The organism is Paraburkholderia podalyriae (assembly GCF_014397785.1).
In the GTDB taxonomy this organism is placed as follows: domain Bacteria; phylum Pseudomonadota; class Gammaproteobacteria; order Burkholderiales; family Burkholderiaceae; genus Paraburkholderia; species Paraburkholderia podalyriae.
On sequence record NZ_VZQQ01000041.1, the window covers coordinates 1 to 56,425 of the forward strand.

48 protein-coding genes and 3 pseudogenes are annotated in these 56,425 nt (G+C 63.6%); 23 read left to right on the forward strand and 28 right to left on the reverse strand.

The features are described 5' to 3' along the window. Positions 1 to 85 precede the first annotated feature (85 nt). Positions 86 to 220, forward strand: coding sequence for a hypothetical protein (locus F6X42_RS45350; protein ID WP_281394059.1), 135 nt, complete (start codon positions 86 to 88; stop codon positions 218 to 220). A gap of 643 nt (positions 221 to 863) precedes the next feature. Here the strand turns inward: F6X42_RS45350 and F6X42_RS30875 are convergent. The 6 genes and pseudogenes from F6X42_RS30875 to F6X42_RS30900 form a co-directional block, all read right to left on the reverse strand. After that, entirely contained in the window at positions 864 to 1,340 is a 477-nt protein-coding gene (locus F6X42_RS30875; protein ID WP_187637823.1) for a YqhA family protein, read from the reverse strand. Between the two features lie 183 nt (positions 1,341 to 1,523). Then, positions 1,524 to 1,733: pseudogene (locus F6X42_RS30880) on the reverse strand (IS6 family transposase); the annotation flags it as partial. Positions 1,734 to 2,179: 446 nt separating this feature from the next. Then, entirely contained in the window at positions 2,180 to 3,733 is a 1,554-nt protein-coding gene (locus tag F6X42_RS30885) for an efflux transporter outer membrane subunit (protein ID WP_246530302.1), read from the reverse strand. Continuing rightward, on the reverse strand, positions 3,720 to 6,791 hold the full coding sequence (locus tag F6X42_RS30890) for an efflux RND transporter permease subunit (protein ID WP_187637824.1): 3,072 nt from the start codon (positions 6,789 to 6,791) through the stop codon (positions 3,720 to 3,722). The genes F6X42_RS30885 and F6X42_RS30890 overlap by 14 nt, the downstream gene beginning before the upstream one ends. Then, on the reverse strand, positions 6,788 to 7,909 hold the full coding sequence (locus tag F6X42_RS30895; protein WP_246530303.1) for an efflux RND transporter periplasmic adaptor subunit: 1,122 nt from the start codon (positions 7,907 to 7,909) through the stop codon (positions 6,788 to 6,790). Before F6X42_RS30895 ends, F6X42_RS30890 begins: the two co-directional genes overlap by 4 nt. A gap of 824 nt (positions 7,910 to 8,733) precedes the next feature. Continuing rightward, positions 8,734 to 9,477, reverse strand: coding sequence for an IS110 family transposase (locus tag F6X42_RS30900; RefSeq protein ID WP_187637825.1), 744 nt, complete (start codon positions 9,475 to 9,477; stop codon positions 8,734 to 8,736). 154 nt (positions 9,478 to 9,631) lie between these two features. On the opposite strand from F6X42_RS30900, the pseudogene F6X42_RS44360 reads away from it, so the two are divergent. After that, positions 9,632 to 9,838, forward strand: a pseudogene (locus tag F6X42_RS44360) (LysR family transcriptional regulator); the annotation flags it as partial. Here the strand turns inward: F6X42_RS44360 and F6X42_RS30910 are convergent. From F6X42_RS30910 to ribA, 4 genes are all read right to left on the reverse strand, one after another. Continuing rightward, positions 9,776 to 10,108, reverse strand: coding sequence for a hypothetical protein (locus F6X42_RS30910; protein WP_187637868.1), 333 nt, complete (start codon positions 10,106 to 10,108; stop codon positions 9,776 to 9,778). The pseudogene F6X42_RS44360 and the gene F6X42_RS30910 sit on opposite strands and share 63 nt — an antisense overlap. Positions 10,109 to 10,930: 822 nt before the next feature. Beyond that, complete coding sequence (locus F6X42_RS30915) at positions 10,931 to 11,164, reverse strand: helix-turn-helix transcriptional regulator (RefSeq protein ID WP_018420897.1); 234 nt, start codon at positions 11,162 to 11,164, stop codon at positions 10,931 to 10,933. Positions 11,165 to 11,712: 548 nt separating this feature from the next. Further along, on the reverse strand, positions 11,713 to 12,987 hold the full coding sequence (locus F6X42_RS30920) for a tyrosine-type recombinase/integrase (protein WP_187637826.1): 1,275 nt from the start codon (positions 12,985 to 12,987) through the stop codon (positions 11,713 to 11,715). 221 nt (positions 12,988 to 13,208) lie between these two features. Then, positions 13,209 to 13,859 (reverse strand): GTP cyclohydrolase II, encoded by a 651-nt coding sequence (gene ribA, locus F6X42_RS30925; RefSeq protein WP_187637864.1) that lies wholly within the window; start codon positions 13,857 to 13,859, stop codon positions 13,209 to 13,211. Between the two features lie 343 nt (positions 13,860 to 14,202). Between ribA and F6X42_RS30930 the strand changes: the two genes are divergently transcribed. Then, entirely contained in the window at positions 14,203 to 14,661 is a 459-nt protein-coding gene (locus F6X42_RS30930) for a CBS domain-containing protein (RefSeq protein ID WP_187637827.1), read from the forward strand. Positions 14,662 to 14,932: 271 nt separating this feature from the next. On the opposite strand, the gene F6X42_RS30935 is transcribed toward F6X42_RS30930, so the two are convergent. Further along, complete coding sequence (locus F6X42_RS30935; protein WP_187637828.1) at positions 14,933 to 15,274, reverse strand: DUF4148 domain-containing protein; 342 nt, start codon at positions 15,272 to 15,274, stop codon at positions 14,933 to 14,935. Between the two features lie 296 nt (positions 15,275 to 15,570). Then, the gene (locus F6X42_RS30940) at positions 15,571 to 16,200 is read right to left on the reverse strand and encodes a DNA-3-methyladenine glycosylase (RefSeq protein ID WP_187637829.1); all 630 of its coding nucleotides are present in this window, start codon (positions 16,198 to 16,200) and stop codon (positions 15,571 to 15,573) included. Positions 16,201 to 16,469: 269 nt separating this feature from the next. Between F6X42_RS30940 and F6X42_RS30945 the strand changes: the two genes are divergently transcribed. Next, a complete protein-coding gene (locus tag F6X42_RS30945; RefSeq protein ID WP_187637830.1) occupies positions 16,470 to 16,829 on the forward strand; it encodes a BON domain-containing protein in 360 nt (119 codons plus the stop codon). A gap of 191 nt (positions 16,830 to 17,020) precedes the next feature. Further along, positions 17,021 to 18,103, forward strand: coding sequence for a calcium:cation antiporter (locus F6X42_RS30950; RefSeq protein ID WP_187637831.1), 1,083 nt, complete (start codon positions 17,021 to 17,023; stop codon positions 18,101 to 18,103). A gap of 34 nt (positions 18,104 to 18,137) precedes the next feature. On the opposite strand, the gene F6X42_RS30955 is transcribed toward F6X42_RS30950, so the two are convergent. Beyond that, positions 18,138 to 19,031 carry a LysR substrate-binding domain-containing protein gene (locus F6X42_RS30955; protein ID WP_187637832.1) on the reverse strand — a complete coding sequence of 298 codons (894 nt, stop codon included), beginning with the start codon at positions 19,029 to 19,031 and terminating at the stop codon, positions 18,138 to 18,140. Between the two features lie 490 nt (positions 19,032 to 19,521). On the opposite strand from F6X42_RS30955, the gene F6X42_RS30960 reads away from it, so the two are divergent. The 7 genes from F6X42_RS30960 to F6X42_RS30990 all read left to right on the forward strand — a co-directional run bounded on the left by F6X42_RS30960 (position 19,522) and on the right by F6X42_RS30990 (position 25,991). Beyond that, on the forward strand, positions 19,522 to 20,616 hold the full coding sequence (locus F6X42_RS30960; protein ID WP_187637833.1) for an ABC transporter substrate-binding protein: 1,095 nt from the start codon (positions 19,522 to 19,524) through the stop codon (positions 20,614 to 20,616). A gap of 5 nt (positions 20,617 to 20,621) precedes the next feature. Continuing rightward, the gene (locus F6X42_RS30965) at positions 20,622 to 21,599 is read left to right on the forward strand and encodes an ABC transporter permease (protein ID WP_187637865.1); all 978 of its coding nucleotides are present in this window, start codon (positions 20,622 to 20,624) and stop codon (positions 21,597 to 21,599) included. Next, complete coding sequence (locus F6X42_RS30970; protein WP_187637834.1) at positions 21,596 to 22,489, forward strand: ABC transporter permease; 894 nt, start codon at positions 21,596 to 21,598, stop codon at positions 22,487 to 22,489. The genes F6X42_RS30965 and F6X42_RS30970 overlap by 4 nt, the downstream gene beginning before the upstream one ends. Before the next feature lie 25 nt (positions 22,490 to 22,514). Beyond that, complete coding sequence (locus tag F6X42_RS30975; RefSeq protein WP_187637835.1) at positions 22,515 to 23,609, forward strand: ABC transporter ATP-binding protein; 1,095 nt, start codon at positions 22,515 to 22,517, stop codon at positions 23,607 to 23,609. Between the two features lie 62 nt (positions 23,610 to 23,671). Beyond that, positions 23,672 to 24,493 carry a transporter substrate-binding domain-containing protein gene (locus F6X42_RS30980; protein ID WP_187637836.1) on the forward strand — a complete coding sequence of 274 codons (822 nt, stop codon included), beginning with the start codon at positions 23,672 to 23,674 and terminating at the stop codon, positions 24,491 to 24,493. A 62-nt stretch (positions 24,494 to 24,555) separates the two neighbouring features. Continuing rightward, a complete protein-coding gene (locus tag F6X42_RS30985; RefSeq protein WP_187637837.1) occupies positions 24,556 to 25,332 on the forward strand; it encodes an amino acid ABC transporter permease in 777 nt (258 codons plus the stop codon). 2 nt (positions 25,333 to 25,334) lie between these two features. After that, positions 25,335 to 25,991, forward strand: a complete 657-nt coding sequence (locus tag F6X42_RS30990; protein WP_187637838.1) for an amino acid ABC transporter permease — start codon at positions 25,335 to 25,337, stop codon at positions 25,989 to 25,991. Positions 25,992 to 26,064: 73 nt separating this feature from the next. On the opposite strand, the gene F6X42_RS30995 is transcribed toward F6X42_RS30990, so the two are convergent. The 4 genes from F6X42_RS30995 to F6X42_RS31010 form a co-directional block, all read right to left on the reverse strand. Further along, positions 26,065 to 26,871 (reverse strand): oxidoreductase, encoded by an 807-nt coding sequence (locus F6X42_RS30995; protein ID WP_187637839.1) that lies wholly within the window; start codon positions 26,869 to 26,871, stop codon positions 26,065 to 26,067. Positions 26,872 to 26,907: 36 nt separating this feature from the next. Beyond that, positions 26,908 to 30,048, reverse strand: a complete 3,141-nt coding sequence (locus F6X42_RS31000) for an efflux RND transporter permease subunit (RefSeq protein WP_187637840.1) — start codon at positions 30,046 to 30,048, stop codon at positions 26,908 to 26,910. After that, positions 30,045 to 31,160 carry an efflux RND transporter periplasmic adaptor subunit gene (locus F6X42_RS31005; RefSeq protein ID WP_187637841.1) on the reverse strand — a complete coding sequence of 372 codons (1,116 nt, stop codon included), beginning with the start codon at positions 31,158 to 31,160 and terminating at the stop codon, positions 30,045 to 30,047. The genes F6X42_RS31000 and F6X42_RS31005 overlap by 4 nt, the downstream gene beginning before the upstream one ends. An 83-nt stretch (positions 31,161 to 31,243) precedes the next feature. Next, positions 31,244 to 31,861: a TetR/AcrR family transcriptional regulator gene (locus F6X42_RS31010; RefSeq protein ID WP_187637842.1), complete on the reverse strand. Its 618-nt coding sequence runs from the start codon at positions 31,859 to 31,861 to the stop codon at positions 31,244 to 31,246. Between the two features lie 76 nt (positions 31,862 to 31,937). Here F6X42_RS31010 and F6X42_RS31015 point away from each other — a divergent pair, with 76 nt between their 5' ends. Next, positions 31,938 to 33,398, forward strand: a complete 1,461-nt coding sequence (locus F6X42_RS31015; protein ID WP_187637843.1) for an efflux transporter outer membrane subunit — start codon at positions 31,938 to 31,940, stop codon at positions 33,396 to 33,398. A gap of 78 nt (positions 33,399 to 33,476) precedes the next feature. After that, on the forward strand, positions 33,477 to 34,106 hold the full coding sequence (locus tag F6X42_RS31020) for a TetR/AcrR family transcriptional regulator (RefSeq protein ID WP_246530304.1): 630 nt from the start codon (positions 33,477 to 33,479) through the stop codon (positions 34,104 to 34,106). A gap of 41 nt (positions 34,107 to 34,147) precedes the next feature. On the opposite strand, the gene F6X42_RS31025 is transcribed toward F6X42_RS31020, so the two are convergent. The 3 genes from F6X42_RS31025 to F6X42_RS31035 are packed head-to-tail and all read right to left on the reverse strand — an operon-like array spanning position 34,148 to position 38,179. Beyond that, the gene (locus F6X42_RS31025) at positions 34,148 to 35,452 is read right to left on the reverse strand and encodes a c-type cytochrome (RefSeq protein WP_187637844.1); all 1,305 of its coding nucleotides are present in this window, start codon (positions 35,450 to 35,452) and stop codon (positions 34,148 to 34,150) included. Between the two features lie 17 nt (positions 35,453 to 35,469). Next, positions 35,470 to 37,722 carry a xanthine dehydrogenase family protein molybdopterin-binding subunit gene (locus F6X42_RS31030; RefSeq protein ID WP_187637845.1) on the reverse strand — a complete coding sequence of 751 codons (2,253 nt, stop codon included), beginning with the start codon at positions 37,720 to 37,722 and terminating at the stop codon, positions 35,470 to 35,472. A gap of 1 nt (position 37,723) precedes the next feature. After that, positions 37,724 to 38,179 (reverse strand): (2Fe-2S)-binding protein, encoded by a 456-nt coding sequence (locus tag F6X42_RS31035; protein WP_187637846.1) that lies wholly within the window; start codon positions 38,177 to 38,179, stop codon positions 37,724 to 37,726. Between the two features lie 360 nt (positions 38,180 to 38,539). Between F6X42_RS31035 and F6X42_RS31040 the strand changes: the two genes are divergently transcribed. After that, a complete protein-coding gene (locus tag F6X42_RS31040; protein WP_187637847.1) occupies positions 38,540 to 38,938 on the forward strand; it encodes a hypothetical protein in 399 nt (132 codons plus the stop codon). A 250-nt stretch (positions 38,939 to 39,188) separates the two neighbouring features. On the opposite strand, the gene F6X42_RS31045 is transcribed toward F6X42_RS31040, so the two are convergent. Beyond that, positions 39,189 to 40,136: a peptidoglycan DD-metalloendopeptidase family protein gene (locus F6X42_RS31045; protein WP_187637848.1), complete on the reverse strand. Its 948-nt coding sequence runs from the start codon at positions 40,134 to 40,136 to the stop codon at positions 39,189 to 39,191. Between the two features lie 426 nt (positions 40,137 to 40,562). Beyond that, positions 40,563 to 41,741 (reverse strand): porin, encoded by a 1,179-nt coding sequence (locus F6X42_RS31050; protein ID WP_187637849.1) that lies wholly within the window; start codon positions 41,739 to 41,741, stop codon positions 40,563 to 40,565. A 433-nt stretch (positions 41,742 to 42,174) separates the two neighbouring features. Here F6X42_RS31050 and F6X42_RS31055 point away from each other — a divergent pair, with 433 nt between their 5' ends. Beyond that, a complete protein-coding gene (locus tag F6X42_RS31055) occupies positions 42,175 to 43,284 on the forward strand; it encodes an OpgC domain-containing protein (RefSeq protein ID WP_187637850.1) in 1,110 nt (369 codons plus the stop codon). A gap of 109 nt (positions 43,285 to 43,393) precedes the next feature. Next, on the forward strand, positions 43,394 to 44,260 hold the full coding sequence (locus tag F6X42_RS31060; protein ID WP_187637851.1) for an alpha/beta hydrolase: 867 nt from the start codon (positions 43,394 to 43,396) through the stop codon (positions 44,258 to 44,260). 62 nt (positions 44,261 to 44,322) lie between these two features. On the opposite strand, the gene F6X42_RS31065 is transcribed toward F6X42_RS31060, so the two are convergent. After that, positions 44,323 to 45,417, reverse strand: coding sequence for an AI-2E family transporter (locus tag F6X42_RS31065; RefSeq protein ID WP_187637852.1), 1,095 nt, complete (start codon positions 45,415 to 45,417; stop codon positions 44,323 to 44,325). A 348-nt stretch (positions 45,418 to 45,765) separates the two neighbouring features. Between F6X42_RS31065 and F6X42_RS31070 the strand changes: the two genes are divergently transcribed. Then, positions 45,766 to 46,053, forward strand: a complete 288-nt coding sequence (locus tag F6X42_RS31070) for a DUF3331 domain-containing protein (protein WP_187637853.1) — start codon at positions 45,766 to 45,768, stop codon at positions 46,051 to 46,053. 287 nt (positions 46,054 to 46,340) lie between these two features. Further along, a complete protein-coding gene (locus F6X42_RS31075) occupies positions 46,341 to 48,926 on the forward strand; it encodes an adenosylcobalamin-dependent ribonucleoside-diphosphate reductase (protein WP_187637854.1) in 2,586 nt (861 codons plus the stop codon). An 8-nt stretch (positions 48,927 to 48,934) separates the two neighbouring features. Here F6X42_RS31075 and F6X42_RS31080 read toward each other — a convergent pair whose 3' ends face one another. The 3 genes from F6X42_RS31080 to F6X42_RS31090 form a co-directional block, all read right to left on the reverse strand. Then, positions 48,935 to 49,237 carry a putative quinol monooxygenase gene (locus tag F6X42_RS31080; protein WP_187637855.1) on the reverse strand — a complete coding sequence of 101 codons (303 nt, stop codon included), beginning with the start codon at positions 49,235 to 49,237 and terminating at the stop codon, positions 48,935 to 48,937. A 104-nt stretch (positions 49,238 to 49,341) separates the two neighbouring features. Continuing rightward, positions 49,342 to 50,742 carry a heavy metal sensor histidine kinase gene (locus F6X42_RS31085; RefSeq protein ID WP_187637856.1) on the reverse strand — a complete coding sequence of 467 codons (1,401 nt, stop codon included), beginning with the start codon at positions 50,740 to 50,742 and terminating at the stop codon, positions 49,342 to 49,344. Further along, the gene (locus tag F6X42_RS31090) at positions 50,739 to 51,410 is read right to left on the reverse strand and encodes a heavy metal response regulator transcription factor (RefSeq protein WP_187637857.1); all 672 of its coding nucleotides are present in this window, start codon (positions 51,408 to 51,410) and stop codon (positions 50,739 to 50,741) included. Before F6X42_RS31090 ends, F6X42_RS31085 begins: the two co-directional genes overlap by 4 nt. A gap of 233 nt (positions 51,411 to 51,643) precedes the next feature. Between F6X42_RS31090 and F6X42_RS31095 the strand changes: the two genes are divergently transcribed. The 3 genes from F6X42_RS31095 to F6X42_RS31105 are packed head-to-tail and all read left to right on the forward strand — an operon-like array spanning position 51,644 to position 53,782. Beyond that, positions 51,644 to 52,285: a DUF5666 domain-containing protein gene (locus F6X42_RS31095; protein ID WP_246530305.1), complete on the forward strand. Its 642-nt coding sequence runs from the start codon at positions 51,644 to 51,646 to the stop codon at positions 52,283 to 52,285. A gap of 43 nt (positions 52,286 to 52,328) precedes the next feature. Beyond that, a complete protein-coding gene (locus F6X42_RS31100) occupies positions 52,329 to 52,979 on the forward strand; it encodes a cytochrome b/b6 domain-containing protein (RefSeq protein WP_187637858.1) in 651 nt (216 codons plus the stop codon). Then, on the forward strand, positions 52,976 to 53,782 hold the full coding sequence (locus F6X42_RS31105; RefSeq protein ID WP_187637859.1) for a molybdopterin-dependent oxidoreductase: 807 nt from the start codon (positions 52,976 to 52,978) through the stop codon (positions 53,780 to 53,782). Before F6X42_RS31100 ends, F6X42_RS31105 begins: the two co-directional genes overlap by 4 nt. On the opposite strand, the gene F6X42_RS31110 is transcribed toward F6X42_RS31105, so the two are convergent. Then, positions 53,779 to 54,747 carry an AraC family transcriptional regulator gene (locus F6X42_RS31110; RefSeq protein WP_187637860.1) on the reverse strand — a complete coding sequence of 323 codons (969 nt, stop codon included), beginning with the start codon at positions 54,745 to 54,747 and terminating at the stop codon, positions 53,779 to 53,781. The two genes, F6X42_RS31105 and F6X42_RS31110, sit on opposite strands and share 4 nt — an antisense overlap. Positions 54,748 to 55,082: 335 nt before the next feature. Here F6X42_RS31110 and F6X42_RS31115 point away from each other — a divergent pair, with 335 nt between their 5' ends. Beyond that, the gene (locus F6X42_RS31115) at positions 55,083 to 56,135 is read left to right on the forward strand and encodes an NAD(P)-dependent alcohol dehydrogenase (RefSeq protein ID WP_187637861.1); all 1,053 of its coding nucleotides are present in this window, start codon (positions 55,083 to 55,085) and stop codon (positions 56,133 to 56,135) included. Positions 56,136 to 56,291: 156 nt separating this feature from the next. On the opposite strand, the pseudogene F6X42_RS31120 reads toward F6X42_RS31115, so the two are convergent. Beyond that, a pseudogene (locus F6X42_RS31120) lies at positions 56,292 to 56,425 on the reverse strand (IS256 family transposase); the annotation flags it as partial.

A 56,425-nucleotide genomic window follows, 5' to 3' on the forward strand; every position in this document is an offset into this window, starting at 1 on the left:
GAATTCGGGACTATGGTTCGGGCGGCCTTTACGGCTGCCAGGCCTCTGAGTTGGCTCTGACAAAATGGTGTCCACCACTTCGAAAATGATGGACATCACTTTGATGCCGATTCTTGCGCCCGTCTACAACGGCCATCGCGAGCCGCTTACTACGAAGCCGCTCTATCGCGGTCATCGTTTTCCGGTGGCAGTCATCAATTGGGTCGTGCGGTGGTATTGATCGACAGATCGAGCAATTGGTCCTGCTCGAGTCGGCGTACTGAGGCCAGAAATATCGCGTTGAAACATCGCTCGCCTGCCAGAGACGAAAGATCAGGTCAATCCCGGTCGGATGGATTTCGCGCCGACCCTGCTGATTCCTGTCGATCGGCAGCATGTGCTACTGGCAGCCAAGGTACAGCGCCTTCAGGATGTAGTTGAAGATCCTGTACAACGGCAGTCGCGGCAGCGGGCCTCGACGACCCCGTGGCAAATGAGGCAAGACAAATTCGTTGAATTGCGCTTCGCTCACTCCACCGGAATCCGTTGTCGGGCTTGGCGTTGGGCCATTTTCCATCAGCAAAGCTGATGGATTCTAGCCACTTCCACGACAACCGCTCGAATCCCGTACCCAGCCGGCCTCTCCGCCCCTTTCTAACCCCTGCGAAAAACCTGCAACCAGTAGTGAAGCACGCAGCAGATGTCGCTTGAGCGCCAAGCCGAAGCTGTCCATCGTCTGGCTTCGTTTCGAGCCGGTCGGTCGCGCAACGCACCCTGGATTTTTGGCTCGACACATATGCGTACCACGAGCCAGCCGCGCAAACATCACTGCAGTTCGGTGTTGTGAGACTGCCCCGCGCCATATAGCTGGCTCCAACGCGGGCTCATTGCCTCCGGTCGGTGTTCTTCATGAGAAACAATGTAAGGGCGGCAACCACAAGCGCTAGCGCACCACCAAAAGCGGCGATGTCACGGGTACCGTCCCAGACTACGGCCTCGCGCAGGAACAGGACGGCGAGGACTGCAATAACGACGCTGACCAAGTTTCCTTTCAGGTCTTCAAGATTGTGGACTTCCAGCCATTTCGGTAACGGTAGCTTGTCATCAATGAACAGCGAATAGAGACCGATACTGATGATGTAGACAGCGATAGCAATCAGAAATACATCGACTGCCTCAATTATCCCAACCGCGGATGTTTTTACCGACGTGGCAGAGACAGAGCCGGCCCGGACCGTATCAATGGCACTCGCGGATAAGACTATCGCCACATATAAAATCAACGCCACAGAACCCAAAAAAGTCGCGACGACGGGAACGATCATGATGTAGCGGCTCGAAGCCAAGATACGTCGCAGCATGAAAGGAACCTCTCTTAGGTAAGCATGTTTGAGCAAGTTGGGGACCGGTCACACTCTGCTCCCGAGCCTTCGTTTCCCGGGCCGCGTGTCGGCCGAGGGTGAACGGCCGCATCCACCTTTGCTCGGTCTATTCGCAGCGGCACCCGATGTCTTCGCATCCGTGCGTTCGTTGACTTCATAGCACTCGATCTTCGCGCGTGCGCTGACGGGCCGCTTATGTTGGCGAAACGCTTTTTCGAACAAGGGCACGAGTTTGATCACCCAGCGGTGTACCGTCGAATGGTCCGCCTCGAAACCGCGTTCCGCCATCATCTCTTCCTGATTGCGCGGGCTCAGCGAGTACGCCACGTACCACCGCACGCACAGCAAAATTACCTCCAGTGGGTAGTGCAGTCCGCCCGCACTACCAGCCGCTCCAGCATCTCACGCTTCGCGTTACCGCGTAACGGCGTGCCAGCCGCGCGAGCGCGAGATCGGCTTCAGTGGTTACCTACATATCAAGCCGCCGCTCCCCGTTGCCATCGTTTCCAGCTGTCGCCCGCCTTGCCCGGAAGGCGGCCTGCCGCTGCGCTGTTGTTTGTGCCATCGGTTTGTCCTCCTCAGTGTTACCCGGTAACGATATGTCCAATCTCGTTACCGGGTAACATAAAACGCCTAAAGGAGATAGCATGTTCCGCTTCGCACCGCGTCGTCCAGGAAAACCCGAACGGTACACACGAGGCCCTTACAGAGGAAGAGAAAGCGCCGCGACTGTGCTGCATCACGGTCGCGGCGTTTTCATGTGAAGTCAGGTTACGCGTGTTCGGCACCTTGAAGCCTCGCTGCGCATGGCGCCTCGACTACTGATTCGCCGGTGGCATCGGGTACGGCGGTGACGCACTGACGGCGGAACTGGCCGGTTGCCAACCGCCGCCCATTGCGCGGAACAGCGCGACCTGAGCCTGTAGTTGCCCCACCTGCTCCCGTATCAGGGCCGCCTGGCTGTCGAGCAGCGCGACACGGGCCTGATCGATATCGATGCGTCCAATATCGCCTACCGTGAATTGACGCGTTGTTTTCCTGAGCACCGCAGTGCGGCGCGTGACTTCTTCAATGCGGGCTTGCTGCAACTGCTCCTGCCGCTTCAGTCTGGACAGGGCCTGCTCGACATCGAATAGCGCACCGGACGCGGTTTTTTCATAGGCGCGGAGCGCCTGTTGCGCCTGCGCATCCGACGACTCCACCTGCGATTCACGCGCGCCGAAATCGATCAGGGGCAACGCCGCGGCCGCGCCGAACAGCCAGAACGTGCTGGGCCCGAGCCCTTGGCCAGCAATATTCCAGCCGTTGCGCGCGAGCAGCGCGCTCAGTGAGAACGTCGGCCAGTAGTTCAAACGCGCGGCGTCCGACTGCTTCACGCTCGCGAACAGCCGGTCACGCGCGGCGATAAGATCGGGGCGCCGCATCAACAGATCGACCGGCTGCCCCGGCGTGATGTCCGGCAGCGGCTTGGGCAGACCGCTTGCCGAACTCAGCGTGGCGGTAAGTTCACCCGGCTGGACCGCGCACAGATTCTCAAGCGACAGTTGCGCAGCGGCGATGGCTGTCTCGACATCCTGTTGTCGCGCCTCGACCTGTGCGAGCCCTGCGTGGGCCAAGTCGATCTCCGTGCTCAATACCACGCCGGCCTTGAAGCTGTGCTCGGCAATGACGATGAAGTCGGCGGCTATCTGGCGGCTTTGCGCGAGCAGCTCTCGTTGCTGCAATAGCCCGCGGTAGGTCATATACAGATCGGCGACTGCACCGATGACGCTGAGCCGCACGGCCTCCGCGTCGCCCGCCGCGGCGAGCGTCGACGCACGCGCCGCGGCAAGACGCGCGCGGCCGCGACCGAACACGTCGATCTCCCATTGCGTCTGAAGCCCTATGCGCCAGAACTTCGCATCGACATCGTTGATCCCGAGAAACTCCTGGAACTCCAGCTGGGTTTCCCCGCCGTGATAACTCGCGGCCTGTGCGCCCATGCCGACCGAAGGCAGCAGTTGCGAGCGCGCGAGGCGTATGCCGGCGCGCGCTTGATCGACGCGCGCAGCCGCAATCGAGATGTCGTAGTTGTGGGCGATCGCCGTCTCGATCAACTGGGTCAGCGCCGGGTCGTTGAATTGCATCCACCACGTCGCGAGCTGTTCGTCGCTAAGAGAGGCATGCGTGTCGGAGACGCCTGGCGATGACTCGTTGAAGTGCTGCGGAAGCGTCTGCGGTGAATGAAGTTTCAGTGAACCCGTGCAGCCCGATACTATCGCCACCACGAGCGAAGCCAGCGGCAAATGACGCGTGGCGCGCCACATCGAACGCCGCGCAACGCGTGACGCGAAGGACGGCACTGCGCGGATCCGGATCTCAGGGCTTGCCATGTTGGTCCCCGGGTTGTTGACCTTCTTCCCACTCCGTGCCCTTGATCGAGAACAGCAGCACATACAGCGCAGGAACCGCAACCATCGTCAGGACCGTCGCGAACGCAAGCCCTGCCATCATGGTGATCGCCATGTCCTTGAAGAAGGGATCCCATAACAACGGCGCCATGCCGAGAATCGTCGTGCCCGCAGCGAGCGCCACCGGCCGCAGACGACTCATCGAGCCGAAGATCACCGCCTGCATGCGCGGCACACCCGAGGAAACCTGGCCATCGATTTCCTCGACCAGCACCACACCGTTCTTGATCATCATGCCGATCAGGCTGAGCAGCCCGAGCAGCGCCATGAAACCGAACGCTCCCCGGAACAGCAGCAGACCGACCGTCACGCCGCAGATCGACATCGGCACGACCAGCAGCACCACCAGCGCAGGCTTGAGGCGACCGAACATGAACAGCACCAGCAGGATCATCCCAAGAAAGCCCATCGGCAACTGACGGAACAGGCTTTCCTGCGCGATGCTCGACGATTCGTGTTCGCCGCCCCACTCGAGGGTATAGCCGGGCGGCAACGGAATCGCTTCGATCGCATGCCGCACCCGGTTGAACGCAGCCACGCTGTTGCTACCGTAAGTGACACCCGCCGACACAGTCAGCGTCCGGATACGGTCGTTGCGCGAAATGATGCTTTCTTCTGTCTGCGGCGAGACTCCGTCCAGCACGTCACCGAGCGGAACATAGCGCCGCTGTCCGGCACTGAAGACCTGCATCGTGAGCAGGCGCTCCATGCCCTGTTCGCTATCCGGTGCCCGCAGGACAATCGGCAGCAACTGGTCGTGTTCGCGGAAGATCCCGGTCGTGATGCCTTCGGTGGCATACGCGAGCACGTCGTTCACCTGGCGCCTCGTCACACCGGCGGAGCGGGCGCGCGAGTCGTCGAACACCGGCCGCACCACGTTGATCGGGTTTTCCCAGTCGTCGCGGACCGATACGATGCCGCCGTCCTTGTGCAGGATTACTTGCGCCTGGTGGCCCAGGCTGCGCAGCACCTCGGGATTCGGGCCCAGGAAGCGCGCCTGGATCGGCGTCCCGCCACCCGGGCCGAAGCTCGGCCGGCTCACTGTCCAGCTCGCGTCGGGAAAGCGCTTCTCCAGTTGTTCCGTAATGGGCGGGATCATCCCGTCGATATCCCGCTGATCCTTCACCGTGACGATGAATTGCGCGTATCGCGGATCGCGGGTTTCCGGATCGTAGACGAGGAAGAAGCGCGTCGCACCACCGCCGATATAGGTGCTGACATTAGCCACACCATCTTGCGCGAGCAGGAACTTCTCTGCGCCACGGGTCTGTTCAGCGACCGCGCGAATATCGGACCCAATCGGCAAACGCATATCGACATAGAAGATCGGCGTCGTCGAGTTGGGAAAGAAACTCTGTTCGACGAAGCGGAACCCCCACATGCACACGCCCGTGAGCAGCGCCAGAAAAATCACCACCGGCACCCGGCGGCCCGCCACCCAGCCCAGCAAGCGCCGGTATTCGCGATACATCCGCGAGTCGAATGGATCGGGCTGCTCGCCCTCTTTGGCCCTGAACAGGTAATAACCAAAGAGCGGCGTCAGTCCGATCGCGATCACCCAGCTGAACAGCAGCGAGATGGCCGCCACCGCAAAGAGCGACGCGCAGAACTCGCCAACGGCGTCCGGCGAAAGGCCGATGCCCGAAAACGCGAGAATCCCCACGACGGTCGAAGCCAGCAGGATCCACTGGCCCTGCTGCAGCACTTCATTGGCCGCGTCGACATGCGACATGCCCTTCTGCACCCGCACGAGCATGCCCTCGCAAACCACGATCGTGTTGTCGGTGAGCATCCCCATGACGATGATCAGCGCACCCAGCGAGATCCGCTGCAACTCGATACCCGCGGCATACATCACAAACAGCGTGCCGAGAATCGTCAGGAACAGTTCGACACCGAGCACCACCCCGGCACGCCAGCCGAGCCCGATGCCCAGCGCCACCCCAACAATGGCCACCGCCAGCATCACGTCGAACACGAAGCCCTTGACTGCGGCGTCGACGGCCTCAGGCTGATCGTAGAGCACATGCAGTTCAATCCCGAGCGGCCTGTTGCGTTCCAGCTCCCGCATCTTGGCTTTGACGTCCTCCCCCACCTTGACGACGTTCACCCGCGAGCGCGCGCTGATGCCGATCGTGAGTGCGGGCTCGCCGTTATAACGGATCAGGGACGTCGGAATCCGGGAATATCCGTAAGACACGCTACCCAGGTCGCCCAGCAGAACCGGCCCGGAGGTCGCCCCCACCGGCAGCGAGCGGACGGCATCGAGCGAATCCAGCGTGCCCGTGGGCGCGATCCGCATCAGCAGATCGCCCACCCGCTCACGGCCCGCTGGACGAATTTCATTTTGCAGCGCGAGCGTTTGCGCGAGATCGTCGGTCGAGAGATTGTTGGCCGCCAGTTTGGCCTGGTCCGCCTCGACCGTGACCTGCTCCTGCTGGTTTCCCGCAATCACGATGTCGGCGACATCCGGCAGCGTAAGCAATTGCTTGCGCAACTCGCGTGCGTATTCAAAGAGCTGTGCCTGGGAGTAGCCCTTGCCGGTGATGGCATAGAACATCCCATAGACATCGCCGAACTTGTCGAAGACGACTGTCGGACCCGCGCCGGGCGGCAGCCGTGGCTGCACGTCGCTCACCTGGCGACGCAACTCGTCCCATACCTGAGGCAGGTCGGCGGACGTGTACCGATCGCGGATCTGGACGCGAACTTCCGAATAACCAGGCATCGAGCGCGAGCGCAGAAAATCGATCTGCTCCATCTGCTGGATCGAGCTTTCGAGCCGGTCGGTCACCTCGTTCTCCACCTCCTTCGCGCTGGCGCCCGGATAGAGCGTAACGACGACCGCCGTCTTGATGGTGAATTTTGGATCTTCGAGCCGCCCGATGTTGACGTACGCGAACAGTCCGCCGAACAGCGAGACGAGCGTGATGACCCACGCGATCAAGGGCTTTTCGATCAGGGGGCGCGCGAGCTTCATTGAGTCACATCCAGTGGCCGCACCGCCTGCCCTTCCGCGACGAACTGCGAGCCGCCCCCGACGACCTTGTCCCCTGCATGCAGATCGCCCGCCACGATAGCGGTGTTATTGCGGACCTCGCGCAGATCGACCGGCACCGCATGCACCTTGCTCGATCCGGGGTCATAGCGCCATAGCCTGTGCTTGCCGTCGGGCGTGACAGAAAGCGCTGCGATCGGCACCGAAAGCGCAAGGTTCGCGGCCGGCGCCGGGTTCACGCCGATGCGCACGCGCACCGCCATGCCCGGCAGCAACGTCAGTTGCGCAGGCTGCCTGACGCTGAACAGCAACCGGTACGAACTCGAGGTGGGCGTGGTCTGTGTGGCGTGCTCGCGATAGACAAGCTGGAACACGTTGTCCGGGCGATCCGGCGTCCATGCTTGCGCGCGCAAGGCGTTGTTGAGCGGCAGACTTTCGGCGATGCTTTGCGGCAGTTCCACCCCGACTTCGATGCGCTCCGCTTTCTCCAGGTTGAACACCGGCGTGCCGGCCTGTACCGTCTGCTCGGTTTCGATGGTACGCCGCGCAATCCGGCCGTCGAACGGCGCGATAAGACGGGTATTGCGCAAGTCCCTGCGCGCGAGATCACGTTGTACACGGGCGACTTCCACCGCGGCCTTCAACTGATCGAACGCGCCACCCGACAGTATGCTTTCGTTGTGCAGCACCGCCTTGCGTTTGAGGTCATCGGCGAGCTGGTTGTATTGCGCGTCGGCGCGGCGCACCTGCAGTTCGTAAGGTTCAGGATCGATTCTCGCGATCAGTTGGCCCTTGCGCACGCGTGCCCCGTCGAGCACGCCGATCTGTACAACGCGCCCGGGCACCTCGAAGGCAAGTGACGAAATGCTGGTCTGCTCGACCCGGCCGGTGAACTCACGAAGTTCGTTCGCCCCCTCCTGCGTAACCGGCACCAGTTCCACCATGCGCGGCCCGGTTTCGGTCGCGGCCTCCTGCTGTCGGCCACACGCACTCAGTAACCCGAATGCCAGAATGACGACTATCCGCGACCGGCTCGCCGGTCGCTTTACCCCGTGCAGCATGCAGGACCCCACTGCAGGGCGGCTTTCGTGAGCGGTCATTCAGGCCTCTTAGGGTTAATCCAATTTCGCGTATGCGCACTATGCAAACATCTGCCGCCTCCAGTGACACCTCGACCGAAGCATCACCGAAAGCGCATTCCACGCAGACAGCGGCGCCGTTCTGGCGTCTATGTAGGCCGTGCGATTCAGGCAGGCGACGCGAGGCGAAGGCTTAGCCGCGTCCGCGCCCTCGTTCGGCACCGACGCTCGTCATGAATTCGTCTCGTCCCTGGCCCATGGGCGGCAGGACGTGCGTATAGGTTGTATTCGGGCTATCGAGGCTTGCCTCGCCCTGCTTTATATTGTTCAAGTCCGCGCCTCGGGTTCAACGTTGAATCCTGCCCGTCGCCACCAGGAAAATGGCCGGCAACGCACCGATCACGGCGAACGCGAAATTACCCATTCGGGCTGGGAGACGATGAGTGGAAAGTCAGTGTTCCGGTCGGTCCGTCAGACGGTCCCGCGGCTCTGACGGAAGATCGAGGAAGATAACGCGTCCCCATCCCCGGCATTGAACGCACAACCATTCCAGCCAGACCCAACAACGAAAACTTTTGCGTATCGTTTGTCATAGCGCGGGACGCCGGTTCATTAAAATTAGGCTGCCTGAAAAAGTATTTAAGTTCCCGAACAAATCGTTGTCAAGAATTTCGCTACCGCTGCCCGGTCGAGGTCGAGAGAAACCTCGACGTTGAGAACACTCAGCCAGATTGTTTTGCTTTTGTCAGCAGTAAACAAGTCAGGGATTGCGACGTCGAAGAAATCAAGAAGTGAACCGCCCCGGGAATGAACTGACCCCCAAGAGTTGGACACGACCTTGGAGGTCAGTTCAAACCGAACTGGCCAACGCTGGCGACGCGGGCAATGGTGCCGGTCTCAAGCATGATCGTGGCCGCGAGTACATTACCGATACCCGGCGCGGTTTTCAGCATTACAAATTCCGGGCGTAATCGCGTCTCGTGATGCAGGATCGTTTCGAGCGCAACTATCTCGCTCCGCAGGGTGCGCAGAACCACCATGTTGGCCATCAACGCGCGCTCGACATGTGGCGGTAACCCGAATGCGCGTATGGCCCCATCATCCAGTCGCTGGACGTGTTCGCCGTTCATCCGGAGGTTGATCTGCCGCGCCAGCAGGCTCTCGATGCTCAGGATGTGAAGCGTGCGCTGCTGCACAAGCTGCAGCCGCTTGCGGACGAGATCGCGCAACGCCCGCTCCGCTGGTGGATAGATGTAGCCTTCAGGCAGGAGGCCAAGACGGCAAATGTGAGCGAGAAACACCGCGTCGCGCTCGTCGCCCGCATACTTCAGGCCCTCGTAATGCTTGATTGCCGCGGTGTTGGCGAGATGCAGGGCAAGGCCCGAAGCGATCAGTCCGTCGACAAGCCAGTACCAGTTGAACGTAGCCTCCACGACTACTCCTTGAAGCTCATCCCTGTGTGGCTCGAGCGCAGCCATAATTAGCCGCAAATCGTTGGTGAGCCGCTTGCAGTAAAGCACCCGATCCTGGTCGTCGATCACAGCGACCACGGCATTGTTCGAGTGCAGATCGATGCCGCAATGCTTCATATGCGCCTCCTGACAGGTCGGTTGGTGGTTCGCACCGCAACTGTAGACCTTTGCCGCCCCTTACCTTGGGGGCGGCAAAGGAGGCCTTCCAGATGATTATCAACTCCGAGGCTCCCGCCCTTCCTAGCGGGCATTGGCGAGTGACAAGATTACTTCGCTCTACGGCTTCGGGCTTGCATACGTGCCCAAGGATCTCGTCGACGGTCACGTCAAGGCTGGCCGGCTGAGTTGGGTCCTCGCAGACTGGTTTCCGACCTTTGTCGGGCATCACGTCTACTGTCCGAGCCGGCGCAAATCGTCAAGAGCGGTGCAGCTCGTCGTGGACGCGCGGAATGCTGGATTCAGGCATCGGGCGCGGTAAGTGCCGTTTGACTACCGCAAGAGCGCGCGTCAGGCTGGGGAACACCAACACGGCTGCAGAAACCAGGCATGGACCATGCGGGTCGGGGAGCACGACACCTGAGTCGAGTAGCGATGCCGCCTTCCCCATCAGCCAGCGCGCCTCGTCGGCATTGCCTGCGACAGCGCGCTCGACGGCGGAGCCAATGAGCATGTCGTCGTCCGGGCGCGGCCATGCGCACCAGCGCGGCGAACGGCAAGACCAGCCAGTGTTCCGTTCATCGTCGGTCATGTAGCCCTCACATGAGGCAGTTGCACGCGCAACCATCGCGACTTAAAACTTTTCCGGACAAATTCCGGACAAAAACGCCGCCAGAAGCGAAAAAGGACCTACGGCTTTCACCGTAAGTCCTTGTTTTCTTTGGTCGGGGCGAGAGGATTTGAACCTCCGACCACCTGCGCCCCATGAAAGGAACAAATCTCCCCGAGCTGAAGAGTCTGTTCGCCGTCGCGGCGTGCGGCGCCATCCGGCACGGAATAGCGTCCTGTGGGATCCAACATTTTTGCGTATACAAACTGAGACGGCGGTGCGATCCAGGCGGTCGTCCTCACGATACTCTTGACGCGATGAACAGCGCCTCATCTGCCGACCAGTGTCGTGCCATCGCAGCATGGTTTGCTCGACCTCGAACTAGCCGAGCGCGATCCGCTTCCGGCCAGGAACCGCTTTTCCTTCAGGTTCGATGCGAAGTTAGCGATTTTTGGACACGGATCGGACACGGGGTGGGTGGGTGCCATGCAACGCTTTCGCGGGAAACCGCGAGAGTCCCGCCCCTGCGCTCCCCCGAAAGACGCTTCAATGCTTATCTGCTCTCAGGTTCGCCCGGCAGCATTCGAAAGCGCTTGCGAGGCTGAGGCGACGAGCCATGGGTGATTCCTGCCCGTCGCAAGGTTGGCGGACCCGCGTGCCCGCGCAGCGTTTCGGCGCAGATCGGCGACCCCCATCTGTCCCATCCCCGGCGAGTGCCATCTACAAAACAAACGACGAATTTGCGCTCACGCCCTTGGCTTGGCAGCCGGCAACCGGACGTGTCACGATTTACGACGCATATCGTCAACATTTTCGAGCAACCTGCCTCTTCTTAGCACCTGAATTTTCTGGCGGCAGGAGCTTAGCGACTGGGCGTGTGTCAGCCCAGTACTGAACCTCACGTGCGAGCCACCCTATCCTCCGCCCCGATAGCAACCGTGGCTCTGGAAACGTTTTCTCGCGAACCAGTTGCTGTACGGTCGACGGTGACAGAGAGAGGGCCTGAGCCACTTCTTTCAGAGAGAGACAGATTTTCATGGCGGCTTAGCCTTCGTCGGTTTCCGTTGGATCTTGACTACCGTCAATAGGACCGAACTGACGATGTGCGGCGATTCATCTTTGCGCTTGGTGTACTTCAAAACTTAATACGCGGCGTTAGGTGTAGCAAACGCACCGGAGAAACAAAAATGCCATTTTCCCGCCCAATTGCCAAATGAGGCGCTTCCCGAGACTACCGGGAAATACCATACGCTACACGACGCCAGGTCGAAAACTGCTTAACGCTCGTTTCCTGGCGTTGATCCTTCTTATTTCGATGTTCAACGGCGCTTCACTTTCGTCGGGCTGCGTTGGAAGAACGAAGGCTCGCGCTGTTCACCGCATTTCCAGACTGATCGCCAGCCCATACCCGTTGATAGCGGTTTGTGAAATTGTTCGATCGGAATCCACGAGAGGTGCACGGCGGCCGCAGGAAGGACTCGAGCCGTTGAAGCGCCCGCCGCGACGTCGCATATTTACTCGCGCAACATCGTCTAACCACCAGCAAGCAATTTTGCCCTGCGTCGAAGACCGGCATAGAGACCGTGTTACTTCCTTGGAGGATATGTCGCCGCGATCTCTTCCAAGCGATGCGACAGTTTCGTGAGCCACTCGCGCCGCTCTCTATCGTAGGTATGCCGGTTATAGATACCGATGATTCCAGGCTGGACATGACCGAGGACGGCCTCCGCGATTTCGTTCGGACAACCAAGTGTTGCAAGCAGTGTGCGGGTCGTGCGTCGAAGATCGTGGGCGGACCAATGCGTCACGGGTAGTCGCGGGCGATCATGGTTCGGTGCGATTTTGCAGTACGGCTGATGATAGTAGACGCCGTGCTGGACCACGGTCTGGCCCATCGTCTTCCCACGCGCCGAAGGAAACAGAACCGTCCCCTTTGCCTGATCGAGCCGTCGCCGCACAATTACTTCGGCGCGGCCCACGAGCGGCACTCGCAGATCCGTTGCTTTCTCGTTATTAAGGCCCTTTGTCTTTTGTTTGGGAATCGTCCACCAAAGACCATCGCTTTCGTCGGCGATCTCGGTGCTCTCCATAGCGACAATCTCGCCCCCTCTTGTGCCAGTCCACAGGTAGAGCGTCAATGCATCGGCGACAGTCAAGCTGAAATTCGGCAGCCATCGCATCGATGTGCTCAGTTCCTCTACCGAGAGCACCCTCTTTTGTGTCCCGGTATATTGGCCCTCGACCTTGCGCCCTTTGCTCTTCAGTCGCCCTCTTAGAACTTCCTTCCACCAGTTAGCGGTGTTTTCAGGAAGACGACCAGCATCGAGCGCGTAGTGCCAGGCACCGCCAAGCTCCATGCGAAGGCGAGCTGCGAGCACTGGAGTCGACCGATATGATTCGAGCAGATCGAAAGCCGCGGCGCGCGTGATGGTAGCCGCAGGCTTATCCGCGATAGGCCCTAACATCGCTTTGAAGATACGTGCGACCTCGACTGCACCTTTGGTCTTCCGGTTGACTTCTACATGCCCCCGCAGATAGTCGCGGCACAGTTGTTCGACGGTGTAATTGTTCGGTGATGGACGAGTAGCCTCTGCTTCCGTCATTCGACGCAGTGCGGAAAGCTCGGCGCCCGAGTCTCTCTCGACGCGGCTCTTCTCCCACGCGGCGATGGCTCCGGCAAACGACATTGCTGGCCATTCACCGAGCTTCACTTGCCGCATGCGGCTATCGACCGGTGACTTATAGCGATATGTCCACGATTTCCGGCTCGTAGACGCTTGCAAGCGCAGTCCGGGAAATCCATCAAAGGTCATGTGATCGCCGCTCGGCAGTGTGGCTGCGGCACGTGCATCGAAGCGCATTCTTCCCTCGGCGTAGGTTTTTCTGAGGGAAGAATATCCGGCGTAGGTTTCCTTGGCAACGCCGAAAAAACCTACGCCGACGTTGCAAGTTTAGACATACGGAGACAAGCGTCGATGTGCCGACTGGCGCCGCCAATAGGAGTTCTTTCTGTTTTATTTTCAACCACTTGCGGACTACTTTGGCTCTCCTTGGGAGACCGCAGACAGATCCCGGCTTCGCGCTATTCGTTCTCGTCGAAGTAATGCCCGAACTTCAGTTGCTTCGTACGGATATACCGCTCGTTCTCCTCGCGCATCGGAATCGCCAGCGCGACTCGCTCGCACACCGGAATACCGTGCTTCGACAGCGTGTCGAACTTCTCCGGATTGTTGCTCATCAGCCGCACCGACGTGACCTTCAGCGTGCGCAGAATGCCCGCGGCCGAATCGTATTCGCGTGAATCGTCGGGCAGACCGAGATCGAGGTTGGCTTCGACGGTATCGCGCCCCTGCTCCTGCAGCGCATACGCGCGGATCTTGTTCGACAGGCCGATGCCGCGTCCTTCGTGGCCGCGCAGATACAGCAACACGCCGCAACCCTCGGCCGCGATATAACGCAGCGCGAGATCGAGCTGCTCGCCGCAGTCGCAGCGATAGGAGCCGAGCACGTCGCCCGTCAGACACTCCGAATGCAGGCGCGTCAGCACGGACGACTGGTTGGCGACCTCACCCATCACGAGCGCGAGATGTTCGGCGCCGCTGTCGACCACGCGAAACACATAGGAAGTGAACGTGCCGTAGCGCGTGGGCAGCGTGGCGGTGGCGTCGAGCACGACGCATTCGCCGGTGACGGCGCCGTCCGCTGCGGGCGATGAATCCTGAGACGTGAGCATGGCGTTGAACAATGGTGCTGGCATGAACCCGGGCGAGCCGGGGATAAGGTGTGGACTGCGAGTTTACCGCTAATCGGCATGCCGCACGCGGATGCCCCTTCGCGGCCACGGGACGCTGCCCCCGCAACCAGCCCCCGCAAGCACACGCGCGACACCAGCACGACACACGGAACACGGGACACGACAGCAACCGCGCGAAACGCGCCAATCCAGCGCGCATCGTCCGGCGTGCCCCAGGTATTCCCGGTGTACCGCGGGCGCAGGTCGCGCCTATACTTGAACCGCCTGTCCCTCACGACAGCGCGCCACTTCGGCGTGCTGCACTGCGAAACGGAGCCGCTCCATGACAAGCGTTGCACAGCTTCTTAAAACGAAACCGAACCCCTCCGAGGTCTACACGATCGGCGCCGACGATTCCGTCTACGAGGCGATCCGGTTGATGGCCGAGAAAGGCATCGGCGCGCTGGTGGTGACCGACGGCGATAGCATCGCCGGCATCGTCACGGAGCGCGACTACGCGCGCAAGATAGTGCTGATGGACCGGTCGTCGAAGGCGACGCCGGTGCGCGACATCATGAGCAAGGCGGTGCGCTTCGTTCGCCCCGACCAGACGACCGAAGACTGCATGGCGCTGATGACCGAGCGGCGCATGCGTCACCTGCCGGTCATCGACAACGAGCGGCTGATCGGCATGGTGTCGATCGGAGACCTCGTGAAGGACATCATCGCGGAACAGCAGTTCACGATCCAGCAACTCGAGTTCTACATTCACGGCGAACGCATTCACGGCGAACGGCCCTGAGATGGAGCGCGGCGTTCGCTGATCGACAGCGTATCGATCGTCGTTGCGGGAGCGGATGCAAAAAAAGCCCAAACCTCGAAAAGCTTGGGCCAAGCTACCTTGCGGCAGCGGAGGTTCCTTCGGAAAGAGGAACGCAACGCGCGCACGGAAGACACGCTCGCGGACGCATCGGTGCGGCACGCTCGATTGAAAACAGTACCAGGTAAGAAACGCTGTGTGCGCCGTCAAAAGAAGCGCACACAGCGTCGTGGTGCCTGCTTGGTTACCGAAATTAGTTACCGAAATAGACGCTCTTCGCGCCGCTCATCGGCTGCGTCATGCTGCCCGCTTGCGACGACCCGCTCATCGGCGCACCGTAACCGCTCGTGTCAGCGGTCGGGCGGGTTTGCGCGACAGCCGGATTTTGCGCTTGCACGCGCTGTTCGGCGGCCTGGATGTCGGCTGGATAATTCGGGTCGCTCGATGTCGCCGGGTTGTAGCCCGCGTGCTCCAGTTGGATCAGTTCGCTGCGGACTTCCGCGCGGGTGACCGGCTGCTGGCTCGACTGCGCGAACGACATGACCGGCGCGGCGAGAACGGCTGCAATAGCAACTGCCTTGATCAGCGATTTCATGATGACTTCCCTCCAATGTGGTTTTATCTGCACCGCGGACACCGTGGGGTGCACCGCATAAGTTCAGTCTAGTCACCGCATCGCCAAGGGAAAACCCTTAATTGCGAGATAGAAAATTGTTTCGTTCGCAATAATGGCGCGGAACATTGTCGAACGCGTCGATTAGCATGATTTTCCCGTAACAATTGTCGGGATCGTAACCTTTGCGTCTGATGTTTCCAAAATACGTGGGGGCTAAGAAAAATCCGCTCCATGCACGCGGAGACGTCTGAATTGACGTACGCGCGTGGCCGCTGTCATGCGCCCGAATGCGGAAGCGTCAGTAGCTTGCGCGGTCCGCTGACGAACGCGCTGCCCGGCTCGAAAAATCGCAACGGCCGGTGCATCTCCCGCGACAGACCAATGCGCGTCGTCACGCCGATCGGTGCGTCGCCGGTCTCGATCACGCCGATCCATAGCCCCTGTCCCGTACACAGATCGCGGCCGTCGAACGCCTGCCCGATGCCGAACGCCACCGTCAGCCGGCCGGGTCCGCGCGCGAGATCGCGTAGCGGCACGCCGGGACGGCGCGCTTCGATCAGCGGGAGTCCTTCGAGCGGTTCGATCGCGCGCAGCAGGATGCCGGCGCCGACCTCCTCCGCTTCCGATGACATGTTCAGCATGTACGAGACCCCGTAGGTCAGCCGCACATACGCATGACCGCGCGCGAGGAACATCGACCCGTTGTACGGACGGCGTCCCGTGAACGCATGGCTCGTCGAATCGCCGAGCGGATAGGCCTCGGTCTCGACGATGCGTCCGCTGAGGCGTCCTTCGGGCAGATCGTGCACGAGGTATTTGCCGACCATGAAGCGCGCGAGCCCGACAGTGTCGACCGGCAGATCGTCGCGGCGCAACGGGCGGATGGGAAGAGGCTCGTTTCGCATGCGCTAGTTTCCTGAAATCGATCCTGAAAAGCGACATCGGCAGATTCGTTGTGCCGAAGCCTCATTTTCTCCGCCATCGAAGTTAACATGGCACTAATTGTTGTATTGTGTGCTTCCGGCCGGTCACACGGCCGTTTGCATGTTTCGGCCGCAAGCGTTCGCACGACTGCTGTAACTGTTCCATTTGCATTGCATCCCGCTGTACCCGCTGGTGAAAAAATCGTCCCCATCCGGGGACCGACGTTCCTACGACAACAGGAGATGGTTGAATGAAAGCATTCTCGGCAATCAAGATGATCGGCGGCGCGCTGGTCGTTCTCGCTTCCCTCAACGCGTACGCGCAGAGCAGCGAGGCGGCCACGTCCGCAGCGCCGGCGGCAACGACGCCGAGCGCCAAGCAGACCCGCGCGGCCAACCGCGCGTTGCAGCGCAAAGTCCGCGCCGCGCTCGCGCGTACGAAGGGCGTGACCGTCGGCAACATCACCGTGCGCGCACGCGACGGCGCCGTCACGCTGGAAGGCTCGGTACCGGAGCAAGGCCAGATCGAACTCGCGACGAACGCTGCTCAAGGCGTGGCAGGCGTGACGTCGGTGAAGAGCGCACTGACGATCCGCGCGATCGGCCAGTAAGCGGGTCGAACAGCTGAAGAAGTTGCGGTAAAAGCAGCAAGCTGGCGTCGACGACGAAACGCTCGCCCGACGCCAGTTCCCTCACCGGTCCCACCCTCCGCCGTCGCCCTCCGCCCTTATCATTTAATGGCTTAACGCCTGTCGTTAAGACATTACTTCAACTCCGGCACACGCACCGAAAGGAAGCCCGCATGACTTCGCCCGCGACTGTCTTGCCCCGCTGGACCGTCGGCGCGCCGATCCTTAGCTGGATCGTGCTCGGGGCCGCCTACGCAATCCCAGGCAACGCACTGCTGCTCGCGCTGGTCGGCGTGTCGCTATGCGCGGCCGTGTTCGCCGCCGTCCATCATGCCGAAGTGGTCGCGCATCGCGTCGGCGAGCCGTTCGGCACGCTGGTTCTCGCGGTCGCCGTCACGGTGATCGAGGTGGCGCTGATCGTCTCGGTGATGCTGACGTCCGGGCCCGAGAAAGCCGGCCTCGCGCGCGATACGTTTTTCGCGGCGGTGATGATCGTCTGCAACGGGCTCGTCGGGCTCTGTCTGCTGGTAGGCGGCATCCGCCATCGGGAACAGGACTTTCAGAGCCGCGGCGCGGCGGCCGCGCTGGCGGTGCTCGCGTCGCTGTCGGTGCTGACGCTCGTGATGCCGAATTTCACGACCACCAGCCCCGGGCCTGTCCTGTCGCCGTCGCAGCTCGCGTTTGCCGGCGTGTCGTCGCTGGTGCTGTACTGCGTGTTCGTGTTCGTGCAGACGGTGCGCCATCGCGACTACTTCCTCGCCGGCGTGCCCGACGAAGATGTCCACGCGGAGCCACCGGGCGCGCGCCTCGCAGCCGTCAGCGGCGTGCTGCTGCTGGTGAGCCTCGTCGCGGTCGTGCTGCTCGCGAAAGTGCTGTCGCCCGTGGTCGAATCCGCGGTGCTGAGCGCGGGCGCACCGCCGGCGGTGGTCGGGATCGTGATTGCGTCGCTCGTGCTGTTACCGGAAGCGTTTGCGGCGCTGCGCGCGGCGCGCGCCGATCGTCTGCAGACCAGCCTGAACCTCGCGCTCGGCTCGTCGCTGGCGAGTATCGGCCTGACCATTCCCACCGTCGCCGGCGTGTTCCTGTACATCGGTCAGCCCATCGTGCTCGGCATCGACGGCAAGGACATGGTGCTGCTCGCACTCACACTGGTGGTCGCGACGCTGACGCTCAGCACCGGACGCACGACGATTCTGCAAGGCGCGGTGCATCTATCGCTGTTCGCGGCCTATCTGTTTCTGTCGTTCGCGCCGTGATGCGATGCCGTATCCGGCGCAGGCGGGCGCCGCCTCAGTCTTCCCAATGCTCGGCGATCCAGTCGCGGAACAGATTCAGCTTCTGCTGTTGCGCGACCGCGTCCGGATACACGAAGTAATAGCGCCAGCCGGTCTTCAGCACGGTATCGAACGGCCGCACGAGGCGCCGGGCGGCGACGTCCTCGTCGATCAGCGCGAGATCGCTGATCGCGACGCCGAAGCCCTGCGCGGCGGCGTTGGTCGCCATGTCCAGCGTATCGAAGCTCGGGCCGAGTTCCGCGTCGATCGTGGCGGCGCCCGCCGCATCGGTTTCCGCGATTTTCGCGAGCCACATCCTCCAGTCGCGATGATCGCGCGTCGGATGCAGCAGCGTGTGGCGCGCGAGATCGGCGACCTGCGCGAGCGGCTTGTCCTTTAGCAGCTCGGGCGTGCAGACCGGCGTCAGACGTTCCTCGAACAGCGACACCGCCTGCACGTCCGCACCGGGCGACGAACCATAGATGATCGCCGCGTCGAACGGTTCGCTCTGGAAATCGACGTCGTGCTGCCAGGTGGTCGTGATCTGCACGTGCAGATCGGGATAGTCGGACTGGAAGCGCATGATCTTCGGCAGCATCCAACGCATCACGCAGGTCGGCACCTTGAGCGCGAGATCGGTGCGCTGCCTCGTCAAGCGCAGCGACATTTCCTCGATCCGCGCGAAGCTCTCCTTGACCGCCGGCAGCAGCATTTCGCCCTCGGCGGTCAGCGTCAGCCCCTTTGCGTGCCGCTTGAACAGCGGAAACTTGTAGTACTCCTCGAGCGCGATGATCTGCCGACTGACCGCGCCTTGCGTCAGGCAAAGGTGATCGGCGGCACGCGTGAAGCTGCGATGGCGCGCGACGGTTTCGAAGATCTGCAGCGCGTTCAGCGGCGGTAGGCGTCGCATCGGATGTCCAGGATCAGAAAAAATCATTGCGTGGCTGGAGCAGCGCCCGCCGCCGCCCTGCAGTCAACCCCACAGCATACGCGATCGGCCCCGCGCGCACGAGCCGGTGCGTGGGCAAACCCGCATGCGTTCGGCTCATGGCGCGCGTGGCAAGGTGCGCGCCTGGCGAACGTCGCACCGCGGTAGTGCGAAAAGCCTTCAGCAACCGCACCAGAACCGAGCTTTCCTCATACCTCGGCGCACGCCGGGATTCCTCAGCCAGATATGGACGTTAACCCGCATACGCCATCGCCCGTAGCTTCCGGCCGCGTCGCCAAACCGCTTGCCGCTGGGTTCGCGGGCGGCAAGCCATGAGCGTACGTCATGCCATCCATGCGCATATTTCGATTGTTGGGTGATTTTGGCAAACCTACAGTGCATCCACTCGCGGTATATCCGGCAGCGGTCACGGCGAATCATGGGCAACGGGCGTTCAACACAGGAGACCGTCATGCAGCAGATCAAACGAGGTAGAAGGCAGGCCATCAAGACAATCGGTACGGCGCTCGCGGCATCCGCACTGCCGATGCCGTTCCTCAATCTGCGCGCACAGGAGCACAACTTCAGCGGCAAGACGCTGCGCATCCTGACGTGGTCGGACGATACCGGCACGGCCGCGCTGCGCAACATCGCCGCGACATTCACCGCGAAGACCGGCGCGAAGGTCATCGCCGACCGCGCCGACGGCACCTCCGGCATGGTCGCCAAAGTCAAGGCGAGCGGCGATCGCCCGACCTACGACGTGATCACGCTCGCGGGCGTCGGCGCATCCGGCCTCGCCGACGCGGGCCTGCTGATGAAGCCCGACCTCGACCGCCTGCCGAATCTCAAGGAAGTCGCGCCGCCATACCGCACCGGCGCGAACGGCTTCGGCGTCGGCTATCTGCTGTGGTCCGACGGCCTCATCTACAACACCGCGACAGTCAAGACCCCGCCTTCGTCGTACGAGGCGCTGTGGGATCCGAAATACGCCGGCCGCGTATTCCTGCCGCCGCCCGAGTGGGCCGAAGCGGTCGATCTCGCGATCATCGCAGCGAAAATGAACGGCGGCTCGCAGCAGAACATCGAGCCCGGCTTCAAGAAGCTCGCGCAGCTGAAAGACCACGTGATGACGCTCGGCGAGAACCCGAACCAGGTGGCCGACCTGTTCCGCACCGGTTCGCTCGATATCGGCGGCATCTACTCGCCGGCGTTTTTCCCGGACCAGATCCGCAAGCCCGAGTACAAGATGGGTGTGACCTACGGCATGAAGGAAGGCTTCGCGACGCAACTGATGTTCACGGTGATCCCGAAAGCGCATCCGGGCGACACCGACCTGATCCACGCGTTCATCAATCATTCGCTCGATGCCGGCGTGCAAGGCCGCATGGCCGCCGACGTGCTGAACGGCCCGGTCAATTCGAAAGCGATGATTCCGGCCGAAAGTCGCGCATTCGTGCCGAGCCCGCAACAGATCGCCGAAAAAGCCGTGCTGCATGACGACAAGGCGCTCGCCGTGGTGCAGCCGGCGTGGATCAAGCGCTACACCGAAATCTTCTCGGCGTAACCACGATGCTCGCGCGCTTCTCGCGGCGTGCCGCGATGATGCCGGACGAGGCGGCGCCGGGCCCGACGCCCGGCACCACCGCTTCGGCCTTTGTTGCAACTGCCGTGACCGACCCCGCTGCTGGCGCAACGATGCTCGCGAGAGCCCGGCCCTGGCTGCTGCTCGCGCCGATCCTGCTGTTTCTGGCCATACTCGGCGCGGCCGCGCTGGTCGTGCTGCGAATGAGCTTCGGCACGTCCGGCAACGAATGGCGCAGCTTCACGCTGCAGAACTATGCGGACCTGCTCGACGGCTACTTCCTTAAGTCGTTGTGGCTGACGCTGCGGCTCGCGTTCCAGAGCATGCTGTGCGCGGTCGTGCTCGCGATTCCGGTCGCGCTCGCGATGGCGCGCACGACATCGCGGCTCGCGCGGCGGCTGCTGCTCGCGGGTGTGCTGCTGCCGCTGCTCGTCAATCTGCTGCTGCAAGGCTATGGCTGGCTCGTGATTCTCGGCCCGGCCGGTCTGCTCAATCACGCGCTGCTCGCGAGCGGGCTGGTCGAGCGTCCGGTGATGTGGCTGTATCGCGAGCATGGTGTACTGCTCGGGCTGATCCAGACCGCGTTTCCGCTCGCCGTGCTGCCGCTTTCCAGCGCGATGCGCGCGGTGTCGATCTCGTACGAGGAAGCCGCCGCGACGCTGGGCGCGACGCGCTGGCAAACGCTGCGTCACGTGCTGCTGCCGCTCGCGATGCCCGGCCTCGTGTCGGGCGCGCTGCTGGTGTTCGCGTACAACGCCAGCGCCTTCGCGGTGCCGCTGCTGCTCGGCGGGCGGCGCGTGCCGATGCTCGCGGTGCTGGTGCACGATCAGGTCGCGCCGCTGTTGAACTGGCCGGCCGCGTCCGCTTCCGGCGTCGTGCTGATGATCGCGACGCTCGCCGTGATGGCGCTGTCGCAACGGCTCGTGCGCCGCACCCAACGTCTGACCAGGGAGCCTCACGCATGAGCACGCCGCTGCCGACCTCGCGCCTGCCGAGCACCGAACCCGGTTCGCCACGCTTGCCGCGGCTGCCCCAGACGATGCCCGGCCAGCTCGGCCGCGCGAGCGCGCTCGTCGCCGGCGTGGTGCTGTTTGTCGCCGCGCTGCCGATCCTGACGATGATCGCGATGTCGTTCAGCGCGGCCGACACGCTCGAATTCCCGCCGCATGCGTACAGCCTGCACTGGTATCGCGCGGCGTGGCACAGCTTCGTGTCACCGGACGCGACCGATACGCTGTCGATGGGCGCCGCGCTGACCACGAGCCTCGTCGTCGCGTTAGCGACGATGCTGATCGCGACGCTGGTCTCCGTGCCCGCCGCGTACGCGCTGTCGCGCTACCGTTTTCGCGGCAAGCCGGTGGTCGAGCAACTGGTCGCGCTGCCGCTCGTCTATCCGCTGGTGATGCTCGGCCTGTCGCTGCTGCTGGTGTTCAACGTGCTGCCGGTCGAGCTTGGCGTCGGCCGGCTGATCATCGCGCACGTGATTCTGGCGCTGCCGTTCACGGTGAAGAACTGCGCGGCGTCGGTCGCGTCGATCGGCCCCGAGTTCGAGGAAGCGGCGCTCGTGATGGGTGCGAGCCCCGGACGCGCGCTGATCGACGTGGTGTTGCCGCTGATGCGCCCCGGCATTCTCGCCGGCATGCTGTTCGCGTTCATCGTGTCGTTCAACGAATTCACGGTGACATTCTTTCTGTACGGCATCGACACGATGACGCTTCCCGTCTGGCTCTATAGCCGTACGGTGTCGTCGCTCGATCCGACCGTGTTCTGTTTCGCCGTGGTTATCGTCGCGATCGACTTCGCGCTGATCTGGCTGCTCGAAAAGCTGATCGGCGACGAAGGCGTCGCACTGTGAACCCGCCACCCTGCTGGAGCCTGCGATGACCCATCTGACCTTGCAAGCCGTCACGCGGCGCTTCGGCGCCGTGCATGCCGTCGACGACGTCGATCTGAGCGTGCCCGACGGCAAGCTGGTGTGCTTTCTCGGCCCGTCCGGCTGCGGTAAGACCACGCTGCTGCGGATGATCGCCGGGCTCGAAACGCCGAGCTCGGGGAGCATCCATTTCGCCGGCCGCGACATCACGCGGCTGCCGGCCAACCGCCGGGACTTCGGCATGGTGTTCCAGTCGCTCGCGCTGTTCCCGCATATGACGGTCGCGCAGAACGTCGCGTATCCGCTGAAGCTGCGCAAGGTCGCGAAAGACCGGCAAGCGCGCCGCGTCGCCGAACTGCTCGAACTGATCCAACTGCCGCACATGGCGAACCGGCCAGTCACGCAACTGTCGGGCGGCCAGCGCCAACGCGTCGCGATCGCGCGCGCGATCGCTTCGGAGCCGCAACTGCTGTTGCTCGACGAACCGCTGTCCGCGCTCGACGCGAAGCTACGCGAAGCGATGCAGGTCGAAATCCGCCTGCTGCAGCAACGCCTCGGCATCACGACGATCATGGTCACGCACGACCAGCGCGAAGCGATGACGATGGCCGACGAAATCGTCGTGATGGAGAAAGGCCGCATCGCGCAGGTCGGCAAACCGCTCGACATTTATCGCGATCCGGTCAGCGAGTTCGTCGCCGACTTCATCGGCCTCGGCAACATCCTGCCGGTGCGATACGACGGCGCGGGCCTCGTGAGCCTGCCGGGCGGACGGCGCATCGCGGTGACGCCGAACCCGGGCACGCCGCTCGCCGATGCGCGACAACCGGCTGCGGCCGGCGACGCGATCCGCCTGTTGATCCGGCCCGAGGACGTCTGCGTGAAGGCGGCCACGGAAGCACCGAACCCGAACCGGCTGCCCGGCACGGTCACGTTCATTCGCGATGTCGGCGCGTCGCTCGAAGCGACGATCGATTGCGTTGGCTTCACGCTGACCGCCGCGACCACGCCGCGCGAAACGCCCGGGCTCGCGCTCGGCATGGCGGTGCTCGCCGAGTTGCCGCCGCACGCGTGCAGATTGATCGCCGCGCGCGCCGCCTGATACCCGAATCCATCACACACATTTGCTTCAATCACTACCGTATTACGAGAGAGGAACAAACCATGAACCAGCGCCCCGCTCTCCAACCGACCCGCCGCGTGTTCGCGACGCTCGCCACGACGCTCGCGATGGCCGCACTCGGCGCGCTTGCCGCGCTGCCGTCGGCCGCGCATGCCGACGCGCTCGACGACATCGCGAAGTCCGGCACCGTGCGCATCGGCGTGTTCGAGGACTATCCGCCGTTCGGCTCGATCGGTCCGGACATGAAGCCGGTCGGCTACGACATCGACGTCGCCGATCTGATCGGCAAGGCGCTCAATGCGAAGGTGGACCTGGTGCCGGTCACCGGCGACAATCGCATGGCTTTCCTCGCCGACCACAAGGCCGACATGCTGCTGTCGGTCGGCCAGACGCCCGAGCGCGAAAAAGTGATCGATTTCTCGCAGCCCTATGCGCCGTACTACCTCGCGGTGTTCGGCCCTAAGTCGCTGCAGGTGAAGACGGCCGCCGACCTCGCCGGCAAGTCGATCTCGGTCGCGCGCGGCACGCTCGAAGACCTGAGCGTGACGAAGATCGCGCCGCCGTCGGCGAACATCAAACGTTTCGACGATCCGAACGGCGCTATTTCGGCGTTTCTTTCTGGTCAGGTACAGTTGATGGTGGTCGGCAACGACGTCGGCGCGACGATTCTCGCGCGGCATCCGGCGAACGATCCGGAGCAGAAGTTCGCGCTGTTCAGTTCGCCCGATCACGTCGGTCTGAACAAGAACGAGCCGCGCCTGAAGGCGAAGGTCGACGAAACGATTGCCAAGGCCCGCAAGGACGGCACGATGAACGCGATTTCGCAGAAGTGGCTGCGCGCGCCGCTGCCGGCCGATCTTTGAACTCTGTGGCGTGGTTTCCTGAAGTCCGCGCCCCCACCTGATCCTACGATGGGCACGAGGCCATGACTTACGCATTCGATTTCAGCGGCTTCGGCCTTTACGCAGGGATGCTCGCGCGCGGCGCCGCCGTGACACTCGGGCTCACCGCCGTGTCGACACTGGCGGGCGGGCTCGTCGGTATCGCCGGCGCGAGCATTGCGGCGGCCGGACCGAAGTGGGCGCGCTGGCTGGTCGCGAGCTACGTCGAGCTGATCCGCAACACGCCGTTTCTGGTGCAGCTGTTCTTCGTCTTTTTCGGCCTGCCGAGCCTCGGCATTCATATCGACGAGATCCAGGCCGCGATTCTCGCGATGACCGTCAATCTCGGCGCGTACGCGACCGAGATCGTGCGCGCCGGCATCGATTCGATTTCGCGCGGCCAGGTACAGGCCGCGCAGGCGCTCGGCCTGCATGGGCGCCAGGTGTTCCGCCACGTCGTGCTGCCGCAGGCGCTCGCCAACGTGTTTCCCGCGCTGCTCGGCCAGGTGCTGATCGTGATGCTCGGCTCGGCCGTCGTGTCGCAGATCTCGGTGCCCGACCTGACCTATGCGGCGAACTTCATCCAGTCGCGCAACTTCCGCTCGTTCGAGAGCTACGTAATCATTACGGCGGCCTATCTGCTGATGTCGATCGTGTTGCGGCAGTTGTTGAACCGCTTCGGCCGTAGGCTGTTCGCGGGCCGCGCGGCACGTGGCCTCAGCAGCGGTAGCAACAGCAGTAGCGGCAACCACGGCTTGCCGCGCAACTGGCGCAGCCGCCTGATGTGGCGCGGCGCGCGCACCCTGCCGACGGAGCGTTGATCATGGTCGAATTCACGCTATGGGATATCGCCCGCAATCTGCTGCTCGCCGCGCGCTGGACCGTGCTGCTGTCGCTGATCGCGTTCGTCGGCGGCGGGATAGTCGGGCTCGTGCTGCTCGCGATGCGCGTGTCGCCGATTACCTGGCTGCGGCGCATCGTCGTGCTGTACGTGGAAGTGTTTCAGGGCACGCCGCTGCTGATGCAGCTCTTTCTCGCTTTCTTCGGCTTGCCGCTCATCGGCATCGACGTGTCGCCGTGGGCCGCCGCGGCCGTCACGCTGACGCTCTATACGAGCGCGTATCTGGTCGACATCTGGCGCGGCTGCGTCGAAGCGGTGCCGCGCGGTCAGTGGGCCGCGGGCGCGAGCCTCGGCATGACGTTCGGCCAGCAGCTGCGCTATATCGTGTGGCCGCAGGCACTGAAGATCGCGGTCGCACCGACCGTCGGATTTCTCGTGCAGGTGGTGAAGAGCACCGCGCTCGCGTCGATCATCGGTTTCATCGAACTGACGAAGACCGGCACGATGATCACCAATGCCGCGTTCCGGCCGTTTCCGATCTACGGCATGGTCGCGCTGATTTACTTCGCGATGTGTTTTCCGCTGACCTGGTATGCGCGCGTGCTCGAAAAGCGGCAGAAGGTTGGGCAGCATCGGTGAAGTGAGGGGAAGTGAGCTTGCCACCGCCTGCAAGTGAACGCCTTGTGCGCAATGTGATGCGTGGACGAGCGCTTCAACCAAGTCCGAATGTGGTCCTCAGGCTTGCATCGACCGGACCAGCAGGCATGAAACGGCGCAACTTGCTCAGCAACGATGCCTGTCCGGCTGGCGTGCGGCGCATACGCCAGGCGCCAAGCGCCGCTTCGACAATCGTGTTTGCCACGCCATCGGGCTCGGGGGCGCTTTTGACACTGTTCACGACTGCGCTCGTCGCAAGGGCACGCTCGCGGTCATAGTCGGCGATTTTCGAACCCGCCTGGGGCGCATTGATGTCGAGATTGGTCCTGGTAAAAGTCGGTTCGACCAGCGATGCGCGTATGCCGAACTGGCGCACCTCATGATCCAGGGTTTCGGTCAGCCCTTCCACGGCATGCTTGGACGCCGAATAGAGTCCCATGTAGGGCGCAGGGAGAAACCCGAGCACCGAACTGACATTGACGATCCTTCCACCGCGTTGCACCCGCATATGGGGGAGGACAGCCTGTGTGGTGCGCAGAATGCTGAATACATTGGTATCGAACAGAGACGAGGCCTCGGCGGCCGACGTTTCCTCGACCGCGCCAATCATGCTCGTTCCTGCATTGTTGACAAGCACGTCGATTCGCGTCGCGCGATCGATGACGAACTGGATTCCAGCCAGGACCGAAGCATCGTTGCGAACATCCATCTCGAGCAGCTCGACTCCCGTGATAGGCGCCGCTTTTGCGATGCTGCGCACGGTGCCAAATACGCGGCACCCCCGCCCGGCAAACTTCTCGGCGGCGGCGCGTCCGATACCCGATGACACGCCGGTAACAACGACAACAGTGGAATTCGACATGAACAGCTCCCTTCAGGTGGAATTGATGGTGTTTCTTTAACTGCGCGTGTCGAGCGCTTCCTGCAGCGTTTGCCCGGAAGGCTGCGCCTGCTGATGCCGATCTTTGCGCGAGCCAGCGGTACTGTCGGGTCGAATCTTGAACCAGATCGAATACATGGCCGGCAGGAACACCAGGGTCAAAATCGTCCCGGCGAACGTGCCGCCGATCAGCGTGTAGGCGAGGGTTCCCCAGAACACCGAGTGGGTCAGCGGAATGAAAGCGAGGATCGCCGCCATGGCGGTGAGGATCACCGGGCGGGCACGCTGCACAGTGGCTTCGACGACCGCGTGGAATGGATCCAGGCCCGCGTGTTCGTTCTGATGGATCTGCCCGATCAGGATCAGCGTGTTGCGCATCAGGATGCCCGACAGCGCAATGAGGCCAACCAGCGCATTGATGCCGAACGGCTGCCGGAACAGGATCAACGTTGGCACCACCCCGATCAAGCCCAGCGGGCTGGTCAGGAACACCATCACCATCGCGGAGATCGAGCGCACCTGGAAGATGATGATGATGAGCGTAACCGCCAGCATGATCGGGAAGAGCGGCAACATGGCGTTCGTCGCTTTGGCCGATTCCTCGATGGAGCCCGCCTCTTCGATACGGTAGCCGGTCGGAAGCTTGGCGATGATCGGTTGAAGCTGCTTCGTGATCGCCGTCGATACGTCCGGCGGCTGCAAGTTGTCGGCGATGTCGCCACGTACCGTGATCGTCGGCACGCGGTCGCGCCAGCGCATAACCGGTTCCTCCATGCGCACGTCGACCTTGCCCACCTGCGACAGCGGGACGCGTTGCCCGCCCGCGCCAGCCAGCGTGAAGTCGCCGATCCGGGCCGGATCGAGCCGGATGTCGCCGGCCGAACGCGCCATGACCTGCACGGTTCGGATGTCCTCACGCACGGCGGTGACAGGCACCCCGCTGAGCAGGAATTGCAGCTGTTGCGCCACGGCACTGGAAGTCAACCCCACCGCTTGCAAGCGATCCTGCTGCAACGTGAAGTGCAGCGTGGGCGTGCGCGTCCCCCAGTCAGCGTTGACCGTGCGCATCATCGGACTGACATCCATCGCCTGCTCGACTTCTCCCGCAATACCGCGCAGCTTGTCCGGGTCCGGGCCAGAGATACGGTAGGCGACCGGGTACGGCGAATACGGACCGAACACGAGTTGCGTGACCCGCACGCGCGCCTCGGAGGCGAGACCGTTGGCGACTGCCTGACGCAGTCGCTGCTTCAATGCGTCGCGCTCATCCTGGCTGTCCGTGCGCACTACGATCTTCGCGAACGACGGATCGGGCAGTTCCGGTCCCATCGCCAGGTAAAAGCGCGGCGCACCTTGCCCGACGTAAGCGGTGACGATCCTGGCTTCCTTCTGTCTGGCGAGCCAGGCTTCCACCTTCTGCGTGGCGGCGCTGGTTTGGGAGATGGACGTGCCATAGGGCATCTGCACCTCGACCAGCACTTCAGGACGGTCGGAGATCGGGAAGAATTGTTTCTTGACCACGCCCATGCCGACGATGGCCAGGACGAAGAGGCCGACGACCGAACCGGCGACCAGCCACTTGCGCGCGATGACGCGCGTGAGCAGTTGACGGAAGCGGTTGTAGCGCGGCGTGTCGTAGATCGCTTCGTGGCCGCCTTCGACCTTTTTGAAATCGGGGAGCATCTTTACACCCAGGTAGGGCGTGAAGACCACCGCGACGACCCACGATGCGATCAGCGCAATGCCGACGATCCAGAACATGTTGCTGGTGTATTCGCCGGCCGTGGAGCGCGCGAAGCCATTGGGCATGAAGCCGACGGCCGTCACCAGCGTGCCCGCCAGCATCGGCGCGGCCGTATGGCTCCACGCATAGGCAGAGGCGGCCACGCGGCTGTAGCCCTCCTCCATCTTCACCACCATCATTTCGATGGCGATGATCGCGTCGTCCACCAGCAGGCCCAGCGCAAGGATCAGCGATCCGAGGGTGATGCGGTCGAAGTTCTTGCCGGTTGCGGCCATCACGACGAACACGACCGCGAGTGTCAGCGGTACGGCCGCGGCAACGACGAGGCCCACGCGCCAGCCCATGCTGACGAAACTCACCAGCATGACCACCAGCAGCGCGACAAAAAACTTCACCATGAACTCGTCGACCGCCGAATGAATGTTGACGGCCTGATCGGTGACTTTGGTCAGGCTCATGCCCAACGGCAGCCCGGCGTTGACCGCGCCGACTTCGCTGTCCAGCGCCTTGCCGAGCTCGAGCCCGTTCCAACCATCGCGCATGACGATGCCCAGCAGCAGTGCCGGTTCGCCGTTGTTGCGGATCATGAACGTCGCCGGATCTTCATAACCGCGCGTGACGGTGGCGATGTCCGACAGCTTCAGCGTGCGGCCCTGCGCCACGACTGGCGTGTCGCGGATCTTCTGCAAGTTGTCGAAGGCACCGTCCAGGCGAATGAATAGCTCCGGACCTTTGGTCTCCACGGAGCCGGCCGGCGTCAGCGCGTTCTGACCGTTGAGTGCGGCGAACACATCCTGCGGGCTCACGCCCAGCGTTGCCAGGCGGTCATGTGAGAGCTCGACATAGATCCGCTCCGCCTGCTCACCGATGATGTTGACCTTCTTCACGCCCGGCACGTGCAGCAGCCGTTGGCGCAGCGTCTCGGCATCGCGAACGAGCAGGCGCTGCGGTTCACCCTTCGCCTTCAGGGCAAACAGCGCGAAGGTAACATCCGCGTATTCGTCGTTGACCATCGGTCCGATCACGCCGGATGGAAGATTGCCTGCCTCATCGCTGATTTTTTTCCGGGCCTGGTAGAACTGTTCCTGCACTTCCGACGGCGGGGTGCTGTCGAGCAATGTCAAGGTCGTGAAGGCGAGGCCTGGTCGTGTGTAGGTCTCGGTCCGGTCGTACCAGCGCAGCTCCTGCATGCGCTTCTCGATCTTCTCGGCGACCTGATCGTGCATTTCCTGCGCGGTGGCTCCGGGCCACGCGGTGATGATAGTCATCACCTTGACCGTGAAGGCGGGGTCTTCCGCCCGGCCCAGCTTGAAGAACGAAACGAGCCCCGCCAGCGAGATCAGGCAGATCAGGAACAGGGTGACGGAGCGCTCGCGCACAGCGAGCGCCGACAGGTTGAAACGGCCTTCGCTCACGGACGGACTCCCTCGGTCGACATCGCGACGGCTTGACCTGTCACCCGGACCCGCTCGCCTTCGCGCAGCAGCTGCGCGCCGAGCGCGACGATCCGGTCGCCTTGCCTGATCTCACCGGCGACGCGGGCACTATCGTCGTCCAGATGTTCGACGGTAACCGGCCGCCAGGAAACCTTTGCCGGTTCGCCGTTAATGACCCACACCCCGGGTCCCTTGCCCCCGTCCAGCAGTGCACCAATCGGCACCTGCAAACCACCCAGCACCGCGGAACGCGCGTCCGGAATCTGGATCGTGACCGTGGCGCCCAACGGCGCATTAGCCAGTTCTCCCTGCAGCACATACCGCGCTTCAAAGGTCCGGGTATGAGAATCCGCAGCGTCGGAGAGCTGGCGCAGCGTGGCCGGTACGCTCACGCCGCTGTTGCCGAACAGCGTGGCTTGCGCGACCGAACCGACGGCGGGGCGCAGGGTTTCCGGTAGCTGGACAACGGCCTCGCGAGGCCCGGCGTGCGCCAGGCGCACCACGGGCTGGCCGGCGCTGACGACCTGGCCCGGTTCGGCCAGCGTTTCCATCACGACGCCATCGCCGTCCGCCAGCAGTTCGGCATAGCCGGTCGCGTTGCGCGCAACGTCGGCGTCAGCCACGGCCGCGCTGAGCTGCGCTTTGGCGGCATCGGCCGCCGCCTTGGTCTGGTCATAGGCCGATGCCGATATCGCGCCGGTGCCGCGCAGGTCGCGATAGCGCTCCTCATCCTGCGCGGTCTGCTGCGCGCGTGCTCGCGCGGCGGTGACCGCGTCCTGCCGGGCCTGCGCGGCAAGCTTCAGATCGATGGGGTCGATGCGCATCAGCGGCTGACCGCGCTTGACAGTTTGTCCGGCATCCACCAGCCGCTCGAGCACCTTGCCGGAGACGCGAAATCCCAGGTCGCTCTGCACGCGCGCGGCGACGGTTCCGGTAAACGAACGGGACGCCGGGATCGCCGCCTGAGCAATGGCGGTGCGCACAAGGGGCGCCTCGGTGCGCGGATCGGACGGTGCTTTTGCGCCGCAGGCGGCTAGCGCAAGTGGCAGTGCACAGACGACTGCAGAGGTAACAAGGCGACGTCGGAGCATGAAAGACCCATTGACGGTGTGATCGGGACTTTCATTATGGTTATAGTGACTAAATTAGTCAATAGTCACACGTGGTTGTCGTGTCACGGCGACAGGCTGCGGAGTACCAGACTGGAGAGTTGCGCGGGCGCGAGCTCGGTGGTATCGAGGTTGTACTGCAGTAGCAATGGGTTGAGGTAGGGGCGCATAACCAGATAGATCGCCATGGCGGTTTCGTCCAGTGGCGTCTTGCGTTCGAAGTCTCCGCTTTGCCGGCCTTCCTGCAGAACATCCTGCAGCAGGTTCTGCACGCGCGCTTCGTAGGCCTGCACCGCCTGCCAGTTTTCCGTGGCTGCCGAAGCGGCGATGTCGTAGAGCTTACGGTCCTGGAAAAACAGCCGAAGGCTTGCTTCCGTAGAGACCTTGAACATGCGCCGCAGCTTTTCCGGCGGCAGCCCGGCCTCCGCGACAGCAGCCCGGACGTCGCTTTCGATCTCGTGCAGGCAGTTCGCGCAGATCATCTCGCCGATCGCCTGCTTCGACTCGAAAAACTTGTAGATGTAGGCCTTCGAAAAGCCGATGGCCTTCGCGAGATCGGAGACGGTCGTCTTTTCATAGCCGTACCGGCTGAAGTGCTCGGTGGCTGCGGCAATGATCTGATCCCGTACCTCGTGGTCGGCGGGGCCGCGCGCCGGGATGGGGGAAGTGGAGGCTTTTTTCATGGGTATAGCATACAGGAATGGACAACTAGTGACTATTTGGTATTATGGTCACGCCCAGAACCTTGCGAAGACGCCCATGCTACCCAAACCCATCCTTGCCGCGTTTATTGTCGCCAGCCTGTTGGCAGGCTGCGCTGTAGGCCCCGATTATGCCCGGCCCAATGTAGCCATGCCGGAGCGGTTCCAGGGCCAGGCCGCGGTGGATCACCGGCACGCGGCGGCCCGTGCCGACCTTGTCACGTGGTGGACGGGTTTCGGTGATCCGCAACTCACACGGCTCGTCTCGCTCGCGCTGGAACAGAACCTGGACCTCGCGCAGGCAGCCGCTCGCGTGTCGCAGGCGCGCGCGGGACTTGGCGCGGCGAATGCCGCGCTGCTGCCGTCCGGCAATGTCAGCGGCCAGGCGGCGCGAGTCTACCAGTCGGTTGAAACCCCGTTGGGGCGAGTCCTGAATTCGACGCCCGGTTTCGATCGCTACGGCAATGATTACGAGGCTGATTTCAACGCGAGCTGGGAACTGGATGTGTTTGGTGGCCTGCGTCGCGGGCGGGAAGCGGCACTTGCCGAATACCAGGCTTCGGAAGCGGGTGCGGTGGCCACGCGCCTGGCAGTGGCGGCGCAGACTGCCGATATTTACATCACGATTCGTGGATTGCAGGCCCGTCTGAAGGTTGCCCGCCGGCAGGTGCAGACGCAGCAGGATCTGCTCTCGACCATCAAGCTCCTGTATGGCAAAGGATTGGCGGCCGACCTTCAGGTGAGCCAGGCTGAAGGTGCGCTGGCCCAGGTACAGGCATCCGTCCCGGTCCTCGAGGCGGGTCTGGATGCGGCCATGAACGCGCTGGACGTGATGCTGGGTTCGCAGCCCGGCACGCATCGGGCCGAACTGGTCGAAGCTGGCGACATCCCGGTCGCCCCGCAGATCGCGGACACCGGATCGCCGGGAGAGTTGCTCAGGCGCCGGCCCGACCTGATCGTGGCCGAGCGTCGCCTGGCTGCGTCGAACGCGCGCATCGGCGTCGCGATCGCAGAGTATTACCCCAAGGTGTCGCTCAGCGGACTGATCGGCAGCGCCACCTCGGTGGCCAGCGGCAACCTGTTCAGTAGCGGCGCCAGTCAGGCCGCTGGCGTGCTGGGCCTGCGCTGGCGTCTGTTCGACTTCGGCCGCATCAACGCGCAGATCGGCCAGGCCAAGGGCCAGCAGGCCGAGATGCTCGCCGCGTACCGGCTGGCAGCGCTGCATGCGACCGAAGATGTCGAGAACGCTTTCTCGGCACTGGTCAAGCGCGAGGAACAGACTGCGGTGCTCGACCAGGGAGTGAACTCGCTCGGCCGGGCGCGAGCCGCCTCGTTCGCGGCCTACCAAAATGGTGTCGTCAGCCTGATTGAAGTGTTGCAGGCCGACGAGAACCTGCTGCGAGCCTCGGATGAGCGTGTGCAGGCGCAAACGGAATCGGCACGCGCGGCGATTGCTGCCTTCAAGGCGCTCGGTGGCGGTTGGCAACCGAGCGAATCCGAGGCGGTCGCCATCAAATAGCAACCGTACACAGCCGTAACGCCTAACCCGGAACGTGAAACCTGGCCATCGTTCCTTGCTTGATGAGGGCTTCGCCGCATGCCATCCGAACGAATGACGCGAGCAGAAAGCCGCGAGCAGACCCGGCGGCGCTTGCTCGACGCAGCGGCGTCGTGCATCGCCGAGAAAGGGTTTGCTGCGACCAGCGTGGAGGACATCGCCGCCAAGGCCGGCTATACCCGCGGCGCGTTTTACTCGAACTTCAGCAGCAAAAACGATCTATCCGTCGAACTGCTCCGTCTCGATCACCAGAAGATGCAAGAAAACTTGCAGAAGTTGCTAGACGCCGCTCCGTCCATCGAAAACCTGCAAGTACAACTAGCCTCGGTGTACGCGCAGTGCTATCGCGACGACAACCACTACATCATCTGGGCTGAGGCGCGCTTGCACGCCATGCGTGACGTGAAATTCCGGCAATGTGTGAACGCCCTATGCATGGAAAAGCGCGACATGATTGCGTACTTCATCGAGCAGTTCTGCAAGCGCCTTGACATACAGTTGCCAAGCCCTTTCGCCGACCACGCGCTCGCCGCTATCGCATTGATCGACGGCATCCTTTACTTCAACAAGACGATGCCCAATGAGTTGTCGAACGCTTCGGCCCAAGCGATTTTGAGCAACGTTTTTACAAAGATGTTCTGCAATGCGCCAGTCCTGACTGAAACTTAGTTTGGTCTTGCGCCTCCTCCACAGATACACCGACCAGCCGATCACCGCGCCGCCCGGGTCGACTGTCGCAGCTTCGCGACCTCCGCCACGCCGAGCGCCGGCGCGCCGTTGTTCCAGCCCGCGCGCACGAAGCTCAGTACGTCGGCGATCTGTTGATCGTCGAGCACCGCCGCGAAGCCGGGCATCGGGAACGGCGACGGCATGCCGTTGATCACCAGATCGCCGGTGCCGTTCAGCGTCACATTGATCAGCGACGACGCATCCTTCGCAAGCACGTTCGGATTGCCGGCGAGCGGCGCGAGCATCGGCGCGAAGCCGCGTCCGTCGACGCCGTGGCAATGCATGCAATACGCGGTATAGACGCGCGCGCCGGCATCGTGCGCGGGGCGATCGAGCGACACCTTCGTCGCCTGCGGATCGTACGTGTAGGGCGCCGCACCGTTGCCGCTGGCCGGCGGCAACGACTTCAGATACGTCGAAATCGCCGCGACGTCCTGATCGTTCATGGCTTGCGTGCTGTTGTTGATCACGCCCGTCATCGAGCCGAACGCCGAAGCGTGGCGATTCGCGCCGGTCTTCAGGAACGTGCGCAGATCCTCGTCGCTCCAGCGGCCAAGCCCGGTGTTGTGCTCGCCGGTCAGGTTCGACGCGAACCAGCCGTCGAGCAGCGCGCCGCTCAGGAACGCACTGCCGCTTTCGTCGAGCGCGCTTTCCTGGAACGCGACGCCGCGCGGCGTGTGGCACGACCCGCAATGCCCGAGCCCTTGCACCAGATACGCGCCGCGATTCCACGCGACGTCCTTGCCCGGCTTGTCGCGGTACGCGCCCTTCTCCAGAAACGCCATGTTCCAGAACTTCAGCGGCCAGCGCATGTTCAACGGCCATTTGATATCGGACTCGCGATTCGCCTGCTGCACGGGTGCGACGCCGTGCATGAAGAACGCGTACAGCGCCTTCGCGTCGTCGTCGCTGACCTTCGCATAGGACGGATACGGCATCGCCGGATACAGGTTGTGGCCGTCTTTCGCGACACCCTCGCGCAGTGCCCGCGCGAAGTCCGCTTCGGTGTAGCCGCCGATACCGGTCTGCGCGTCCGGCGTGATGTTGGTCACGTAGATGCGGCCCATCGGCGTGCTCATCGGCAAGCCGCCGGCGAACGGCTTGCCCTTCGGCGCCGTGTGACAGGCAGCGCAATCGCCGAGTTGAGCGAGATAGGCGCCGCGTTGCACGAGCGCCTGGTCGGCGGCGGAGCGGGTTGCCGGAGTTGCCGCCCCGGCAGGCACCTGCGCGAGAAACGGCAATGCCACGCACAACACCGCGCCAAGACCCTTCAGCGTGTTTTTCATGTCGGGCTCCTTGCGCGTTACGCGCTGTGCAGTTGACGGCCAACCGGCAACTGCCGCAGCCGCTTGCCGGTGGCCGCATAAATCGCGTTGGTCAGCGCGGGCGCGAGCGCCGCGGTGCCAGGCTCGCCGATGCCGCCGGGCGCCTCGCCGCTCTTCACGAGATGCACGTCGATCGGCGGCGTCTGGTCGATGCGCAGCATCCGATAGTCGGTGAAGTTGCTCTGCTCGACGCGGCCGTTGTTGATCGTGATCTCGCTATAAAGCGCCGCCGTGATGCCGAAGATGATGCCGCCCTGCACCTGCGCCTCGATCGTGTTCGGATTGACGGCCATCCCGCAATCGACCGCGCAGTTGACGCGCTTGACTGTCACCTCGCCCTGCTCGACCGCGACCTCGACGACGATCGCGAAGAAGCTGCCGAATGCGTGCATCACCGAAATGCCGCGCCCTTGCCCCTGCGGCAGCGCGCCGCCCCAGTTGCCGGCTTGCGCTGCGAGGTTGAGCACGTTCAGCGCGCGCGGTGATTTGCCGAGCAGGTTGCGCCGGTACTGCACCGGATCGATCTTCGCGTGCGCGGCCAGTTCGTCGATGAAGCTCTCGACGACGAACGTGCCGCGCGTCGGCCCGACGCCGCGCCAGAACGCGGTGGGCACCGCGTGTGGTTCCACGCGTACGTAGTCGATCAGTTGGTTGGGCAGGTCGTACGGCAGATCGGCGGCGACTTCCACGGCGTCAGGATCGAGTCCATTCCTGAACGCGGGCGGCGCGAAGCGCGCGATGATCGACGAACCGGCAATGCGGTGCTGCCACGCGATCGGTTTGCCGTTCGCGTCGAGCCCGGCCGAGATCGTGTCGTAGTAGTACGGCCGGTACATGTCGTGCTGGATGTCTTCTTCGCGTGTCCACAGCACCTTGACCGGCGTCGACACCTGTTTGCCGACCTTCACGGCCTGCGTGACCATGTCGGTTTCGAGCCGCCGCCCGAAGCCGCCGCCGAGCAGATGGTTGTGCACGATGATCTTGTCGGCAGGCAAGCCTGTGACCGCGGCCGCCGCATCGACGACGCGCGTCGGCACCTGCGAGCCGAGCCAGATTTCGCACGCGTCGCCGCGCACGTGAACCGTGGCGTTGACCGGCTCCATCGTCGCGTGCGCGAGGAACGGCTGCTGGTAGATCGTGTCGACACGCGACTTCGCGTCGCCGAACGCGCGGCCGACATCGCCGTCCTTGCGCGCCACCGCGCCGCCGTGCTGCGAGGCCGCCGCGAGATCGTCGACGATGCGCTTCATCGACACCTGCGCGCCCGCGCCTTCGTTCCACTTGATGTCGAGCGCCTGCAGGCCGCGCTTCGCGGCCCACGTGTGAGCGCCAATCACCGCGACCGCGTTGTCGAGCCTGATGACTTCGCGCACGCCGGGGATCGTCTTCGCATGCGTATCGTCGACGCTCGCGAGCGTGCCGCCGAACACGGGACAGTTCGCGATCGCCGCGTAGACCATGTCGGGCAAGCGCACGTCGAGGCCGAACTGCGCGGTGCCGTCGACTTTTTCCGGCGAATCGAGACGCCTGGCCGGCGTGCCGATCAGCTTGAAATCCTGCGGGTCTTTCAACCGCACGTTCTGCGGCGCGGGCAGCGCGGAGGCGGCCTGCGCGAGCTGGCCATAGCTCGCGCTGCGATTGCTGGCCGCGTGAATCACCTCGCCGGCCTGCGCATGGCAACTGGCCGGATCGACCTGCCACTGCTGCGCGGCCGCGTTGATCAGCATCACGCGCGCAGTCGCGCCGGCGTGGCGCATCGGCTCCCACGCGAAGCGGATCGACGTCGAGCCGCCGGTCAACTGGCCGCCGAGCAGCGGGTCCTTGAAGAGCGTTTCGTTCGGCGGCGCGTGATCGAGCGTGACCGCGTCGAGCGGCACTTCGAGTTCTTCGGCGATCAGCATCGGGATCGACGTATAGACGCCCTGTCCCATCTCGACCTTCGGTATCACGAGCGTGACCTTGCCGGCGGTGTCGATCTGGATGAACGCGTTCGGCGCGAACACACCGCTTTGCGGTGCCTCGTTCGCATCGCCGCCGATCACGCTGCTGCCCGCCTTCCGATCCTGGCTCGCGGCCGGCACGCTGAAGCCCAGCAGCAGACCGCCGCCGGCCGCGGCGCCGACCGTCACGCCGAACTTGAGGAAGCTGCGCCGCGAGATGCCGCGCGCAGGCCGCGTGTCGAGGTCCGACGGCTGCGCGCCGTTCTGTGCATCGAGCAATCCCTGCGACATGTCAGGCCCCCTTCGCGGCATGCTTGATCGCCGCACGCACGCGGTGGTAAGTCCCGCAACGGCAGATGTTGCCAGCCATCGCGGCGTCGATGTCGGCGTCGCTCGGGCTGGGATTGCGCGCGAGCAGCGACGCCGCCGACATCACTTGCCCGGACTGACAGTAGCCGCATTGCACGACGTCGAGTTCACGCCAGGCCTGCTGCACTTTGTGGCCCGTGGCCGTGGCGCCGACCGCTTCGATCGTGACGATCTTGCGGTCGCCGACCGCCGCCGCCGGGAACACGCACGAGCGCACCGCGACGCCGTCGAGATGCACGGTGCATGCGCCGCACTGCGCGATGCCGCAGCCGAACTTGGTGCCGGTCAGCCCGACGAGATCACGCAGCACCCACAGCAGGGGCATGTCGGGCGGGGCATCGACGGAATGAGTCTCGCCGTTGATATTGAACGTGGTCATGAGCGGCTCCGGTGGGGGCGTTGTTGTGGTCGCGCGGTTTAGATCGCGACGTCGCACCAGACCGCGAACACCTGCCGGTTTTGTTCGGCATGTCGCGCTAATACGCAGTGAAAAGCGGCCTGTGATCGAGCGGGTGTCGCCAGAAAGCCGGCCGATTGTAGTCGGGTCGAAAGAAGTTCGCTTTGAAGCGGCCAGGCGGTACATGTCGCGCTGTGCGCGCTGGATCGCATGTGTCGGCGGGACCGATGCGTTACCATCAACGGATTGATCCGTTAGCGTGATCGCGCGACCCGCTGCATCGCACTGCGCGGCGTTGCGATGCACGATTCCGTCGAGTCACCTCAGCCGCAGGAGCCGCCGATGAACGACCCGCAATGCACTCAATTTCTCACGGACATTCGCCGACCGTTGCTTGCGCTGCACAAGGCGATTCTCGATCACGAACGCGCCGCGTACGAAAAGGAGTTCGGCCCGGTGACGCCGGCGGCCTTCTTGCAAGTGCTGATCAACGGTTCGGGGTTTCGCTGGCTGGCGCCGCTATCGACGGTGATCGCGAGCGTCGACGAAATTCTCGACGACGCAGAAGCCGATGCCGGCGACCGTCTCGCGACCGCCGAGGCCGTGGTCGGCCTGTTCTCGCCCGATCAACCCAATAACGGCTTCCTGCCGCGTTATTTGCCGCTGTTGCAGGCCGATCCGGCGATCCTGCATTACCACGGCGAGGTTTCGCGGTTGCTGCGCGGTGTGCAAATCACCTGACGGCGGTTCGCCCGGAGCACGGCGGCGGCGTCTGCGCTGGCTGCCGGCTCCTGTATTTCCTCACCGTTGATAAACGGCTGCGGATCGAGGCCGCATCGTGGATGGTCGGTACTCTTTCGCAGATTCGGCGGACTGCTGCCGCGTGACGGTACTTTCGCAACGATTTGACGACCGCCACAATGCGCGGTCGATCAAACTACCTGGCTTTGCTGACTAAATTCAAGGTGAGCTTTCGCGGGACCGCCGAAGCTCAGCCGCGCCCCTGCGGTAGATAAGGCAGCGGATCGACCGGCTTGCCGTCGCGCCGCACTTCGAAGCCGACTGACACACGCGAGTTGTTCTCATCGCCCATCTCGGCGATCTGCTGTCCCTTGCGGACGACGTCGCCCATCTTGACCAGCAGCTTGCGGTTATGCGAGTACGCGGTCAGAAAGTCCTTGTTGTGCTGCACGATGATCAGGCTGCCGTAGCTGTTCAGTCCCGTGCCCGCGTACATCACCTTGCCGTCGGCGGCGGCTCGCACCGGATCACCCGCTTTGCCGCCGATCTCGATGCCGCGCGTTTCGCCCGGCTGGAACGCTTCGACGACGCTGCCGGCGGCAGGCCACGCAAGCGTCACGCTGCTCGCATGCCGGCGGGTTTCCTGCGTGACTTCGCGGACTTCGGTGGCGTTCGGAGCCGGCGCGGCGGACTGCGTCGAGGCTTGTGCCGAGGTTTGCACTGACGTTTGTGAAGCAGTCTGCGTTGTGGATTGCGCCGCGGCCTTCGCGGCGGCCGCCGCATTGGCTGCCTTCACCGCGCGCACCGTCTCCGGCGACGCGACGTGCAGCACCTGCCCCGGCTTCAGCCGCGCCGACGCCTTCAGCCCATTCCACGCCTGCAGCTGCTTGACGCCGATGTGATGATGCTGCGCGACCCGCGCGAGCGTGTCGCCACGCCTGACGCGATAGACGAGCGGCGGCGATTTTTTCAGCGGCGTGTTATCGCTGGCACCGATCGACAGCGGTGCGGCTGCCGTCTGATCGCTAGAGGCGGTTCCCGCCGTATTCGTCGCCAGCACGCCGGACGCCGTGGCGGCACTGCTTGCCAAACCATTCTGCCCATCCGGCTGCCCGAGGTTCGCACATCCGCTGACGGCCAGCGCAACCCATGCGCCGGCCAGACTGGCCAATATCGTTCTGTCGAAACGCTTTGTCATCTTGCTCGACTCCTGCTGCATAGATAAGCAAGCCGGAATGCCGCGATGCCGCGGGCAAGGCGCGCGATCTTCGGCCGCGCGGCCTTCCCGACGACATGGCGAAGCCGCGTCGTAACGCGCTCATCCCGTGCCTGTCTGCCAATCAAATTTCTCGGGGATTCTAAAGTGTCGTTTAATAAAAACGCCCGGCCCCACACACTCTGATACAGACGTTACGAGCCGTATTTCCGCGTTACGACGGCCCGAGTTCGGGACGCCGACGACGCACACATCGCCGCCTGCCTGCGGCGCGCGCTCACACTTGTTGACATTCGACTTATCGGCAGGCGCGGGTCGAACTTGAATGGCCGGGCGTCGCAGCGGAGAGCGCAAAAAAATCAGCCTTCGAAATCCGAAGGCTGACTTTTTGCGTTGACGGGCGCCGAACTAGAACCTATGCCGGATCGCCGCGCGCACGACGACCTGCTTCGACGTCGACGACGGCGACTGCGTGCCGGGGATGAATGCGTAATCGAGGATCGACAGCGTCGAATCGCCGGTGACCTGTTGATAGGCACCCTGCAGATAGACGTCGGTACGCTTGGACAGGTTGTAGTCCGCCATCAGGCCGAACGTATGGATGCGCGGCTTCACGCCGCCGTTCGATGCCTCGTAGGTTTCCATCGTGTACACGTACTGCGCGCCGACGAACAGCACCGGCGAGATCTGATACTTGCCGTTGATCTCGAAGTTCTGATACTTGAGCGAGTTCAGCAGTACGCCCGGTGGTGTAACGGGCACGAGCGGCACCAGCGGCTCGATACCGAGATAACCGTTTGCGGTCGGCTCCAGATAGTTCGAGTTGCTATAGACGAAGCCCGCTGTCGCGGGTCCGAACGTATAGGTAATGCCGCCGCCGAACACGCGCAGGCGCGTCGCGACGAAGCCGGCGTCGTTCGTGGTGATCGCGCCGTTCGAACCGTTGCCCGGATTGTCGGCCTGCAGATAGGCCGCGGCGACCAGCAGCCCGCCGTACGTGTACTGCCCGCCGAAGCTGTAGGCGCGATTGTTGGCGAAGCTCGTGTCGTTGCTGAAGCTGTAGGTGCCGCCGAACTGGAAGCCCGAGATCGCCGGACTCGTGTACTTGACCGTGTTGTCGAGGCGGAACGTGTTGTCGGTGTTGTCGTTGTCGTAGGGATGCGAGAACAACGCGCCGGCCCAACTGCCGTTGGCCGTGGTCTGCGCCAGATAATCGACGACCGAATCGTATTGTCGGCCGAACGTCAGCGTGCCGTACGACTGCGAGCCGAGTCCGACGAAAGCCTGCCGGCCGAACAGGCGGCCGCCCTGGCCGAGCCGCCCGGAATTCAGATCGAAACCGCCCTCGAGCTGGAAGATCGCCTTCAGGCCGCCGCCGAGATCTTCGGAACCCTTCAGGCCCCAGCGGCTGCCATGCGCAAGACCGCTCGCGAGTTCATAAACATGGCCGCGGCCGACATTGTTCGTATAGTTGATGCCTTCGTCGATCACGCCATACAGCGTGACGCTAGTCTGCGCGGCGGCAGGTGGAGCACAAACGGTACACGCAGCAATGCAGACAGCCAGCGCGAACACTTGCTTGTTCATGACGATCTCCCTGCACCGCTCTTTCCGGAAATCCTCACACGACATCGTCTGTCCGTCCATGAGAGGATGTGCCGATCGTCGAGAATGTTGCTAATTCTCCACTGCGCGTCGCTGCCTCTTTTTTCGTGACGCCGCTTCAGGTAAGCGACAGCCGCTGCTGTTGATCTCGCTGCGTCATTGCCACGAAAAGAAATATAATCCTGCGCCATTGCTGCGATGCAACGGAACTTGACGCCGCAGCGAAGGTCATCATGACAGCCCGTTGACGACTGCCTCGTGAAGGCGGCCCGAAGCGACCTCGAAGCGGACCAGGCGAAACCAGCATTGGACGCCTCCCCGCCGCAGTATCAATCCCATATTAAAAAGCCCCGTGAGACGCCCGCCGCGCTGGATCAGTGCGCCGTCGCACGGGGCTGCTTTTTTGACGCAAACAATGACCAGGTCCTCCTCCCGTCTGATCGAACTCGACTTTTTTCGCGGACTGGTTCTGCTGATCATCGTCGTCGATCACATCGGCGGCAGCATTCTGTCGCGCATGACGCTGCATGCGTACGCGCTGTGCGACGCCGCCGAAGTGTTCGTATTCCTCGGCGGCTTCGCGACCGCCACAGCCTATGCGGCGCTCGCCGAGCGACGCAATGAGACGATCGCGCGCAGTCGCTTCCTGCGCCGCTCGTTCGAAATCTATCGCGCGTTTCTTGTCACCGCCGGGCTGATGCTGCTGGTCAGCGCGGTGCTCACCGCCTTCAGCATCGACGGGCCGAATCTCGCCACGACCGATCTGGACGACCTGATCGACACGCCGCTTGCGGCGCTGCGCGACATCATGCTGCTGCGCCGCCAGCCGTACCTCGCGTCGGTGCTGCCGATGTACGCGTTCTTCGCGCTGCTGGTGCCCACGATCCTGCCGCACGCGCGCAGCAAGCCGTGGCTGCTGCTCGCCGGCAGCGTCGCGCTGTGGGCCGGCGCGCCGGCGATCGGCAAGTACCTGCCCGCCGCGCCCGACATGCAGTGGGACTTCAACCCGTTCGCATGGCAGCTGATGTTCGTGCTCGGCGTGCTCGCGCGCTGCCAGCCGGTTTATCAGCGGATCAGCGCGCACCGCTTCGGCTGGCTCGTGAGCGTGCTGGCGTTCGCGGTGGTCGTGGGCGCCGCGTACTACAAGCTCGTTGTGCCGCATGCGCCGCTGGCCGCGAGCCTCAAGCAAAACCTGTCCTACCTGCGCGCGGGCAACTTCGTCGCGATCGCGTGGCTCGTCGCGAATCTGATCGAGCTCGGCTGGGCGAAGAAGGTCGCGCGCCGGCTGCCGTGGATCGGCTTGATCGGGCGTCAGGGCTTGCTGTGCTTCATTGCCGGCGCGGTGATTTCGCTGGTGGTCGACTCGGTGCTCTACGCGGCGACCGACGGTTACCTGAACTATCCGCTCGGGCTGCTCGCCGATGCCGCCGCGGTCGGCGCGCTGTTCGCGGTCGCGCTGGGCGCGGAGCCGCTGAAGCGGTTGATCGGGCGGTTCGTTGCCGGGCGGCTGCGGACGTCGGGCTGAACGAAACGCGCCGTCTGTCGCCCTGCCCGTTCCTTTTCAGACAGGGCGCCATTGCTGATAGCATGACGGCCGCGCGCGAATCCCGCGCCAGCCGGCCTTCCACACTGACATGCGTCGATTCCTCTGTTTCGTCCTCGCACTGCTTGCCGTCGACGCGCCCGCGTTCGCAAGCACGGTCGCGAGCCACAGCTTCCACTCCGATGCGCTCGGCCGCGACTGGAACTACACGATCTATCTGCCGGGCGGCTATCGCGCGGACGGTCCGCGCCTGCCGGTGCTTTACCTGCTGCACGGTAATAACGGCGACGCCAACGACTGGCTCACGCAAGGTCATCTGCAGAGCGCCGCGGACACGCTGATCGAGCGCAAGGAGATTCCGGCCGTCGTCATCGTGATGCCGCAAGGCGGCACGGACTGGTACGTCGATCGCAAGGAAAAGATGGAGAGCGCGTTCTTCGACGATCTGCTGCCCGAAATCGAAACGCGCTACGCGGTCGCGACGCAGCGAGGGGGCCGGATGATCGGCGGTGTGTCGATGGGCGGTTTCGGCGCGTTGCGCTACGCGCTCACTCAGCCCGAGATGTTTTGCGGCGCGCTGCTGCTCAGTCCCGCGATCTATGCGAACGAGCCGCCGCGTGGGTCGGCGGCGCGGCGGGTCGGCGTATTCGGCGAGCACCAGTTCGATCCGCGCGTGTGGCACGAACTCAATTATCCGGCGCAATGGGACCGCTACATGAGCCGGCCATACCGCCTGCCGATGTTCATCGCTTCCGGCGACGACGACCTCGACATCCAGGCCGACGCATCACTGCTGTACACGCATCTGCGGCTCGCGGGCAATCCCGCGGCGCTGCGGATCATCGACGGCGGCCACACGTGGGACGTATGGAGCGCGCTGTTGCCCGCCGCGCTCAAATACACGCTCGGCTGCGTGAAGCCGCCCGCGCAGGAGCATCCGTCGAATCAGCGGCCTTGAGCCGGGGCGGCACGGCACCGCGCGCGCAACACCATCCTGCCCCGCGCCCATCGACGCCCGCGTTACCCGACGAGATCGGTCCACAGCACCATCAGCACCGTCATCAACGCGGGGCCGATGAAAATCCCGAGCAGCCCGAACGTCTGCGCACCGCCGAGAATGCCGAACAGCACGAGCAGGAACGGCAGACGGGTCGAGTTGCCGATCAGCACCGGCCGCACGAAGTGCTCGGCGACGAATACGACGATCACGCCGAATACCAGCAACCCGGCCGCCGCGGCCATCGAGCCCTGCACGAGCAGCCACAGTGCCGCGAGACCGAACACGATCGGCGCGCAGAACGGCAGCATCGCGGCGATCGCGGTGACGAAGCCGAGCAGCGCCGCGTGCGGCACGCCGGTCACAAAATAGGCGACGCCAAGCAGCAGGCCTTCGCCGACGCCGACCACGATCAACCCGGACACCGTGCCGCGCACCGCGGTCCCCATGTGCGCGACGAGGTCCGCGCCGCTATCGCCGAAACCGCGTCGCGCGGCCTTCAGCAGCGAGCCGGATAACCGCGGCCCCGCCTGAAAAATCACGAACAGCGTGACCAGCATGAACGCGAACACCATTGCCGCGTGCGCGGCGCGCGCGCCGAAATGTCGGCCGAGCGTCATCACCGTGTCGCTGTGCAGGCCCTTCATCGCGGCCGAGTCGCGCAGCGGCTGAGCGAGATTGGCCTGCCACCACGTCGTGATCTGCTGCACGCCGAACGGCAGACGGTTGATGAAGTCCGGCAGCGCGATGCCGTTATCCTGCACGCTGCGGAACCAGTCGTTCAGGTCGTGCGCCTCGCGCAGCGCCTGCGCGAGGCCGAGCCCGACCGGCAGCAGCACGAGCACGGCGATCACCAGCGTGAAGACCGTCGCGAGCAAGGTCGTGCGCCCCTTGAACCAGCGACTGCCCGCCGCCTTGTGCAAGAGCGGCCACAGCGCAATCGCGACGACCGCGGCCCACGCCACCACCACGATGAAATCGCGCACCACCCACAATGCGAGCAGCACGAGCCCGATATAGAGCACGACCGCTGCGGCCTTCTGCCTTTTCAGGTGCTCGGTGGCGACGGAGGACGCTTCGGGAGGGTTGGGAGGGACTGCGGGAGGGCGTGGAATCATGTGAACTCTTGTGTTTTTAAACGGTATGCGAGTGAGCCGACCTGAAAAACTCGAACCCGGTACACTGACGCCTCAGTTTCGCCGGCCGACAATCACATACATCTTAAAGGAAGCGTTGCCGGCCCTTTCCAGGCGGCTCCCCTTGTCGCGCCATGGGCAACACAGCGTTGCAAAAAAGCGTTCATTGTTAAGAACTCACATAAAAAGGGCTGCAACGTCCGTCATTTCAGCTAACCGCGAATGTCAAGCCTGATTGTTGCTATATGCGGAACAGTGTTTCAACGGGGGCACAATGGCTCTTCGGCGCGCGCGGGACTAAATTCGGCACTCCACAATACGGAGCCGATGATGACCCTGGAGTCCATCCCCCTCGACGGTAGCAATGGCGTACGCATCGAAATTCTCGAGAGCTCCGAAACGACGCTGGTCATCCGCTGGGTCGAGCCGGGGCGCTGCCATTATGGCGAGCAGCGCTGGCGCCGCCGCTCGGCGCATTCGTCCGGCACCTGCGCGGTGTCGCGCCGCAAGATCCGGCGCGGTGACGCGGTGTTCAAGCCGGCTGAGCGCCCGGCGCCGTCGAATGCATCCGCAATGATCTGTGCGGAAATCCTCGAACCGCTGCTCGAAGCGGCCTAACGCAAGCAGCGTTCCCACCTCTGCAAGCGGACCGCGCTGGTTTTGCCCCCGTTGACCCCAAGCTCGACCTGCCTACTGCCCAAGTGCCCTTAACGCCTGCGTGCCCGGTCGCCGCGGCATCGCACGACGCGCCACGCCGCAGGCCCCGCTCCCGGTTGCCGCCCCGCGTCTCGTGCGTTAAGGTGGGACTCGTTGCGCCCGCTCGAGCGCCGGCTCGCTATCCGGCGCCGGCGGCGCGCCTTCCACCACCGCGCCGCGCCCGCCGCGACGCCGTTTGAGGGCCGATCATGGCAGAAGACACGCCGCAGACCCGCGCGGCCACCGCCGTTTCCACGCCTCCCGCTTCCTCCGCTCCTCCCGCTTCGCTGATCCCGCCGCAGCAGTTCTCGCTCGACGTGCTGCTCGAAAAATATGCGAAAGGCGACGAGCAATCGGCCGACGATGTGTACCGCCGCGTCGCGCGCGGCGTCGCCGAGGCCGAGCCGCCCGAGTTGCGCGCGTCGGTCGAAGCTCAGTTCATCGACAACCTGCGCCACGGCGCGCTCGGCGCGGGCCGCATCATGAGCGCGGCGGGCAGCGGCATCGCCGCGACGCTGATCAACTGCTTCGTGCAGCCGGTCGGCGATTCGATCCAGGACGTTGACGACCAGGGCTTGCCGGGCATCTACGTGGCCCTGCTGCAGGCGGCCGAAACGATGCGCCGCGGCGGCGGCGTCGGCTACAACTTCTCCGCGATCCGGCCGAAGGGCGCGCGGGTTCACACGACCAGTTCGGCCGCCTCGGGTCCGTGCAGCTACATGGACGTGTTCGACGCGTCGTGCCGTACCGTCGAAAGCGCGGGCTCGCGGCGCGGCGCGCAGATGGCGGTGCTCGACTGCAACCACCCCGACCTGCTCGAATTCATCGAAGCCAAGCATTCGAAGGGGCGCTGGAACAACTTCAACGTGTCGGTCGGCGTCACCGACGAATTCATGCGCGCGGTCGAAAACGACGAGCCGTGGCAACTGGTCCATCGCGCCGAGCCGTCGCCGGCGCTGCGGGCGGCCGGCGACGTGCGGCAGCGCGAGGACGGCCTGTGGGTCTACAGCGAGCACCCGGCAAGCGCGATCTGGGACCGCATCATGCGCTCGACGTACGACGTCGCCGAGCCCGGCATCGTGTTCATCTCGCGGATGAACGAGGACAACAATCTGCGCGCCGTCGAAACGATCCGCGCGACCAACCCGTGCGGCGAGCAGCCGCTGCCCGCATACGGCTGCTGCAACCTGGGGCCGCTCAATCTGACGCGCTTCGTCGTCGATCCGTTCGCGCAACTGCAGGGCCGCCAGCCGTCGTTCGACTGGGACGAACTCGCGCGCCGCACCCGCACGCAGGTGCGTTTTCTCGACGACGTGCTCGACGTCACACTGTGGCCGCTGCCGCAGCAATACGACGAGTCGCGCGCGAAGCGGCGTATTGGCGTCGGCTTCACTGGCCTGGGCGATACGCTCGTGATGCTCGGGCTGCGCTACGACTCGCAGGAAGGCCGCGATTTCGCGGTGAGCATCGCTCGGCTGATGCGCGACGAGGCGTATCGCGCGTCGGTCGAACTCGCGAAGGAGCGCGGCGCGTTTGAGCTATTCGACGCCGCGCGCTATCTGGAAGCCGGCACGTTCGCGTCGCGCCTGCCCGACGACATCCAGCAGGCAATCCGCCGCGACGGCATCCGCAACAGCCATCTGCTGTCGATCGCGCCGACCGGCACCGTGAGCCTCGCGTTCGCGGACAACGCGTCGAACGGCATCGAGCCGGCGTTCTCGTGGACTTATACGCGCATGAAGGTGATGGCCGACGGCGGCCGCGAATCGTTCGACGTCGAGGACTATGCGTACCGGCTTTATCGCGAGCTCGGCGGCGACGTGAGCCGGCTGCCGGACTATTTCGTCAGCGCGCTGCAGATGTCGGCGCGCGACCATCTCGACATGATGGCGGCCGTGCAGCCGTACGTCGATACGTCGATCTCGAAGACCGTCAACGTGCCCGCCGACTATCCGTTCGACGCGTTCGAAAGCCTCTACTTCGATGCATGGAAAAGCGGGCTGAAGGGCCTTGCCACCTATCGCCCGAACGACACGCTCGGCGCGGTGCTGAGCGTGGCGCCGGCGCAGGCCGACGACACGCTCGCCGAGATGGACCAGGACCCGCTGCGTATCGCGATCGATCATCGGCCCAAGGGCGAATTGCCGGCGATCATCGAGAAGGTCGAATATCTGACCCAGGCGGGCAAGAAGTCGCTGTACGTCGCGGTGTCGTTCATCGAGGTGACGGGGCGGCTCGGCGGCGACGACGTGACGATCGAGCGGCCGATCGAGTTCTTCATTCCAACCGGTCAGCGCGACGAGTCGCAGCAGTGGATCACCGCGACGATGCGTTCGCTGTCGCTTGCCGCGCGCGGCGGCTTTGTCGCGCGCAATCTGCAGGATATGCGCAAGGTGTCGTGGGATCGCGGCCAGGTGCGGCTTGGCGACGTGCAGCGTCTCGACGGTCATCGCGCGCCGCGCTGGCACGATTCCGAAGTGGCCGCGCTCGCGTTCGCGATCCAGCAGATCCTGTACCGACGCGGCTTTCTCGACGCCGAGGGCAATCAGGTGTCGTCGCGGATGCTCGCGCGTTTGCCGCGCGGGCAAATGAAAACCGACACCGCGCTAGCCGCCGATTTCGGCATCCGTCCGAATCCCAACGATAGCGCCGACACGTTGCTGCAGCCGAACGGCACGCAAGGGCTGCATACGATGCTCGGACGCAAATGCGGTTCGTGTGGCGCGAATGCGGTGATTCGCAAAGACGGGTGCGATTTTTGTACCGCGTGTGGAGAGGTGGGGGCGTGCGGCTAGTGTGACGCTCAGCCCGGCAGTTTGGCCGCCAGCACGTCCACCTTGACGATGCCCGGTGGCGACGCGAACAGCTCGCCGGCCTTCTCCATCAACGCGGCCGCGACCTTGCCGTTCAGATGCGCGTCGCGGCCGGCTTCGTCGTCGAACGCGTCGAAAATGCCGTACGTCGACGGACCGAGCTTCAGACCGAACCACGCGGCGGTGCCCGGTTCCTGTTCGACGAGCGGCAGGCCGCCGAGCAGAAACGCCTCGACTTCCTTTTCCTTGCCGGGCTTGGCTTCCAGACGGACATACAAAGCGAGCTTGACCATCATGCGACTCCTGGTGAGTGCGGCAGCGAGCGGTCCTTTCAAAGCGCTTTGAAAAGTATAGGCGGCGTCGGCCGAAGCGGCGCCGGACTTAACGCGCGGGCAAGTCACGCCCCCGGAAAGCGCAGTTCGAAACGCACGACGCACGGCAGCGGACACACCACGCGCGCGCTGCCGCCATGCAGATACATGATCGCCTTGACGATCGCAAGCCCGAGTCCGTTCGATTCGGTAAATGCGCTGCGCGCCGCGTCGCCGCGATAGAAGCGGTCGAACAGCCGCTCCAGCTGCGCGGCGGGAATCGGTTCGCCGTCGTTTTCGACCGTCACCAGCGCGCCCGCCGCGTCCTGCGCGCCGCGCAGGCGCACGATCGTGTCGCCCGCGCCGTAACGCACCGCGTTGACGACCAGATTGTTGATCGCGCGCCGGCACAGCAGCGGATTGGCCGACACCACGCCCGCCGCGTCGACTTCGAAACGCATCCCGCGTTCGTCGGCCAGGCCTTCGAAATAATCGGCGATTCTGACGAGCTCGCCATGCAGATCGACCGGCTGCCGCTCGATCGACAACGCCGCATGATCCGCATGCGCGAGAAACAGGATGTTCTCCGCGATATGACTCAGGCGATTCAACTCCTCGAGATTCGATTCAAGCAGTTGCTGATATTCGTCGGGTTCGCGCGGCTGCGCGAGCGCCACCTGGGTCTGGCCGACCAGCGCGCCGACCGGCGTGCGAATCTCATGCGCGAGATCGGCGGAAAACTGCTGCAGGCGTTGATAGCCGTCGGCGAGACGATCGAGCATCGCGTTGAACGCGTGGGTGAGTTGACGCAGTTCCACCGGCGCCGCCTCGTCGTCGAGCCGTACCGCCAGATTCGTCGGGCTGATTTGCGCGGCGCGGGTGGCGATTTCGCGCACCGGTCGCAGCGCGCGGCGCAGCACGCAGTAAGCGAGCAGCGTCGCGGCCAGCATGCCGGTCAGCGTCGCCAGCACGATGCGGTTGCGGTACTCGGCCAGCATGCGCATTTCATGCGTCATCGGATGGCCGGCGATCACCTCGACTTCGGCGCCATCCTCGCGCGCTGTCGCGCTCGCGATTGCCCAATGTACCGGCACGCCGTCGGGCAGGCGCGTTTGACGGATGTCGGCGGCGCGCGGCGGATTGCCGGCCGGGTGGGTTGGCAGATCAGGCACCGCGAGCCTGGCCGGATTCACGTCGACGAACGGCGCTTCGCCCGGCCGGCGAAACAGCAACACGTCCTCTTCCGCGCCGAGCATCGTCTCGAACAGCAGCGGGCGCTTTTTCAGTTCGCTGACCGAATAGAGGTCGTGCACGATGCGGATGAAATGCTCGACGCGGCCGCTCAGCACGACGTCGGCGCGGCGTTGCAGCGAGACTTCGGCGGAATGATAGAAATAGGCGCCAAGCGAGCCGATCACCGCGCAGGCGATCAGCGCAAACAGCAAGGTGGTGCGCGCAATCAGCGAGCGTTCGGTCCACAGCTTCATGGACCGTCACCGAACGTGTAGCCGATGCTGCGCACTGTGTGGATCAGCTTCTTGTCGAACGGGTGATCGACCTTCGCGCGCAGGCGCTTGATCGCCACGTCGACCACGTTGGTGTCGCTATCGAAGTTCATGTCCCACACTTCCGACGCAATCTGCGAACGCGACAGCGCTTCGCCCTCGCGGCGCACCAGCAGATGCAGCAGCATGAACTCCTTGTTGGTCAGCGCAATGTCGACGCCCTCGCGCGTGACGCGGCGGCGCAACACGTCGAGCTTGAGGTCGGCGACTTCGAACACGTCGCTCTCGCGGGTCACGCCACGCCGCAACAACGTGCGAATGCGCAGCACCAGTTCGGTAAACGAAAATGGCTTGACGAGATAGTCGTCGGCGCCGAGTTCGAGACCGCGAATGCGGTCGCTGACCTGATCGCGCGCGGTCAGAAAAATCACCCGCAGATCGCGTCGTGCGCGCAACGCCCGGATGATCTCCCAACCGTCGATGCCGGGCAGCATCACGTCGAGCACCACCAGTTCGTAGTCGTGCTCGAGCGCCAGGTGCAGGCCGTCCGTGCCGGTGCGCGCGAGATCGACCGCGTAACCATTCTCGCGTAGGCCCTTCTTCAGATAATCGCCGGTCTTCGGATCGTCTTCGATGACGAGAATGCTCATGATGCTCGTTGCTCCTGCGTGCGATTCGACCCGAAAGGCGCCGCCGCGCGTGCAAAAAACGCCTGATGGAAGCGCCTGAAAAAACATGCGGCGCTCCCGGCGGTCATTCTACGTGGCCACCATAGGCCGTTGATGACGTTTTTGTCATCCTGCCGTCACTCTGAGGAGCCAACGCGGAGCCTACTCTGAGCGCGCCGTTCACCACGCTGTATCCCCTTTCCTGGAGTTGCCTCATGAAGACCCGCATGAAGATAGCCCGCGCACGAACGCTGCGCGCCCTCGCCGTCCCCGCACTCGCCGCCGCGCTGTTCGCGACGATGTCCGTGGCTTCGGCCCAGAACGCGACGCCGACCGGCGTGCGCGGCACGGTGACGTCGCTGTCGGGCGATCTGCTCAAAGTCCATACGCGCGACGGCCAGGACGTCGACGTGAAGCTCGCCGCCGACACCCCGATTCGCGGCGTCACGCTCGCCAACGTCAATGACATCAAGCCGGACAGCTACGTCGGCACCGCCGCGATTGCGCAGCCCGACGGCACGCTGAAGGCGCTCGAAGTGCATGTGTTCCCGGCGAGCATGCGCGGTTCGGGTGAAGGCCATCGGCCGTGGGATCTCGGCGCGAACAGCACGATGACCAACGGCACGGTCGGCTCGCTGGTGGTCAGCAACGGCCGCACGATCACCGTCAAGTACAAGGATGGCGAGAAGAAGATCGTGATTCCGCAGGACGTGCCGATCGTCAGTCTGGAGCCGGGCAGCCGCGCGTTGCTCACGCCCGGCACGAAGGTCGTGCTGTTCGCGCACAAGGATGCGGACGGTTCGATGGCGGCGAATTTCATTTCGGCCGGCGAGCATGGGGTGACACCGCCGATGTGAAGCGACGCGTCGTTCCCACTTTTCCACCTTGCCTTTCAAGCCAATGCCACAATCGCAAGCATTTCTGATCGTTCATCCTGTCGTCGTTCGCGTCACGCATTGGATCAACGCGTTCGCAATGGTCTGCATGGTGATGAGCGGCTGGGCGATCTATAACGCGTCGCCGATCTTTCCGTTCCGGTTCCCCGCATGGGCGACTGTCGGCGGATGGCTCGGCGGCTCGATCGCATGGCACTTCGCGGCGATGTGGCTGCTGTGCGCGAACGGGCTGCTGTATCTCGCGTATGGCGCGGCGAGCGGTCATTTGCGTCGCAAGCTGCTGCCGGTGCATCCGCGCGACGTGGCGCGCGATGCGGCGCTTGCGTTGCGCTTCAGACTGCCGCACCGGCCCGGCGCGTACAACGCCGTGCAGCGCGCGCTGTATTTGTTGGTGCTGCTGCTCGGCGTGCTGCTCGTCGCATCGGGACTGTCGATCTGGAAGCCGGTGCAATTCTGCTGGCTGACCGCGCTGTTCGGCGGCTTCGATCTTGCGCGGCGCGTGCACTTCGTCGCGATGGCCGGCGTAGTCGGTTTTGTCGTCGTGCATCTGCTGCTGGTGCTGCTGGTGCCGGGCACATTGCCGCCGATGTTCACCGGACGCGCGCGGCGCAGCGCGCCTCGCATCGATCCAGCACCCGACAGGACTCGCGCATGAGCACCCCGCAACCAACCGATACCGCGCACGATACGCACGCCGATGCAGAAGACGCGGGCCGCTCACGCATCGTGCTTGCCGAGCACCGGCCGTGGATCGAGCAATTGCAACGCCGTTTATTTCTGCGCTCATCGCTGTCGATCGGCGCGCTCGCGATGCTGTCCGGCTGCAACCTGCAGGACAACGATTCCGTCGATAAGGTGCTCTGGGCGATGTCGCGCTGGAACGATCGGGTGCAGGCGTGGCTGTTCGATCGCAACAAACTCGCGCCGACCTATTCGGCGCGCGATATCACCGATCCGTTTCCGTTCAACGCGTTCTATCCCGAGTTCGATGCGCCGGATGTCGACGGCTCGACTTATCGCCTCGAAGTATCGGGGCTCGTCGCGGACAAACGCAGTTGGAGTCTCCAACAGTTGCGCGCGTTGCCGCAGGCCTCGCAGATCACGCGTCACGTGTGCATCGAAGGATGGAGCGCGATCGGACAATGGAGCGGCGTGCCGTTTCGCACGTTTCTCGAACGGATCGGCGCCGATCTGAGCGCGCGTTATGTGGGCTTCAAATGCGCGGACCGCTACTACTCCAGCCTCGACATGGCGACCGCGCTGCATCCGCAAACGCAATTGACGCTCGATTTCCGCAACGCACCGCTGCCGGCCAGATATGGCTATCCGCTGAAGCTGCGCGTGCCGACCAAGCTCGGCTTCAAGAACCCGAAGCATATCGCCGCGATCTTCGTGACCAACACGAATCCGGGCGGCTACTGGGAAGATCAGGGCTACAACTGGTTCAGCGGGCTTTAGACCGCGGTGACGTAACGCGGCACCGGCTTCGGCACGCGCGGCGGCGGCGCATCGTGCGCGACCCGCATGCGCTTGACCTCGTCGACGGGACTCAGGCCGAACAGCCGCTTGAACTCGCGGCTGAACTGCGACGGGCTCTCGTAACCGACCCGCGCGGCAGCCGCGCCCGCATTCAGGCCATCCTGCACCATCAACAGACGCGCATGATGCAGACGCGTGGTCTTCACGTACTGCATCGGCGAGGTCGCGGTGACCGCCTTGAATTGCGCATGAAACACCGCGAGGCTCATGCCGGCTTCGGCCGCGAGCGTATCGACATCGAGCGACGCGTGGTAGTCCGCATGAATGCGCCGCAGCGCCTTCGCGATGCGGCCGAAGTGATTCTGATGCGTGAGCGCCGCGCGAATCGCGCCGCCCTGCTCGCCGGTCAACACGCGATAACAGATTTCCCGCACGATGCCAGGCGCAAGGATCTGCGCGTCGAGCGGCGACGCGAGCGCTTCCATCAGACGCTGTACGGCGTTGCTCAGCGCGGAATCGAGCGGCGTCGAGTAGATGCCGACCGGTTCGTGCTGCCCGATGCCCTGGGTTTCGTTGAGCGCCATCAGCAGCTCGGCGACCATCGCCAGATCGACGCGCACGGACATGCCGAGAAACGGCTCCTGTTCGCTCGCCTCGGTCTCGCATTCGAACGGCAACGGCACCGACAGCACCAGGTACTGCTGCGCGTCATACTGGAACACCTGATCGCCGAGATAGCCACGCTTGCGTCCCTGACAGACGATCACGATGCTCGGCTCGTACATGACCGGCATACGCGGCATTGGACGATTCGCACGCAGGAAGCTGACGCCTTCGAGGCTCGAGCGCGTCATGCCGGCATTCGGCGCGAGCAGATTGAACAGTTCCAGCACGCGGCGTTGCGCGGGGTCGTCAGTAACGGAATCGACAGCTTGAGTGGACATGACGATAAGGTGACAGCCAAGAGAATAATGCTTTGAATTTAGCATCAAACAACCTATCGCGGTGCCCCATCGGAGTTTTAGGCAAGCCTTCAAGACGATCAGGTATTCCCCCAGCGGCGCCGGGCTCCTAACATGGGAACCCTGCCGGATCGCCTTTTCGCCGCGCGCAGCGTGCGCGGTCATCGGCCGCCATGAGCCGACAGATTGCCAACGGCGGCCACGGCGCTTGCGCCCCGATCCCGGTTCATGCTGCGGCCCGCCGCATTCGCATCCTCGTGTTGCGGATCGCCGGCGCGTCGCAGGTTGCGCCATCACCCTTTTTGCTGGAGCTACCCATGAGCATGACGTATGCCTATGCAGCGACCGACGCCACCGCGCCGCTCGCCCCGTTCGAAATCCAGCGTCGCGCACCGCGCGCCCATGACGTGCAGATGGAAGTGCTGTACTGCGGCGTATGCCATTCCGACCTGCATCAGGCGCGCAACGAATGGAAGAACACGATGTACCCGGTGGTGCCGGGCCACGAGATCGTGGGCCGCGTGACCGCGGTTGGTCCGAGCGTGACGAAGTACAAGGCCGGCGAGCTCGTCGCGGTCGGCTGTCTGGTCGATTCGTGCCGCACCTGTGCGAGCTGCGCGGAAGGTCTCGAGCAGTACTGCGAGAACGGTTGGGTGGGCACGTATAACGGTATCGATCGCGTCGACGGACAGGTCACGTACGGCGGCTATTCGACGCAACTGGTCGTCGATGAAGCATTCACGCTGCGCGTGCCGGAAAATCTCGACCCTGCGGGCGTCGCGCCGTTGCTGTGCGCGGGCATCACCACGTATTCGCCGCTGCGCACATGGGGCGTGGGCCCGGGCAAGAAGGTCGGCATTGTCGGCCTCGGCGGTCTCGGCCATATGGGCGTGAAGCTGGCGCGGGCGATGGGCGCGCATGTCGTGCTGTTTACGACGTCGCCGTCGAAGATCGAGGATGCGAAGCGGCTTGGCGCGCATGAGGTGGTCGTGTCGAAGAATCCGCAGGAAATGGAAGCGCATGTGAATAGCTTCGATTTCATTCTGAATACGGTGGCTGCGCAGCATGATCTCAATCCGTTTTTGAATCTGCTCAAGCGTGATGCGACGATGACGTTGGTGGGTGCTCCGGAGCACGATCATCCGTCGCCGCAGGTGTTCAACCTGATCTTCAAGCGGCGCCGGCTGGCGGGGTCTCTTATTGGGGGTATTGCCGAGACGCAGGAGATGCTCGATTTCTGCGGTGAGCATGGCATTACTTCTGATATTGAAATGATTCCGATGCAGAAGATTAATGAGGCTTATGAGCGCATTCTCAAGAGCGATGTGAAGTATCGGTTTGTGGTTGATATGGATTCGTTGAGGAAGTAATAGTGGTTTTATTGCCGCGCAGCGGGTGGGTTTTTGCGCCTGCGGCGCGGGTTCTGTTTGTTGTTGTGTTTTTTTGCCTTCGCTTTTTTCGCTGTTCTTTGGGTGTTGGCCTTTTCTTGAGGGGGTGTCCCGAATTTTGTGTAAACAGGTTTTGATTTAATGGGGCATCAGCCGGTCTTCAAACTGGATAGTGAAGCGGTTCAGGGCTGCTTTCCAGTCCCGGATCGGCATCGACCACTTCCTGCTGATGTTGTTCAGCGCGAGATAAAACAGCTTGGTCACGGCCTCGT

What these genes read in the sequence shown, in the direction of transcription:
- F6X42_RS30965 (WP_187637865.1), top strand. Translation starts at nt 20,622, where the DNA reads ATGCTCGCGCGCTTCTCGCGGCGTGCCGCGATGATGCCGGACGAGGCG.
- F6X42_RS31030 (WP_187637845.1), bottom strand. Translation starts at nt 37,722, where the DNA reads ATGTCGCAGGGATTGCTCGATGCACAGAACGGCGCGCAGCCGTCGGAC.
- F6X42_RS31060 (WP_187637851.1), top strand. Translation starts at nt 43,394, where the DNA reads ATGCGTCGATTCCTCTGTTTCGTCCTCGCACTGCTTGCCGTCGACGCG.
- F6X42_RS31045 (WP_187637848.1), bottom strand. Translation starts at nt 40,136, where the DNA reads ATGACAAAGCGTTTCGACAGAACGATATTGGCCAGTCTGGCCGGCGCA.
- F6X42_RS31015 (WP_187637843.1), top strand. Translation starts at nt 31,938, where the DNA reads ATGCTACCCAAACCCATCCTTGCCGCGTTTATTGTCGCCAGCCTGTTG.
- F6X42_RS31095 (WP_246530305.1), top strand. Translation starts at nt 51,644, where the DNA reads ATGAAGACCCGCATGAAGATAGCCCGCGCACGAACGCTGCGCGCCCTC.
- F6X42_RS30955 (WP_187637832.1), bottom strand. Translation starts at nt 19,031, where the DNA reads ATGCGACGCCTACCGCCGCTGAACGCGCTGCAGATCTTCGAAACCGTC.
- F6X42_RS30900 (WP_187637825.1), bottom strand. Translation starts at nt 9,477, where the DNA reads ATGAAGCATTGCGGCATCGATCTGCACTCGAACAATGCCGTGGTCGCT.
- F6X42_RS30950 (WP_187637831.1), top strand. Translation starts at nt 17,021, where the DNA reads ATGACTTCGCCCGCGACTGTCTTGCCCCGCTGGACCGTCGGCGCGCCG.
- F6X42_RS31010 (WP_187637842.1), bottom strand. Translation starts at nt 31,861, where the DNA reads ATGAAAAAAGCCTCCACTTCCCCCATCCCGGCGCGCGGCCCCGCCGAC.
- F6X42_RS30985 (WP_187637837.1), top strand. Translation starts at nt 24,556, where the DNA reads ATGACTTACGCATTCGATTTCAGCGGCTTCGGCCTTTACGCAGGGATG.
- F6X42_RS31070 (WP_187637853.1), top strand. Translation starts at nt 45,766, where the DNA reads ATGACCCTGGAGTCCATCCCCCTCGACGGTAGCAATGGCGTACGCATC.
- F6X42_RS30990 (WP_187637838.1), top strand. Translation starts at nt 25,335, where the DNA reads ATGGTCGAATTCACGCTATGGGATATCGCCCGCAATCTGCTGCTCGCC.
- F6X42_RS31055 (WP_187637850.1), top strand. Translation starts at nt 42,175, where the DNA reads ATGACCAGGTCCTCCTCCCGTCTGATCGAACTCGACTTTTTTCGCGGA.
- F6X42_RS30945 (WP_187637830.1), top strand. Translation starts at nt 16,470, where the DNA reads ATGAAAGCATTCTCGGCAATCAAGATGATCGGCGGCGCGCTGGTCGTT.
- F6X42_RS30895 (WP_246530303.1), bottom strand. Translation starts at nt 7,909, where the DNA reads ATGACCGCTCACGAAAGCCGCCCTGCAGTGGGGTCCTGCATGCTGCAC.
- F6X42_RS31040 (WP_187637847.1), top strand. Translation starts at nt 38,540, where the DNA reads ATGAACGACCCGCAATGCACTCAATTTCTCACGGACATTCGCCGACCG.
- F6X42_RS30935 (WP_187637828.1), bottom strand. Translation starts at nt 15,274, where the DNA reads ATGAAATCGCTGATCAAGGCAGTTGCTATTGCAGCCGTTCTCGCCGCG.
- F6X42_RS31065 (WP_187637852.1), bottom strand. Translation starts at nt 45,417, where the DNA reads ATGATTCCACGCCCTCCCGCAGTCCCTCCCAACCCTCCCGAAGCGTCC.
- F6X42_RS30975 (WP_187637835.1), top strand. Translation starts at nt 22,515, where the DNA reads ATGACCCATCTGACCTTGCAAGCCGTCACGCGGCGCTTCGGCGCCGTG.
- F6X42_RS31115 (WP_187637861.1), top strand. Translation starts at nt 55,083, where the DNA reads ATGAGCATGACGTATGCCTATGCAGCGACCGACGCCACCGCGCCGCTC.
- F6X42_RS31090 (WP_187637857.1), bottom strand. Translation starts at nt 51,410, where the DNA reads ATGAGCATTCTCGTCATCGAAGACGATCCGAAGACCGGCGATTATCTG.
- F6X42_RS30940 (WP_187637829.1), bottom strand. Translation starts at nt 16,200, where the DNA reads ATGCGAAACGAGCCTCTTCCCATCCGCCCGTTGCGCCGCGACGATCTG.
- F6X42_RS30910 (WP_187637868.1), bottom strand. Translation starts at nt 10,108, where the DNA reads ATGACCGACGATGAACGGAACACTGGCTGGTCTTGCCGTTCGCCGCGC.
- F6X42_RS30960 (WP_187637833.1), top strand. Translation starts at nt 19,522, where the DNA reads ATGCAGCAGATCAAACGAGGTAGAAGGCAGGCCATCAAGACAATCGGT.
- F6X42_RS30885 (WP_246530302.1), bottom strand. Translation starts at nt 3,733, where the DNA reads ATGGCAAGCCCTGAGATCCGGATCCGCGCAGTGCCGTCCTTCGCGTCA.
- F6X42_RS31075 (WP_187637854.1), top strand. Translation starts at nt 46,341, where the DNA reads ATGGCAGAAGACACGCCGCAGACCCGCGCGGCCACCGCCGTTTCCACG.
- F6X42_RS31050 (WP_187637849.1), bottom strand. Translation starts at nt 41,741, where the DNA reads ATGAACAAGCAAGTGTTCGCGCTGGCTGTCTGCATTGCTGCGTGTACC.
- F6X42_RS30970 (WP_187637834.1), top strand. Translation starts at nt 21,596, where the DNA reads ATGAGCACGCCGCTGCCGACCTCGCGCCTGCCGAGCACCGAACCCGGT.
- F6X42_RS31035 (WP_187637846.1), bottom strand. Translation starts at nt 38,179, where the DNA reads ATGACCACGTTCAATATCAACGGCGAGACTCATTCCGTCGATGCCCCG.
- F6X42_RS31080 (WP_187637855.1), bottom strand. Translation starts at nt 49,237, where the DNA reads ATGGTCAAGCTCGCTTTGTATGTCCGTCTGGAAGCCAAGCCCGGCAAG.
- F6X42_RS30980 (WP_187637836.1), top strand. Translation starts at nt 23,672, where the DNA reads ATGAACCAGCGCCCCGCTCTCCAACCGACCCGCCGCGTGTTCGCGACG.
- F6X42_RS30875 (WP_187637823.1), bottom strand. Translation starts at nt 1,340, where the DNA reads ATGCTGCGACGTATCTTGGCTTCGAGCCGCTACATCATGATCGTTCCC.
- F6X42_RS30915 (WP_018420897.1), bottom strand. Translation starts at nt 11,164, where the DNA reads ATGAAAATCTGTCTCTCTCTGAAAGAAGTGGCTCAGGCCCTCTCTCTG.
- F6X42_RS31020 (WP_246530304.1), top strand. Translation starts at nt 33,477, where the DNA reads ATGCCATCCGAACGAATGACGCGAGCAGAAAGCCGCGAGCAGACCCGG.
- F6X42_RS31085 (WP_187637856.1), bottom strand. Translation starts at nt 50,742, where the DNA reads ATGAAGCTGTGGACCGAACGCTCGCTGATTGCGCGCACCACCTTGCTG.
- F6X42_RS45350 (WP_281394059.1), top strand. Translation starts at nt 86, where the DNA reads ATGATGGACATCACTTTGATGCCGATTCTTGCGCCCGTCTACAACGGC.
- F6X42_RS30930 (WP_187637827.1), top strand. Translation starts at nt 14,203, where the DNA reads ATGACAAGCGTTGCACAGCTTCTTAAAACGAAACCGAACCCCTCCGAG.
- F6X42_RS31005 (WP_187637841.1), bottom strand. Translation starts at nt 31,160, where the DNA reads ATGCTCCGACGTCGCCTTGTTACCTCTGCAGTCGTCTGTGCACTGCCA.
- F6X42_RS31110 (WP_187637860.1), bottom strand. Translation starts at nt 54,747, where the DNA reads ATGTCCACTCAAGCTGTCGATTCCGTTACTGACGACCCCGCGCAACGC.
- F6X42_RS30890 (WP_187637824.1), bottom strand. Translation starts at nt 6,791, where the DNA reads ATGAAGCTCGCGCGCCCCCTGATCGAAAAGCCCTTGATCGCGTGGGTC.
- F6X42_RS30920 (WP_187637826.1), bottom strand. Translation starts at nt 12,987, where the DNA reads ATGCGCTTCGATGCACGTGCCGCAGCCACACTGCCGAGCGGCGATCAC.
- ribA (WP_187637864.1), bottom strand. Translation starts at nt 13,859, where the DNA reads ATGCTCACGTCTCAGGATTCATCGCCCGCAGCGGACGGCGCCGTCACC.
- F6X42_RS31025 (WP_187637844.1), bottom strand. Translation starts at nt 35,452, where the DNA reads ATGAAAAACACGCTGAAGGGTCTTGGCGCGGTGTTGTGCGTGGCATTG.
- F6X42_RS30995 (WP_187637839.1), bottom strand. Translation starts at nt 26,871, where the DNA reads ATGTCGAATTCCACTGTTGTCGTTGTTACCGGCGTGTCATCGGGTATC.
- F6X42_RS31105 (WP_187637859.1), top strand. Translation starts at nt 52,976, where the DNA reads ATGAGCACCCCGCAACCAACCGATACCGCGCACGATACGCACGCCGAT.
- F6X42_RS31100 (WP_187637858.1), top strand. Translation starts at nt 52,329, where the DNA reads ATGCCACAATCGCAAGCATTTCTGATCGTTCATCCTGTCGTCGTTCGC.